The sequence below is a fragment of the Streptomyces sp. NPDC003635 genome (assembly GCF_053587635.1).
Map to the genome: position 1 here is coordinate 56409 of NZ_JBSFOK010000029.1, position 50367 is coordinate 106775.

Consider the following 50367-nt stretch of genomic DNA (forward strand, 5'->3'; position numbering starts at 1 on the left):
GCGGCACCCTCCGAGATTAGGCTACAAAACGTAACCTACAAAATGTAAGCTACGGGATGTAGCTTACGGTCTCACGACCGCACCATGCCCCGTGGCCGCGGTTCGACGAAGGGAGTTCCTCATGGATCCCAAGGCCTCCGTACTGATACTCGGCGGCTCGGGCCTGACGGGCGCGGCCACCGCCGCCCTGTTACGACGCTGGCATCCCGGACTGCCCCTGACGATCGCCGCCCGCGACCTCGACCGCGCACGACGGGTGGCCGACGACCTCGGCACGGCGACGGCCGTCACCGTCGACCTCGCGCGTACCGACCTCGGACTCCCGCCCGGTCACCGGCACGCCGCGGTGGTGGCCGCGCTGTGGGACCACGGACTCAACGCACTGGCCTACGCCCAGCGCCATCGGCTGCCCTACCTCAGCCTGTCCAGCGGCCTGGTCGACATCGCGCCGGAGGTCATCGGCACGGCACAACGAGCCACCACCGCACCAGTGTTGCTGGCCAGTCACTGGTGTGCCGGTGTCCTCGTCCACGCCGTACGGGACCAGGCGCGGGAGTTCGAACGCGTCGACACCGTCCGGATCGGGGCCGTACTGGACGAGGCGGACACCGGCGGGCCCGCGGGCGTCGCGGACCTGGAGCGGTGGGGCTCGGTCACCTCGGCCGGCCTGGTGCGCCGGGACGGCGCGTTCGCCTGGGTCGACGGCGCCGACGCGGAGGCGGCCGTGACCACGTCGGACGGCCGGGTCCTGCCCGGCCGCGCCGTAGCCGTTCTCGACGTGCCCAGCCTCGCCCTCGCCACCGGCGCCTCCGACGTCAGCTTCGCCCTCGTCATCGGCGAGTCCACCGGCCGGCTCCGTGGAGGCCGTCCCTCCCTCGAGGTCCGGATCGACCTCGAAGGGGTCGCCGAGGGCGGCGAACCGCTCAGCAGGAGCCGCTGCCTGATCCACCCGGAAGGCCAGAGTCCCCTCACCGCGCTCGGTGTCGCCCTCGGGGTCGAGCGCCTGACCGGGCTGCGCGGAGAGGCCGTGCCCCCGGGGATCCACACACCCGAGGCCCTGGTGGACAGTGGCTACGCGGCCCTACGACTGGCGGAGGTCGGCGCCACGTTCGTCGAGGCACCACCCGCTCGCACGGACACCCGCTGGGCCATCAGGTCGACGCGTTGAGCTGATCGGAGGGCCCGCTGGACCCCGAGCTCGGCGAGGAGCGCGCGAACAGCCGCGAGCCGCGTTCGGCACTACCGCGATCTCGCCAGGTGGCACTGACACCGCCTCCTCTGACGGCTACTTTGGGGACCCGGCACGGCAGTTGGGCTGTGTCACTCAGGGGGAGGCACGGGGGATGAAGCGACTGTGGGGGCTTGGCGCGGCGGTGGGGCTGGCGGCGCTGCTGCTGACGGGGTGCAGCCAACCGACGGACTACAGCGAGATCGTCACGTTCACCGATGAGCACGGCCGCGCCTGCACGGCGGCCGTCGTCGTCGATCAGGAACAGAGCGAGGGCGACGACTACGAGATCTCGAGCATCGACTGCGACTACCCGCCGGAGGGCAGCACTCCGGGGGCTTCCGGCTACTCGTCCCTGCCGGAGCGGGACGAGAAGTGATCCGGTGACCGCCGAGGCCCAACTGTCGCGGCTGTGGGACGAGTTCCGGCAGATGCCCTTTCCCCGGGCCTTCGGTGTCGCTGGGCACCGCGCTCGCCGGCTGCGTCCCCTCGGCGATGAACGGTCCGCTGGACCCGTCCCGCAGCCACGTCCTGCCCCGGCAGACCGAGAGCCTCGGCGGGGTCCAGCCGTCCATCGGCGATGACGAGTACGCGGCGCGGTACCCCTACGGGGTGTCGCCTGCGTCGTCCGCGTAACGGGCGGCCGTCGCGGCGGCGCGTTCGCGCAGGGAAGTGCGCAACGAGGCGGGGGCCAGGGCTTCCGCGTCCGTGCTGAGCTGCCACAGCGCCCACTCGGCGTGCCGCAGATCCTGGTACGTCACTTCGAGGCGCAGCCAACCGTCCGCGTCGGGTGCCTCGGCACGCACAGCCACGGCGGTGCTCAGCAGTTCCTCGCGACGCCGCGGGTTCACCCGTACCAGCACGGCCAGGTGGTCGCCGGACAGAAACCGCGCGCACCGGTCCCGCCAGGCCCGGTCCAGGTCGACCTGGTTCGGTCGCCGGGCCGGTTCCGGGAGTTCCTCGGCGGCCAGCACCCGCGACAGCCGGTAGGTGCGGTCCGCGCCGGAGCGGGTGGCCAGCAGGTAGGCCCGGTCCCGGACGGTGACCAGGCCGATCGGGTCCACTGTGCGCCACTGGGGTGTCTGGCCCGTGGCCGCGTAGTGGATGCGAAGCCGGTGGCCGGCCAGCACCGCGCGCCTGACCTCGATCATCGTGGTGCTGGGGACTTCCTCGGTGGTCTGCCGCCGCGAGAGCAGGTCCGTCTCCGGTTCGACCAGAAAGCGCTGGGCCGCGTCGTTCGCGGTGGCCCGATGGCCTTCGGGCAGCGCGTCGACCACCTTGCGCATGGCCGAGGCGAGTGCCGCACCGAGGCCGAACACCTGCTCGCCGCGCCCTGATCCGGCGGTCAGCAGAGCGAGGGCCTCGTCGTGGTTCAGCCCGGTGAGCTCGGTCCGGAAACCCGGCAGCAACGCGAACCCGCCGTGCCGGCCGCGCTCGGCGTAGACCGGCACACCGGCCGCGGACAGCGCCTCGATGTCGCGCAGGACGGTACGGGTGGACACCTCGAGCTCGCGGGCGAGCGTGTCCGCGGTCATCCGGCCCCGCTGACGCAACAGGAGCACCAGCGAGACCAGCCGATCGGCGCGCATGCGAGCAGCCTAACGAATACATGACCAAGGGTGTCATGATTTGTTGGAAGGCTCCTGACCAGCGACGTCGACGAACACGGCAACCGTGCCGAGGGATGTACGCACCCCCTGAACGAATGGAGCTGAAGTGGCGATGGAACGCACGGCGGTCAACCCGGTGACCTGGTCGGTCGAGCTCGGGTTCAACCAGGGCGAGCTCGTCACCGGGCACACCCGGACCCTCTACTGCTCCGGGCAGACCGCGATGAGCGAGGACGGCGTGCCCCGGCACGACGGCGACATGGCCGCTCAGCTGGCGCTGAGCCTCGACAACCTGGAGGCCGTACTCGGCGAGGCCGGCATGTCCCTCGCCCACCTCGTCCGGCTCAACGTCTACACCACCGACGTCGATCAACTGTTCCCGCACTACGGCGTGCTGGCTTCGCGGCTGGGCGCCGCCGGGGTGGCACCGGCCACCACGATGCTCGAGGTGGCACGGCTGGCGATCCCCGGCCAGCTGGTCGAGCTCGAAGGGACCGCCGTCGCATGACCGTGCCCAGGATCGTGACAGTCGGCGTCTACGGCTTCGACGTCGCGTCCTTCGTCCGACGGCTGCGGGACGCCGACGTGCACCTCATGCTCGACGTACGTCAGCGCCGCGGCGTCCGCGGACCCGAGTACGCCTGGGCGAACGCCCGCAGGCTCCAGACGGCCCTGGCCGAGGCGGGGATCGCCTACGAGCACCACCCCGACCTCGCGCCGACCACCGAACTGCGCCACCTCCAGTACGCCGAGGACGAGCGTCAAGGCGTCGGCAAGCGCTCACGCCGTGCACTGGCCGCCGAATACATCCGCCGCTATACGACGGAGATCCTCGACGAAGCCGACCTCACGCCGCTCGTCTCGGCGCTGCCCAGTGATGGCGGAGCGGCACTGTTCTGCGTCGAGCGGGACCCGGAGGCCTGCCACCGCTCGCTGATCGCCCAGAGACTGGCCGAGCGGTACGGCGTCGCGATCGAGCACCTGCGCCCGCCGTGAGGGAGGGGTACGCGGCGACAGGGCCAACGGTCGAGGTGCTGAAGGTATCGGCGCCGCAGTCACTTTCGGGCTGCCGGCCGCGTGCGCGGCGCGCGACGCGGAGGAGGTCGTTCTGGTCCCGCGCTGGGCTCGGGGCTGGGTGCCCGAGCTGCGGGAGCGGTATCCGCGGGTGCCGGAGCGGATAGGGCGGCGGCTGAAGTCCGTCGACGAGCGCGAGTTCACGGCCGCCGTCGCCGTGACGGGGTGCGTGGTCACCGCCGCGGCCGCGGACGGGCACCGGGCGGGCGGGCGCTCCGCCTTCTACCAGGCATCCTTGAACGCATTCGGGCGGCACGGCCTGGTCCAACTGGCACAGGCTGCCGCCCTGCGCGGGTACACCCCGGGCTCGGTCACATCCCCGCCGCTGGTCATCCCCTTCACAGCCGGAGCCGTACAGCCGGAACGTGAACTCAGCCCCGCCGGGGTCCGGCGTCACGACCGAAGCGCGCCCGCCACAGGTCGCGCAGGAGAGCGATCTCCGCCATGTGGTGGATGAACTCGAGGCAGCCTGCCGACAGGACGCTGATGAACGGTTCGTCGGGGTCGGAGCCGTAGGGGTAGCGGGAGAGGCCGACCGTGTCGAGTTGTTCCTCGGTCAGGGCGCCGACGTCGGCCCGCCAGCGGTCGATCGCGGGCCAGAAGCGGTCGAGGGCCACGGCCGCTGACGGGCTGAAGTCGACCATCTGCCTGGGGTCCCGGCGCCGTTCGCCGAAGGTCCACTCCCACTGGCCGTCGAACTGGACGTGCAGGTGGGCCAGTCGCCACGCGATCGTGGTGACCGGTGTCTCGTCGGGCTCCAACGGGCCGGTGTGGCGGAGGATCTCCTCGACCCGCTCGACGCTCACACTCCAGTCCTCGGCGATCTTGGCGACGCTCATCCCCCCGGCGGCCTGCCGGGCGACCTCGTCGTACTCGTTCGTCGGGATGTCCGCGGCCCCCAGGTCCAGGACCCAGTCCCCCGGCCCGAACGCCCGGGGAGTCAGTGCTTCGCCCCGACGCCGGATCGACCAGCACCCGGGCACGGGCTCCCACAGGTACTCCTCGTCGCCGAGCCCGGTCAGCCGTACCTGGGCCATCTCCCTGGCCCGGTCGAACTGATCGAGCAGCACACCCAGACGATCCGTCCGCACACCCGAGATCTCCACCCGGCTCCCCCTCACGGTCGCGTGTCGCAGCCCCGTCGTGCCGCCGGAGCCTAACGGCCGGGACCGCGACGAGCGAGCCGTTTTCCCGACGGCACCTCCGATGAACCCGGCTTGCCGAAACGGCAAACCTGCTCGCGACGGCGACTGCCGCCTCGCATGATCGGCACTGATACGGCACAGCAGCGAAGATCCACGGCCTGGAGGAAACGTATGCCGCACCACCCCTCGCAGCTCACCCACCGGCTGATCTCCTCCCCCGCCGGCCGGATCCACCTCGCCGAGCAGGGCGACGGGCCGCTCGTACTGCTCCTCCACGGCTTCCCGGAGTCCTGGTACTCCTGGCGCCACCAGCTGCCCGCGCTCGCGGAAGCCGGCTACCGCGCCGTCGCGATCGACGTCCGCGGCTACGGCCGCTCCTCCAAGCCGGCCGCCGTGGACGCGTACCGGATGCTCGACCTGGTCGAGGACAACGTCAGCGTGGTCCACGCCCTGGGCGAGGAGTCCGCGATCGTCGTCGGGCACGACTGGGGCGCGGCCATCGCCGCGAACTCCGCTCTGACCAGGCCCGAAGTCTTCCGCGCGGTGGGGCTGTTGAGCGTTCCCTACACCCCGCGCGGAGGCCCTCGCCCCAGCGATGTCTTCGCCGGCATGGGCGGGGAGGAGGAGTTCTACGTCTCCTACTTCCAGGAGCCGGGCCGCGCCGAGGCAGAGATCGAGCCGGATGTACGAGGCTGGCTCGCCGGCTTCTACGCGGCCCTGTCCGCCGACACCATGCCCGAACCCGGCGCCCCGGACCCGCATTTCGTCAGCAGGGGCCGGAGACTGCGTGACCGCTTCCCCCACGGCCACCTGCCCTCGTGGCTCACCGAGCCCGAACTCGACTTCTACACGGCGGAGTTCGAACGCACCGGCCTGACCGGAGCACTCAACCGCTACCGGAACATGGACCGCGACTGGGAAGACCTTGCCGCCTACGACGGTGCTCCCCTCACCCAGCCGTCCCTGTTCGTCGGCGGAACACGGGACGCCGCCACGGCCTGGCTGGCCGACGCCATCGAGGCTTACCCGGTCACTCTCCCCGGGCTCGTCTCCTCCCACCTCCTCGACGGCTGCGGCCACTGGATCCAGCAGGAACGACCCGAGGACGTCAACCGCATCCTCCTCGACTGGCTCGCCGCACTGCCCGCGCCGGGGCCGGCACGGTCTTGACCGGCGCTGGTGCACACCCGTGATGTCGCCGAGGGCCTGGGCGCGGGCCCCCGCCCGCCGAGCGGCCCTAGACCGATTCGGTGGCCGGGCGGGGGCTGCCGCGGAAGACCTGGCGGGTGTGCCAGTCGCGGTGGCCTGCCGCGACGGCGGGTGTGCCCGGTTGGGGGCCGACCAGCGGGCGACCCGCCAGGGCTATGACGTGCTCGCGGGCGGCGGCGCTGTGCCCGACGAAGGACTGGGGGACCAGGATCCGGTGGCCGTCGCCGACACCGAGGACTCCCTTGTCGAACAGCCGGTGGTGCAGCGAGCACAGACACAGCCCGTTGTCCACGTCGTCGGGGCCGCCGAACGCCCACCACCGAACGTGCGCGGACTCCAGACCGACCGGCACGGAATCGATCCTGCCGTCGTAGCCACAGAAGGCACACCGGAACTCGTAGGCGGTCAGCACCAGTTCCCGCATACGTCTGTCCCGGCGCCGGCCGACGGCCGCCAGGCGCTCCGCCTCCGCGGGCTCCAGCTCCAGACCCACGGCTTCGCACAACTCGCCGTGGAGCGACGGCGGGAAGTGCAGATCGAGCAGGACCCGGGCGATGCGGCCGAGCAGTTCGGGGTCGCGCCGCAGCGCCGACCTCAGCTCGGGTGCGAGACGCCCGACGGCGCCTGTTTCCCGGAGGTCACGCAGACCGGTGCCGGGGCTGCCGGGGCCGCGGTTCGTCCGCACCTCCCACACGCCGTCACTCACCAAGTGGTGAAAGGGGTAAGCAGGTGTCGTGCGGTTCGGCGGGCCGTACTCGTTCAGCAGCCGCTGGAGGTCCCCCTCCACGACGCTATACCGCAACTCGCCCTCCGTGTCCTCCTGGAAGCGGCCAAGGGCGTACAGGAGCAGCAGCGGCTTGTGGGGCGCGCGGGTTCCGTTCCGCGCCCACTGTCTGAGCTTCGCGGTGCGTTCGAGCCAGTCCATGGGCCGTGATCGTAATGGCGTTGCCTCGGTCTCCGACGGCGGCTAGGGTCGCTCTCGTGACTGCCGGGTCGGCCTTGGGCCATGCACGAGTTGGGGTCCCGGCCTCGGCGTGACCGCGGGGCGGGCGAGGGGCCCGCCGTCGGTTTCCTGTCTTTGCGACCGCCGCCCACACGCGGCGCCTGTTACCAGCACATCCCGAGACCGGAGACCCCTCAGTGATGTCCCACAACCACCCGCCTGTCGCCGAGTCGCCGTCGGCCGGCGTCCAGCTCAACCACACCGCCGTCTACGCGAGCGACCGGCAGCTGTCCGCCGAGTTCCTCGCCACCATCCTCGGCCTGGAGGTCGGCGCCCCGTTCGGGCCGTTCCTGCCCGTCGACCTCGGCAACGGCGTGACCCTCGACTACTACGAGATGCGGGCCGAGCCGATCCAGTCGCAGCACTACGCCTTCCTCGTACCCGACGACCGGTTCGACACCATGATCGCCCGTCTGGAGGCGGTCGGGGTCACCTACTACGCCGACCCCGGCCACACCGAGCCCGGGCGGGTCAACCATCTGTTCGGAGGTCGAGGCGCCTACTTCGACGACCCGGACGGCCACAACATGGAGATCATGACCCGGCCGTACGTCCGCCCCTGAGGCACCGGCGCTCGCCGCGCGGTCCGGGGCAAGGCTTCTTACGATCAGCACGTGGTACACACCTTCGACGAGCTGATCGAGAAGCAGCGCGCCGCGGACCAGGCGCACCGCCGGGTCGAGGCGCTGCGTGAGCAGTACGGCCCCCAGAACGGGGCCGGTGGCTGGTCGCACACCCAGACCGAGACGTACAACACCGCGTGGCGCGCCTCGCGGGACCTCGCCCGTGACGCCCACAGCGCCATCACGGAGTACGCGAGGGAGCGAGGCGCGGCGCGCGGCGCCGTCGAGGCGGAGGTGGCGGAGGCCGCCCGCAAGGGCACGTAGGGCGGCGCCGCTCGCGGTGACGGCCCCGCGCCCGCCTCAGACGGGCCGCGACCGGTCTGCGACCTGCGCTGTCCAGGTGATCCTCGGCGGTACGACCCGTGCGCACAGCGGCAGCCCGCGGGCGTCGGTCAGGCCCAGTCGCCCGACGAGCAGTCCGTCGCGGGCGGCTCGGTCGAGGACGTCCGCGGGGACGGCCTGCAGCATGAGCTTGGCGCGCCGGAACATGGTGAAGGCACCGGGCCGGTCGACCGCCCCCCAAGCCAGGTAGATGAACCGCCTGCCCGGGCGGCCCTGCACGTACGGCCCCCTGACGTCGATGCCCGTGGCCGACAGCTGTGCGGTGCAGTCCAGGGTCCAGGTCGCGGTCCGCGCGTCACCCGGTCGGGGGTCCAAGAGCTCGGCCGGGCGGTCACGGCGCTGCACGGCGACATGGACATTGCGCTGCACCGATTCCTCGCCGTCGGCGGTGGCGCAGGTGAGCCCGGCAGGTCGTGGGCGTCGATGCGGATGAGCATGGGGGCATCAGGCCCGCCGCGCGGCGGAAGGCGCCCGCCGGGCGGCCCTGCTCACGGGTACAGCCCCGCGGTCCGCCCGGTCGCCCGCGCACGATCACCTAGATGCGGTTGAGTACGCGTGCTCACGTCCGGGACTGCCCCGCGTTGCGAGTATCGGTGCAGCGGCACGGACCAGCGCGCCGGCTCCAACCCAGTTGAGACAGTTACGGAGAACCCGCCATGTCCCGTCGTATCGCTCTGTCCGTGGCAGCCGGTGTCGTCGTGCTCGGAGGCGCCGGAGCCTTCGGCCTCGCCTACGCGGGCGACCAGCCTCCGGTGCTCGCGGACAGCACGGCCCGCTACACGGCCCCGGACGGCGGCCGGGACGGCTCGCTCACCTTCACCACCGATGTCACGGCGTCCTCCGGCGTCGAAAGCGTGAAGGTACTGGCCTGGGCGGAGAACTCCTCGCTGACCAAGAAGCAGGTGACCGCCGAGGAGATGGCGAATGTGGAGTCCGCCGACTGCGAGTCCGTCGACGAGGACAGCGTGCGCTGCACCTACCGCACCCCGGTGACCAGCGCCGACGCCGCGTCGGCCCCGAAGGGCGCCTGGCACGTGGCCGTCCTCGCCACCGCGGAGGACGGCAGCACCACCCTGGACCGGAAGGCGGCGGGCTTCACCGTAGGCTGATCAAGAAGGCAACAGGCCGTCAGGCCTCTCACCTCTCAAGGAGCAGGCCCATGACCTCGGACGGCAAGCGGTCGCGCATCACGGTCGACGGCGAGGAGTTCGAGGTCGTCGAGTCCTACGACGGTCCCGGGTCCTACGACCTGACGTGGCTGTCCGGACCTGACCCGCAGTACGGATTCGGCTTCCGCACGCATCCTCCGGCGCCGGTCGGCCGGGCCGAACTCGAAGAGGCCGTAAGGGACTTCCTCTCCCAGGTCGACCCGGCCACCGGCCACATCGAATAACGGGACCTACTCCTCCCGGCCGCCGAACTCCCAGTCGTGGACCTCGATGTCGTCGTACCGGTCGTTGGTCAGTACGGCGCGGGCAGCCTCCGGGTCGGGGGCCCTGAGCAGCACCGCCGTGCCCAGCCAGGTGGCTCCGTCGTCGGAGAGCAGGGGCCCGTACGCGATCAGTTCCTCACTCGGGGCCGGCACGGTCGGGTCGGCCAGCTGCCCCTCCCCCAGGCCGAGGACGAGGTACCGGTTGCCGCCGGTGCGGCCGCCGGGGAAGTCCCACATCGTGCGCCCGAGCAGGTTGCGCCACCGGCGCAGCAGTACGTCCCGGTACGCGCCGGCCTGGTAGTTGGGCTCGTCGAAGGCGAACGCGCGGGCCGTGGCGGCATCGGGCAGATCGAGGATGTGCACGCTGCCGGTCGGTGTGTCGCCGTCCTCGCCGAAGGTCGGGCCGCGGGCGATCATCTGGGCCGCGTACCCGTCCATGTACGACCAGTGTTCCTCCAGCAGTCGCTCACGCAACGGGAGGGAGCCGGGCCGGTCGCGGTGGTAGCAGAAGTACTCCATGAGCACAGACCCTTTCCCACATCGGGCGGGGCCTCAACCGAGTTGTGGGGCGCGACCCCGCCTCTCATGGGCGGTCGCCGGAGCGCAGCTCCTCAAGGCGTGCGAGGGTGTCTCGCGCCGCCTCCCGCTCCTCGTCGGTGAGCGGGACCGCCGCGGCTTGGGTGAGGGCCGCTGCCGCCGACTCCTCCTGGGCGAGCCGTTGGGCGATGTCCGCCCGCAGCACGAGGAGTTGGAGGAGCTGCACGGGTGTCGGCTTCTCGTCCTCGAGGCCGAGCACCCGGTCGATGATCTTCGCCGCGCTCGCCGGGGCCTCCTTGGAGTCGGCGAGGAGGGAGGCGTGGTGCAGGGCGTGCGCGAAGGTCCCCTCGGGAGCGGGCCGGTAGTGGAGGTCCTCGCTCGTCTGCTGTCCGACGCGGATGCAGTTGCCGCCCGGGTCGGTCATGAGGAACTGCCGTACGCCGTACGGCATGTCCTTCAGTGGGCCGATGCGCGGGAGGCCTCGGGCCGGGATTCTGCCGTAAGTGGCCTTGAGCCCGGCGCGGAACGCGGCGTACAGCGTGTCCACGGCGTCGGTCTGGACGTAGCACGTGCTGTACGACTCGGCCGGCTCGAATCGCTTCATCGCGAAGAACTGCAACTGTATGCCGCGGCGCTCGACGACCGCGTAGGGGTTGGGACTTCGCTGCTGGTAGGTCACGTCGAAACCCAGGGCGGTGTAGAAGTCCAGCACGGGCTGCAGCGTCCGGCAGGGCAGGATCGGAATGGTCTTCTCGCTCATACCGGCATTGTAGTCAAACTTGACTAGATTTAGGGGCGGCATTCGCCAGGACCGCGGGACTACTCCTCGAACCAGACCACCAACCGGACGCTCTGTACGCCGTGGACGTCCGCGAGAGTGCGCATGACGGTCCACACGGCCTGCCAGGGGCCGTCGGGCGGGACGGCGTCGCGGCGACGGGCGCGTTCGGCGCGGAAGACGGTGTTGCCGACATCCCATTCCGTGCCCTCGGGCCACAGGTCGCCGATCCGGCCGGGATCGACGGTGCGGGTGTCGATGCCGCTGGCCCTGGCGAATCCCCGGCTCCAGTCCACGCGGTGCACCAGGTCGAGGTCGCCGTCCGGCAGCCGGCGGTAGCGGGCGATGTGGGTCGCCCGGGGGATCGCCGGCTCGTCCCAGTCGAGGGCCAGGACCTCGGTCCAGTCCAGCCAGGTGACGCCGAACGCCGTATCGCCCCATGACGCGTGCTCGGCGTGCACCCTCCGCGACACGTCGGCGGGCAGGCCCCGGTCGGCGGCGACCGGGCGCCAGTGGGCACCGGGGTCACGGACCCCGAAGAGGCAGGCGAAGGCGTCGTAGTCCCTCAGGATGCCGAGCAGGGGCAGTTCGATCGCCGGGTACCAGGCACTGTCGTCATCGGTGCCCCAGGTCCGGCACTCCACGTATCCCCGGATGTTCGTCCCCACGGGCTGATTCTGCCCTGCGCGCGACTGTCTCGCGTACTCGATCGGGCGGTGAACAACTCGCGCTTCTCGTCCGTACTTCCCACCGATGACCGGCAGTTCAGGACAGGTGGATGACGTGCCCGAGCAGCAACCCTGGGGATCCCGCGGGCGAGGGGGGCCTTTCGGGGCCGCGAGGCGTGTGGCCGTCGCCGGAAGTCTGGCGTTCCTTCCGCTCCTCGCCGGATGCGGTGACGGGGAGGAGCGGGCGAATAGCGCGGCCAAGGCGGCGAAGGTGTCCGCCGCTCCGTCCGCGGGTGTCGTCGCGCCCGCCAAGGTGGAAGTGATCGCCGGTCTGACGGGATGCACGGCCAAGATCCGGATCGATGCCGACGAACTGCGCCAAGGGGTGTGCCACACCAAGAAGGCGGACTACCTCATCACGACCTTCCCGGAGGAGAAGTACAAGCGGACCTGGCTGGACTCGGCCAGCGTGTACGGCGGCACCTATCTGGTCGGCACGCGTTGGGTGGTCAGCGCGGAGCCGGAACTGCTGGGCTCCTTCCGCGCGAAGCTCGGCGGCACGATCCAACGGCTCCAGGGGATCGGGGCCACGCCGGGGTCGTAGGCGAGGGGCGGTTCGTTCGAGGGACTGCGCAGCTTGAGCGCGGAGGCGCCCGGCCAGGTACGGCTGGCCTTCGGGTTGCTCGGCTGCACCCGGCGCTCTTCCTCGGGCTGCGGGCGGGCTACCACGATCTCTACGGCGACCTGGAACCCGCCGCCGCGCTGGACCTCCTCGACCGACTCGAACTCCCTTCGGACACCGAGCACTTCGCCGAACTGTGCCACGTGCTCGCCGCGGGGCACCGGAACCACCACCGCGCACCCCACGCGTGGGGCGATGCGGTGCGCTCTCCCTCCCGCTCCTGAGCGGAACGGTCAGACGCCCTTGGGCCGGTAGTCGGTGATGACGTAGGACGCCTCGTCGTCGATCGCGTTCTCCAGCCAGTCGATGGAGATGCGTTCCGGGTGGCCGTCGGCGGCGTGTTCGGCCTCCGCCCTATGGGCCTTCTCCTTCCGGGCCTGGTCCAGTTCGGCCAACACGTCGCCGATCGTGGGCACTTGGTCCGGGGACTGAGCGACCAGACGGCGTGCGCTGTCGTCGAGGCCTACCGCCTCGGCCACCTCGCCGCCGCGGACCGTCACCTTGAACTTGCCGATCAGAGCACGTTCCCCCTCGGTCGACTCCAGCGTGTACGTGTACGCGGCGGGCTCCTCCCACGTCACCTCTTGCCGCGCTCCGGCCGAAACGACGCCGTCCTCCTCGCTGCCGCAGGCCGCGGTCATCGACAGCAGAGCACCGCCGAGCACGGCGGCGGAGAGGGCGCGGGCGCGCCGGAGCACGGGGTTCATGGCAAGGGTCCCTTCGACACTGTTGCTCCTGTGACGCCGACCGCGGTCGAAACGTTCGGAGCGACGGTGACGACTCCGCGGATCGTCAGGCGCCCCCGGGACCGCTGGTCCCGCCCTCCCCCTCCCTGCCGACGTTGCGGACCCACACCGGAAACGGCGGAGTCTCCGGCTCGTCCCCACCGTGACCGTCCTCGAGGTCCGACCAGGGGACCAAGCCGGGCTCCGTGTCGTTGAGGAAGCCCTCGACCAGCGGGCCGAGGTCGCCGGAGGGCAGGTACGCGGCGGAGAAGGGCAACTCGTCCTCGGCCACCGACGCGGTGGAGCAGCGGAGTTGCCCGGCCTGCTTGTCGTGCCACACGTAGAAGGTCGCGGCCCCGGTGCAGCCCAGTTCGCGGATCCGACGCCGGATGACTTCGGCGGTCCGTTCGAAGGCCGCGACCACCTCGGGCACGGACAGGGTCCGCCGGTCCTCGTCCGTCGCGTCGAGCCACCAGGTGTTGGTCACCGACTCCGCCCGCCGGTCGGCCGGTTCCAGAACGAGCGGTTCGTCGGCCACCTCGGCGATCCAGGTCAGCATCACGCCGCAAGTATGGCCGCACGGCCGGCTCACGAACCGGCCTCATCGGCGGGCGGTCACACCGACGAGAGGTCGATCGCCCGGTCCACGTCCCCTGGCCGCAGGACCCGCAGGATGCCCTCCAGCAGGTAGTAGTCGGCGTACGGGAGGGAGATCTCGACGCCGTCCTCCGCGGGGCGGTTGCGGGTGCAGCGGGCCACGACCGCTTCGGCCCGCGAGGAGTTCTCGGTAAGGCAGGTCAGGGAAAGGGCGGTGAGCAGGCGCAGGGCCGCTGTGCGGTAGTCCTGTCCGCCCGTGACCGCGGCGAGGTCCAGGAGGCCGCAGGCCATGATGGCTCCGGCGGAGGCGTCCTTGATGTCGTGCGGTTGCTGCGGGGCGCGGTAGTCCCAGACGGGTACGTGGTCCGGGGTCAGCGCGCCCAGCGCGTAGTCGGCCAACTTCCGTGCGGTGGCGAGGAATTCCGGGTTCCCGGTGCGGCGGTGGATCGTGGTGAAGCCGTACAGCCCCCAGGCCTGTCCGCGCGACCAGCACGACGTGGGGCTGTAGCCCTGGACGGTGCCCGGTCCGAGCGGTGCGCCGGTCGCGGGGTCGAAGTCGTAGACGTGCGGGGTCGATCCGTCGGGACGCGGGAAGACCCGCCGGCTCGTCTTCGCGTGTTCCACGGCGATGTCGAGGTACTTGGCGTCACCGGTCTGCCCGCTCGCGAAGGCCAGCAGGTCGAGGTTCATCATCGTGTCGATGATGACCCGGCCGGCGTTGCGCGGATCGTCGAGTGCTCCCCAGGCCCGGATGAAGCGCCCGCGCGGGTTGTAGCGCTTGATGAGCGTGTCGGCCGCGGTGAGGGCGCCGGTGCGCCAGGTGTCGTCGCCGGTCAGGCGCCAGGCGGTGACCCAGGAGGGGTAGAAGAGGAAGCCGAGGTCGTGGGTGGTGGTGTCGAGTCGGCGCGGTGCCAGCTTGAGCGCCGACTCCATCGCTCGCGCCCGCAGGTCGTCGTCGCCGCTGTACAGCCAGGCCATCCACAGGCTTCCCGGCCAGAAGCCGCCCACCCAGTCGCCGTTCTGCGAGTAGACCCACTTCTCGAACCTGGTGCCGACGGGGAAGGCGGTCACGCGGGGTGCGACCTCGCGGATCTTCTCCACCGCGTAGTCGGCGGCGTCCCGCAGGGTGCGGGCGACCGCGGCCGGCACCTGCGCCGCGGCCGTCGGCTGTCCGGGCAGGGCCTGTGCGTTCGGTGCCGGGGTGACGCCGAGGGCCGCGGCACCCGCCGCGGTCGCCAACACGGTTCGCCGGGAAACAGTCACGAGTCGTGCGCCTCTCCAACTTCACCTGCATGTCCGGGAGTTGAGGAGTCTGGCACAACCGCCGCCACCTTGAACACCTATGTGTGTGATATTCAGATACATGAACCACGGGGGGAGGGTGAGGGATTGCCGGTGTGGAGCCGGCATGCTGGTCCAGGGGCCCCGGCGATCGTCGGCTGCCGCACGCCGAGCGCGCTCGCCCATGGGGCCCAGGGACCCGACTCAGCTGATCTCGCGCCCATGGGGCCCAGGGACCCGACTCAGCTGATCTCGCACCCCTGGGGGTCGGTGGCCACGCCGTCGATCCGGTTGCCCCACGACCATTCCGGGGACCGGTCACCGACCCAGATCTTGCGGTAGAAGCACGTTCCTCCCGAGTGGTCGATCGCGTAGACGATGACGTCGGCATTGGACTCGAAAGAGCGCGCCTTGTCGTGCAGGTAGTCCGGCACGTCCGCGTAGCCGGAGGGGCGGTAGCACCAGGAGGCTCCGCGGTAACCGGGCTCGGTGTAGAAGCACACTTCGCCGACGCCGGCGGCGACGGACGGGGTGGAGAGGGTCATGGGCAGGACCGTCGCGAACACGGCGACGGCGAGGGACCGCAGGATGCTCTTCATGCATCGCAAACGATCACCGTCGGCTGCGGACACGCCTCGGGGGCACCGTGCGACCGGTGCCCCCGCCGTGCCCCTCAGTCCTCCCCGGGCAGTTCACCCGAGAAGGCGGCGGCCATCCGGAGCCAGGGGGCCGCTTCCGCCTGGCGTCCCTGGCGTTCCAGGGTGCGGCCCAGCATCAGGTGGGCGTAGTGCTCGACCGGGTCACGGTCGATGACCCTCCGCAACTGCTCCTCGGCGCGGCCCAGCTGCGCGGAGTGGTAGTAGGAGCGGGCGAGCAGGAGCCGGGGTCCGGTCTGCTCCGGGACCTCCTCGACGACGTCGGCGAGGAGGCGGGCGGCGCCGATGTAGTCCTTGGCGCCGAAGAGGAGTTGGGCCCTCTCCCAGCGCTCGAGAGCGGTCTCCTCGTGCGGGGCGCCGGCGCCGTTGTCGAACAGGTGCAGGGCGCTGGCCCAGCGGTCGGGCGCGACGCCGTCGTGCGCCGGGTAGTCGTTGAAGGTCATTGCTCAGTCATTCCTTCCCGAGGGCGTAGGTGGCGAGCCCGACGCCGTTTCCTTGTACGGGACGCCCGGGGGCGTTTCCTTATGTGGCCAGCCGGAGGTCGTTTCCTTTGGCGGCGAGCAGCGACGCGTGGGTGGGTGCCTCGGGCACGTCGGCCGGACGGCCCTTCGCGAACTCCTCGCGCAGCACGGGCACGACCTGTTCGCCGAGCATGTCGATCTGCTCCAGCACCGCCTTCTGCGGGACTCCCCCGCCGTCCACCACGAACAGCTGGCGCTGGTAGTCGCCGAAGTGCTCGCGGAAGGTGAGCGTCTTCTCGATGACCTGCTCCGGGGTGCCGACCGTCAGCGGCGTCTGCTCCATGTACTCCTCCAGGGAGATCCCGCCGCCCATCACCGGGGAGTGATCGAAGTACGGACGGAACTCGCGGACCGCGTCCTGGGAGTCGGGACGCATGTAGACCTGGCCGCCGAGGCCGACGATCGCCTGCTCCGCGGTGCCGTGGCCGTAGTGCGCGTACCGCTCCCGGTACAGGTCGATCAGCTTCCTGGTGTGCTCCTTCGGCCAGAAGATGTTGTTGTGGAAGAACCCGTCGCCGTAATAGGCCGCCTGCTCGGCGATCTCCGGCGAGCGGATGGAGCCGTGCCAGACGAACGGCGGTACGCCGTCCAGCGGGCGGGGCGTGGACGTGAATCCCTGGAGCGGCGTGCGGAACTTGCCCTCCCAGTTCACGACGTCCTCGCGCCACAGACGGTGCAGCAGGGCGTAGTTCTCCACGGCCAGGCTGATGCCGTCGCGGATGTCCTTGCCGAACCACGGATAGACCGGGCCGGTGTTGCCGCGGCCCATCATCAGGTCCACCCGGCCGTCGGCCAGGTGCTGGAGCATCGCGTAGTCCTCGGCGATCTTCACCGGATCGTTGGTGGTGATCAGCGTGGTCGAGGTGGACAGGACGATGCGCTCGGTCCGTGCGGCGATCCAGGCCAGCATCGTGGTCGGGGACGACGGCACGAACGGCCGGTTGTGGTGCTCACCGGTCGCGAAGACGTCCAGGCCGACCTCTTCGGCCTTCTGCGCGATGGCGACCATCGCCTTGATCCGCTCGTGCTCCGTCGGCGCCCGGCCCGTGGTGGGGTCCGGCGTAACGTCACCGACGCTGAAGATGCCGAACTGCATCGTCATCAGCCCTTCCATGAGGTTGATACGTCAACCGTACGGCCGTAACGCGGACCTGGGCCCCGCTATTCCGGCGTCAGGGTCAGTCGTGCGGCGGGTTCCGGCGGGGCCTGATCGTGGCGTGCGGCAGGGCGGGGGCGGGGAGGCGGTCGCCGGGGTAGCCCTCGACGGCGCCGAAGCGCTCGGAGGAGGCCTCCCAGTCCTCGCGTGCCCGGGCGATGTCGTCATGGCTGCGGCCGACGAAGTTCCACCACATGACGATCTCCTCCTCGAACGGCGCGCCGCCGAGCAGGACGGTCCGCGCGGGCTCGTCGGTCTCGTTCACCAGGGTGAGGGCGTGCACGCCGGGGTGGACGTAGCCCAGCTCCGCACGGTCCAGCAGGGTGCCGGAGAAGCGGACCTCGCCGGTGTCCACGAGCAGGCCGTGCTCGAAGCCGGGGTCCACGGCGAGGACGACCTCGGCGCGCGGCGCGAGAACGATCTCGGCGCCGAGCAGCGGCGTGAAGGTCCGGACCGGGGAGGTGACCGAGGCGAGCGAGCCCAGGAAGACCCTGATCTCGGCGCCGTCGACGCGCACGGGCTCGGGGACGTGGTGCTGGAAGTCGCGGGCGGTGTTCCGGTGCTCGTCGGGCAGGGCGACCCACAGCTGCACGCCGTGCAGGACGGTCGTGGCGGGAGTGGAGACCTCCGAGTGGGCGATGCCGTGTCCGCCCGTCATGAGGTTCATCTCGCCGGGCCGGACGAAGGCGTGGGAGCCGAGGCTGTCGCGGTGCTCGATCTCCCCGCTGAACAGCCAGCTCACCGTCTGCAGTCCGGTGTGCGGGTGCGGCGGGACGCGCATGCCGTCCGTGGTGGCGACGTCGTCCGGGCCGTAGTGGTCGGCGAAGCACCAGGCGCCGATCAGGGTTCGGGCCCGCTGGGGCAGTGTGCGCCGTACGGTCATCGCGCGCGGGCCGCCCAGGGGCACTTCGCGGGCGGAGAGCACCTCGATCTTCGGCTCGGCGTCCGGACGGCTGTCGTCGATCGACGCGCCGCAGCGCACCGCCGCGGGCTCGGCTTCCACATTGCTCACCGGGACCATCTCCCTCGTGCCTGGTTGTTCATGAAGCAAGCGTACGCGCAGTTGATCAATCACCTAAGGGCGCGCCAAGCGCCCCCCGCGCAGCTCCTGAAGCCCTGCCCGCAACGCTCCCACCAGTTCGTCGGCCGTGGCCAGCTGAGCCGGTGTGAGCGAGGCGACGAACAGCTCACGCACGGCCCGCAGATGCGGCAAGGAGGCCCGACGGAACGCGTCGGCACCCTCGCCGGTCAGCACCACTTCGGCACCCCGGCTGTCCGTGGCGCACTCCTCGCGCCGGACCAGTCCGCGCCGTTCCATACGGCCGAGATGGTGCGAGAGGCGGCTGCGCTGCCAGCCGACGCGGGCGGCCAGTTCCGAGGGCCGCAGCCGACGCCCCTCCGCCTCGCGCAGTGCGAGCAGGACCGCGTAGTCGCCGGGCGAGAGGGCGGACTCGCTCTGCATGCGCGAGGTGAGCTCCGAGCGGAGCGCTTCCGTCGTCTCGATGAAGTCGCGCCAGACGCGCAGTTCCTCGGGGGTCGGCAACGCCTTGCGTCGCTCTTCCATGGGGTCACCGTCCTTTGGTTGACACATCAATTAGACCGCGCGATGATTGACGCGTCAACCACTTGTCGGCCGCCCTCGGACGCGCCCCGCATACGAAGGAACCCAGCCATGTCTGATCTCGTCTTCGGTCTGGACACGTTCGGCGACGTGCCGCAGGACGACACCGGCGCCCTCGTGTCCGACGCGCGCGCCATCCGGCAGGTCCTCGACGAGGCCCTGCTCATGGAGGACACCGGCGTCGACGTCATCGCCCTCGGCGAGCACCACCGCCCCGAGTACGCCATCTCCACCCCCGAGACGGTCCTCGCCGGCATCGCCACGCGCACCGAGCGGATCCGTCTCTCCTCCGGCGTCACCGTGCTCAGCTCCGACGACCCGGTCCGGGTCTTCCAGCGCTTCTCCACAGTGGACGCGCTCTCCGACGGCCGCGCCGAGATCATCCTCGGGCGCGGCTCCTTCACCGAGTCCTTCCCCCTCTTCGGCTACGACCTCGGCGACTACGACGTCCTGTTCGAGGAGAAGATCGAACTCTTCGCCGAGCTGCTGAAGGAGAAGCCCGTCACCTGGAGCGGCACCCAGCGGGCCCCGCTCGACGCCGCCGACGTCTTCCCCAAGACCGAGTCGGGCCGGCTCACCACCTGGGTCGGCGTGGGCGGTACACCCCAGTCCGTCATCCGCACCGCGCGCTACGGCTTCCCGCTGATGATCGCCATCATCGGCGGCACTCCGGAGCGGTTCGCGCCCTACGTCGATCTGTACCGGCGGGCCGCGGACCAGTTCGGCACCACCGCCCACCCGGTCGGGATGCACTCGCCGGGCTTCGTCGCCGACACCGACGAGGAGGCACGGGAGCTGCACTGGCCGCACTACAAGGTCATGCGGGACCGGATCGGCGCGCTGCGCGGCTGGCCGCCGGTCCGCAAGGAGGAGTACGCGGCCGAGATCGAACACGGTTCCCTGTACATCGGCTCGCCCGAGACGGTGGCCCGCAAGATGGCCCGCGCCATCAAGGCGCTCGACGTGGGCCGGTTCGACCTCATCTACACCACCGGAGCCCAGTCGATCAGCGCCCGGTTGCGGTCCGTGGAGTTGTACGGCACGAAGGTGCTGCCGATGGTCCGCGACCTGCTGGCCTGAGGCGAACGGCGGGTCTCCGCGGGCGAACAGCGGGCATGCGCGGCCTCCTGGCCTTCAGCGCCCCCTCCCTGAATCGGCCTTCACCCCTGACTCCGCCTTCACCCCTCACTCACCCCTCACCCTGACGCGACCTCTCTCCCGATCGGAGCGGACATGACGACCACCATCGGAATCCTGGGCGCCGGCAAAGTCGGTACCGTGCTCGCCCGTCTCGCCGTCGCCGCCGGGTACCGCGTGCTCATCGCCGGGTCGGGCGACCCCGCCAGGATCGCCCTCACCGTCGAAGTGCTCACTCCCGGCGCCGTCCCGGTCACCGCGGACGAGGCCGCCGCGAAGGCGGACGTCGTGGTGCTGGCCCTCCCCCTCGGCAAGCACCGGGGCGTCCCGGCCGACGCGCTGGCAGGCAAGCTCGTCGTCGACGCCATGAACTACTGGTGGGAGGTCGACGGCAGCCGCCCGGACCTGACCGATCCGCGCACCTCCTCCAGCGAGATCGTGCAGAAGTTCCTGGCCGGGGCACGGGTGGTGAAGGCCTTCAACCACATGGGCTACCACGACCTGGAGGACGGTGCCCGGCCCACCGGCACCGGCGGACGCAAGGCGATCGCGATCGCCGGTGACGACCCCGACGACCTTCGCACCGTCTCGCACCTCGTCGACGCCCTCGGCTTCGACCCCGTCGTCGCGGGCCCGCTGGCCTCGGGCGTACGGCTGGAGCCGGGCACGGAACCGTTCGGCGCCAACGTCGGCGCCGAGGAGCTGCGGGCGATGATCCGCCGCTTCCCGGAATCGGAACGGGGCCGGGCCGTCGCCGCGGCACGATCGGCGGAACCGTCGTAGGTGATGCCGGGCACTTACCCGCGGTCACCGGACGGGCAGGTGTTAGCGTCCCGGCCGTGACTCCCCCGGCCCTGGGCCCATCGGCGCCCGACCTCACCGCTCTCGACCTCTTCGGCGAGGACTTCACCCGTGATCCCCATCCGTGGCTGGAGTCGCTGCGCGCCGAGGCGCCGGTGCACTTCGATCCCGGCACCGGCCTGTGGCTGGTCAGCCGTTACCAGGACGTACGCGATGTGCTGCTGGCGCCTGGGGACTTCCTGCCGGACAACGCGCAGCACGCCGTCAGCCCGCTGCCGTTCGGCGTGCTGCGCGTGCTCGCCCGGGCGGGCTTCGGCCTCCCGCCCGCGCTGGCCAACAACGGCTCCGACAGCCACCCCGGACTGCGCCGGGTGGTGACGCGGTTCTTCAACGCCCAACGGGTCGCCGCCGCCGTACCGGTGATCGAGCGCATCGCCGACGAGTTGCTGGAGGACGTGAGGGAGCGGCTGGCCGCCCCCAGCGACCGCATCGATCTGTTCACCTCGTTCGCCCAAGTGCTGCCGTGCCGGGTCCTGATGGAGCTGCTGGGCATCGAGGGGGTACCGACGGCCACTCTGATCCGCTGGAGCGACGCCTCGCTGGAGCTGTTCTACGGCCGTCCCGCACCGGAACGTCAGCGGGAACTCGCGCTCCTGGTGGGCGAGTTCCATCAGTGGCTGGCTCAGACCGTGGCCGGCGGCACGGCCCGCCCCGACTCCTTCGTCCATGCCCTGACCGACCACCGTCTCCCCGACGGGGAGCGGCTGGACGTGCCGACCGCGGTCGCCGCGTGCTTCTTCGTCTTCATCGCCGGGCAGTCCACGACCGGCCAGCTCATCGCCACCGTCCTGCGTCACGCCCTGACCGAGCCCGGCGCGTGGGACCGCGTCGCCGCCGAGGAGGGCGCGGCGGGGGCCTGGGTCGAAGAGGTGCTCCGGCGCGAGCCCCCGGTGACGACGTGGCGCAGGCTCACCGCCCGCCCGCTGCGGCTGGGTGGCGTGGACCTGCCGGCCGGAGCGGAACTGCTGCTCATGCTGCTGGGCACCGGGTCGGACCCGGAGGTCTTCGACGCCCCGGAGCGCATGTGCCCGCACCGCCCGAACGTACGGCGGCACCTGGCCTTCGGCGTCGGCCGCCACCGCTGCCCGGGCGCCTCCCTCGCCCGTACGGAAGCGACGGTGGCCCTCACCTCGGCGGCCCGCCGCCTGCCGGACATCCGACCGCTCACCTCGGCGGACGACCCGATGCTGGGCCTGCTGTCCTTCCGCGCCCCGCTGCGGGTGCTGGTGGAGGCGTCGTAGCGCTCTACGCCACGAGCGCGTCGACGAACGCCTCCAGTACCCGGGCGACCCCGTCCTCGTCATGGGAGGAGGTGCGATACCGGGCGGCGGCCAGGACGTCCGGGTGGGCGTTGGCCATGGCGTAGGAGCGGCCGACCGCGGTGAGCATGGGCAGGTCGTTGGGCATGTCACCGAACGCGGCGATCTCGTCGGCGCCGATGCCGAGCCGGGCGCTCCAGTCCATCAGGGTGCTCGCCTTGGTGACGCCGGGCGCGCTGAACTCCACGAGCGACAGACCGGTGGAGTGGGTGGTCTCGGCGTCCCGGCCCGCGGCGCGCCGGGCCCGCTCGACGAAGTCGTCGAGCGGCAGCGTCGGATGGTGGGCGAGGATCTTCAGCAGCGGCCTGGCCGGGGCACGGGCCACCAGCGCCTCGGCCGTACCAACGATCTCGACGGCGTCGCCGCCGAACGACCAGGTCGGATAGGTGGGTTCATGGCCGAAGTCCCGGTCGTACTCGACGGAGAAGGAGACGCCGGGGACCGCGGCACGCACACGGGTCACCAGCCCGGCGGCGGCGAGGGCCCCAATCGGCGAGGCGAGGGACAGAGATCCGTCCGGGGTGTGTACGGCGGCGCCGTTGGCGGCGATGACGTGGTGCGGTCCGATGCTCTCCAGCAGCGCGGGGACGACTCGGGACGGACGCCCGGTGACCAGCACGACAGGCATGCCGGCCGCCTCGACCGCGGCCAGGGCTGCCCGGGTGCGCGGCGACGGCGTCCCGTCGCTGCGCAGCAGGGTGCCGTCGAGGTCGGTGGCGATGAGTCTGGGCGGGTCGACAGGCGGCGAAACGGCCACGGCGGGCACCTTCTCGATCGGGACGGCGGGAGCGCGCACCCCAGCCTAGTTGATGCATCACCTTCGCCGTTCTCACGACCCCTCCGTGCTCCAGCCCGTGACGGCCACGACCTCCCGGGCGATGTCCACCACGAGCCGACCGTCGGTGGCCACCCGCACGGTCTCCGCCGGTGCCCGGCTGTCCAGGAGCCGCGCCTTGCGCATACTGCCCGCGAGTTCCTGATCCAGCTCGGAGCCGAGTTCACGTCCGACCAGACGCTCGTGGGCCGTCGCGTCCGAGGCGGTCAGCAGCACGCGGACGAGACGTACGCCGGATCCCATGGCCCGCTGGAACATCCCCGTCGCCTCGGGGAGCACACTCGCGGTGTTCGTGTAGACGAGGCGCCGGCACCCGCGCGCGGCGAAGTTGGCCCATACGGCGGTCAGGTTGCTCTCGGAGATGGCGGCGCGATGCGGGTCGTCCTCGGGTGCCGGGTGGATCTGCCCCATGAAGTCGCCCTCGATGACGGCGTGGGCGATCGCCGAGGCCCGCAACTGCGCGGAGACCTCCCAGGCCACCGTCGTCTTGCCCACCCCGGCTCGGCCGCCGATCAACAGTGCTTCAGCGTACGTCATGGCTGCAGCGTGCCAGCGGGTGAGGGCCGGGCGCGATCGGGTATCAATGATCGTGCGGTCGTGGAGGAACCTTGACGTGGACGCGGCCGTTGAGCGGGTTGAGAAGAGTCAGACGAGTACCGAGGTGACGGCAATGGCAATGTTCGACCGGCTCAAGGACCAGGCGAAGAGCTTGCAGCGCCAGGTTCAGGGCGGCCAGGGGGCGGCTCATGGGCACGGCAGCAGCTCGCACGGTGTCGGTTCGCACGGCAGCGGTTCGCAGGGCGGATCTCGGGCCAAGCTCGTCGGCCTGGTGAAGTCCCAGCTCGGCTCGCTGAAGGCCGAGCTGAAGAGCGGTGCGTACCGGGACGCCAGCATGGCGATGTGCGCGCTGGTCGCGGCTGCGGACGGACACGTCGACGCGTCCGAGACCGCGCAGATGGAGTCGTTGATCCTCGGCAACGACGTCCTGCAGAACTTCCCGCCGGAGCAGCTGCGTCAGCGCTTCCACCAGCACGTCTCCGCGCTCACGCGCAACTTCCCGCAGGGCAAGGCCGAGGCGATCCAGGAGATCGCCAAGGCCGCCAAGAAGCCCACCGAGGCCCGCGCGGTGATCCAGACCGGCATGGTGATCGCGGGCGCGGACGGCCACTTCTCCCAGGCCGAGGTGGAGGTCCTCCGGGAGGCGTGCGGAGTACTGGGCCTGAACCCGGCGGAGTTCCAGCTCTGACAGCCGGGGGACGCTCCCCCGGATGAAGGGGCCCTGGCCCAGGGGGGTCGGGTCGGGGCCCGGACGTTTACCCGTCGCGGTGCGGCAGATGGAGACTCGCTGCCCCCATCGCGCGCCCCCGTCCGCCTACGGATGTCCCTGTGGGCCGATCCGCGGAACGTCAGGGCAGCATCCCTCGGACGTCGATCCACGGGAGGAGACGGTCTCTCGTCGGGCCGGGCCCGAGGTGGTTCATGAGCCGTTCGAGGTGGAGCGTCAGGTTCTTGTGGCGTCGCAGCTCCCTGATCCGATCGATGGGAAGGGCGCGCCACTCGCGGGCGAGTTCCCATGCTTCGGGCGGGGTGAGGGTGAGGGCGTCGAGGGTGTCGGAGGCGAGTGTCTCGGGGACCCACTCCGGGTGCGGGCCGAGTGTGTCGATGACCCACATCCGGAGCGTGAAGTCGTCGTGGAGGTCATGGGCACCCCAAGTGTCCTTGCCCTGGCGCCGGTTCGCGAGGAGGGACAGCGCCGCCCACTCGCGGCGGGCCTGCGGTGACTTGCCGGCGTCGTAGGCGTGGCCCTGCGCGACCACTCGCACGGCCTCCAGCCACTGCCCCTCGGCCGTCAGCGCTCGCAGTCGCTCGAGCGGCCAGGTGCCGAGGTCGTCCGTCGGTCCTTCCCGATCCGCGTCGGTGCTCACCGCTCCGGGCCCTCCTGGTCCGCAATTCGTTTCGTCTCACGTCCCGGCCGTCCTACTGTGGCGCGGTGACGACTCAGGTGATCATTGTCAACGGCGGGTCCAGCTCGGGGAAGTCAGGGCTCGTACGGTGTCTGCAGGCCGTTCTGCCGGATCCGTGGCTGGCGTTCGGGGTCGACTCGTTCGTCGACGCCCTGCCCGCGAAGATGCAGGCGTCGGACGGCGGGATCACCTTCGCCGAGGACGGCGGAGTGAGTGTCGGGTCCGACTTCATGGCGCTCCAGTCGGCCTGGACGGAAGGCATCGCGGCGATGGCCCGCGCGGGCGCCCGGGTCATCGTCGACGACGTCTTCCTCGGTGGAGGCGCGTCCCAGCAGCGGTGGCGGGAGGTGCTGGACGGAGTCGACGTGCTGTGGGTCGGCGTCCGCTGCGCGCGCGAGGTCGCCGCGGGCCGGGAGATCGCGCGCGGGGACCGGGTCCAGGGGATGGCGGCGCTCCAGGCGGACCTCGTGCACGAGGGTGTGCGGTACGACGTGGAGGTGGACACGACCCGTACCGAGTCCCTGGACTGCGCCCGCGCCGTCGCGGCGCGGCTGGTCCGATCGACCGACGACCCCTCCGCGCGGTGCTGAGCTGACCGATCAACACCCCCCTGCGGGCGGTGCCGAGCTGCTCGACGAACACCCTTTCCTCTCGCCTGAGCGGGCCGCCGAGTCCCCCGGCCCCGCGCGCCAAACCGCCTGCCCTGCAGCCGAGTTGAGCGCCGCATGCCCGGCCGCTCGGGTGAGCTGAGCCCCGACCACCTGTCGCCTCTCACCAAGAGAAGATCAACGCTTCACCATGGGCTGTCCACGCCCTGTCCACGATTGGGTTGGACGGTCAAGTGTGCGCGCTCTCAGACATACGTTCTGCCCGTGAACTCTGATTCTCTCGCGGGCGCCCGGCGCCCCGCCGAGCCCACCACCCCCCGCCGTTCCCTCCTGCGCGGTGCCCTCACCGGAGCCGCGGTCCTCGGCGCCGGACTCGCCGTCGGGGCCACCCCCGCGGCAGCCGCCTCCGCCACGCGACCGCGTCCCACGACCCCCGGCGAGGCGCTGCGCGAACTGGCCGCGGGCAACGCCCGTTGGCGCGCCTTCCGCCAGAAGCACCCGGACGAGACGCACGCCGTCCGCCAGGAACTCGTCTCCGGTCAGCATCCGTTCGCGGTCGTCCTCGGCTGCATCGACTCCCGTGTCCCCCCGGAGCTCGTGTTCGACCAGGGACTCGGGGACCTGATGACCGTACGCAGCGCCGGTGAGGTCCTGGACGAGGCCGTGCTCGGCAGTGTCGCGTACGGCGTCCTCGAACTCGGCACTCCCCTGGTGCTGGTGCTCGGGCACCAGTCGTGCGGCGCCGTGCGGGCCGCGGTCGAGGCCGAGACGAGCGGTGAGCAACTGCCCGCCCACATCCAGTACATCGCCGACGGGATCCGCCCGGCCATCGACCACTCCCAGGAGGGCGACGCCCGCATAGACGCGACGATCGACGCCAACATACGGCTGGTCCGCGACCGCCTCGCCGCGGAGCCGGACCTCGCGGCCAAGGTTTCCTCCGGCGAACTGGCCGTCGTAGGAGCCCGTTACGAGCTGACGAACCAGCTCGTCCACCACATCGCCTGACGGCGAGCGGCCCGGCGCCGACCGGCGCCTACCGGCCCTTCGCCCGCAGCTCCCGCTCGGCCACCGTCCGGAAGCCGTTCGGCGGTCGGCCGGTGAGGCGCTGGACGGTGTCGGTGGTGCGGTCCTCGGCCCCGTCGGCGATGGCGCGGTCCATCCCGGCCAGCACGGCGGCGAACTCCAGCGGCATGTGGGCGGCCAGTCGGTCCCGCATTTCCTCGTACCCCAGCCGCTGGTGGACCACCGTGCGACCGGTGAGGTCCGTGACGACCGCGGCGATGTCGTCGTAGCCGAGGGCCTCCGGTCCGGTGAGGACCAGGTCGGTGTCGGGCGAGCGGTCGCCCGTCAGGGCGCGGGCGGCCACGGCGGCGATGTCGTCGGCGTCGACGAATCCGACCCGGCCGGACCCGGTCGCGGTGCGGATGACGCCGTCCGCGCGGATGCTGTCGGCGTGCACGTGCCCGCCGGTGAAGTTCTGCATGAACCAGGAAGGGCGGAGCACCGCCCACTCCTCGAACAGGTCGGGCAGGGCCTGGTGCACCACTCCGACGCCGGGTCCTCCTTCGGGGATGGCGGAGGACGAGAGCAACACGGCGCGGCGTGCGCCCGCGGCACGGGCCCGACGCAGGAACGGCAGCATGACGACGGCCGGGTCCGGGTCGCCGATCGGTGGGACGAGGTAGAGGCGTTCGGTTCCGGCGAGGGCGTCGGCGTGGGTGGTGGGGTCGTACCAGTCGAAGCGGACCGGCCGCGTGCCGGGGAGCGGTGTGGCGCGACGGCTCGCGGCGCGGACAGGGTGTCCGGCGGCGGTCAGCGCGGCGGTGGTTCGGCTGCCGGTGGTGCCGGTGGCTCCGGTGACCAGGGTGCTCATCGGGCGGTGTCCCCCGTGAAGGCGAGGCCGGGCTGCTGGACGGCGAGGGGGTTCCAGTAGTCCCGGTAGGAGGTGAAGCGTCCGTCCTTCACGGTCACCACGGCGATGTAGGTCATGTCGAAGGGGGCTCCGGTCTCGACCAGGCGGCCCACGCCGCGCATCTCGACCACGAGGGTGTCGGGGTCGGCGGTCCGATGGATCCTCAGGTCGGGGAACTCGTGCAGGTCGATGTGGTCGGGGTAGTCCCGCATGTACGCGGCCACGGCGGCCCTGCCTTCCAGTCGCGTCGGCCAGCCCGGCGGAGCGAAGGGGAACTCCATGACGCCGTCCTCGGCCCACAGGTCGACCCACGCGGGGATGTTCTTGGCGAGGAGCAGGCGCAGGCTGTCGCGGTAAAGAGCCTCTGCTGAGGTCATGGGAGTCCTCCGGCGAGTACGATACGGACCCTCGGTCCGTTTCGCTCGACAATACGGACCGCGGGTCCGGATCGCAAGGGAACAAGGGAGACACCCATGACCGAGCGCAGACCGCGCAAGGACGCGACGCGCAACAGGGCGGCCGTGTTCGCGGCGGCCGACGCGCTCTTCGCCGGCGCCGAAAGCCCCGAGAGCATCACCATGGCCGACATCGCCGCGGCGGCCGGCGTCGGCAAGGCGACCCTCTTCCGCGCCTTCGGCGACCGCACCGGGCTGATCCAGGCGCTGTACGAGGCCAGGCTGGAACCGGTCCGGCACGCCGTCCTGGAAGGCCCGCCACCCCTGGGTCCCGGCGCCCCGCCCGAGGAGCGCGTACCGGCCCTGCTCGACGCGGTCCTCTGCCTCAAACTCGACAACCGCCACCTCGCGCTGGCGCTGGAGGAGACCGGGGCGGCCGGCCCCTACCAGGCGGAGCACTACGAGCGCTGGCACACCCTGCTGCGGGACCTGCTGCAACGGATCCCGGGCACACCCGACGCCGACTTCACCGCGCACGCGCTCCTGGCCGCCACCAGGGCCGACCTCGTCGCCCACCTGGCCACGGACAGCAGCCGCGACCAACTCCGCTCCCAACTGGCGGACTTCACCGCCGCCGTCCTCGGCACGCGCACCTGACCCGCGCCCGGGTCACCCGCCGTCCTCGGTACGCGCACCTCGTATGCCGACGGACTATTCTTCTATCCCACAGGCGAGTTGGGGGCGGGGGACGCATGAGGTTCGTCTTTGTCCACGGGACCGGGGTCCGTCGGGAGCGGTTCGACGCGCTGTTCCGGTCGGTCGCGACGGGGTTGCACACACGCTTTCCCGGGGCGGAGGTCGAACCCTGCTACTGGGGCGACGAGTTCGGGGCCGCACTCAGTGCCGGAGGGGCGTCCGTCCCGGGGATGCGGCCGGTCGTGGCCGCGGAGATCGAGGACGACCCGGGTACCGCCGAGTGGCTGTTGCTGCTGACCGATCCGTTCTGCGAACTCAGGGTGCTGGCCGAACTGGGCGGCGAGGACGACGAGGCCGGGTTCGGCCTGCCCGGGGTGCAATCGGCCGGTGAGGCGGTCGGGGACCGACTCCGTGAGCTGCCGCGCGGGCTGACCCCGGACGACCAACTCGCCCTACTCCTGGGGGAGACCGGGCTGATCGACGGCTTTCCCCACGCCCTGGACGCCGTATCGGACTCCGACGAGTTCCGCGACGCGTGCCTCGCCGCCGACGACGACGCGACCGCCGCCGAACTCGTGCTCCTCACCAGCCGAGCCGTCGTCGCCGTCATGCTCGCCGAGGCCCGGGACACCGCCCTGTGCACCGGTGACGAGCGGGACCGGATCGTGGACGAGCTGAGCGAAAGGCTGGGCGGCACCGCACGCGGCGTCCTGATGCGGACGGCCGGAGTGCTCCTCAAGCTGGGCCAGCGGCTGATGACGCAGTCCCTCATCGACCGCAAGCGGGGCGAGGTCACCTCCGACAAGGCGTCGGAGGTCGGCGACATCCTGCGCTACCAGGCGCGCGGCCGGCATCTGCGCGCCCACCTGGAGCAGGTGATCGGCAGCAGCCCGGAGCCGCCGGTCGTCATCGGCCACAGCCTCGGCGGCATCGCCCTCGTGGACACCCTCGCGCTGGCCGCCCAGCGTCAACCCGCTCTTCCGGTACGCCTGTTGGTGACCGTCGGCTCCCAGGCCCCGTTCCTGCACGAACTGGGCGCCCTGGCCGGTCTGGAACCGGGCTCCGCGCTGCCGTCCGGCTTCCCCGACTGGCTCAACATCTACGACCGCAGGGACCTGCTCTCCTACCTCGCCGAACCGGTCTTCCCGAAGGACGCCCGGGTCACCGACCACGAGGTGGTCAGCCGCCAGCCCTTCCCCCTCTCCCACAGCGCGTACTGGCGGCACGACCCGGTGTTCGACCGGATCGCGGAGGCGCTGCGGTGACGGGTGCACCCGCCGTCTCCGAGCCGTCCATCACACCGGAGCGGACCTTCGCCCTCGTCGTCGGTGTCGAGTCCTACGGCATCGGCTCCGGCGTGGACCTGTCGGGCCCGGCCCGCGACGCGGCGCGGTTCGCGGAGTGGCTCACCGGCACGGCCGGCGTCCCGAAGACCAACGTACGGCTCCTGCTGTCGCCCCTGGCACGCAACCAGGTCGGCGTGGAAGCCGATCCGGCGACCCGCGCCAATGTCGAGGACGCGCTCCTCAACAACCTCCCCCGGCACGACGGGGACCTGCTCTGGATCTACTGGGCGGGGCACGGCTACCTCGACGACCGCCAGCGACTGCTGCTTCCCTACGCCGACGCCACGGCCGCGCACACCGTCCACCTCAACCTGACCTCCGCGCTGCACTGGTGGCGGTCGAACAAGCTGAGCGGCGGGCGGTTCCGTCGGGTCATCACGATCGCCGACACCTGCCGGATCGATCGCAGGATGCACGCGGGCCTCGGTTTCCCCGACATCCAGTACGCGGCCGGCCTGCCCACTCCCGACCGCCGCCAGTTCAGGCTCTACGCGGCCCGCCCCGGCCAGACGGCGAAGAACCGGGCGGGCCGGGAGGACGGCCAGTTCACGGACACCCTCCTGCAGCACCTGGAGAGCCGGACGCACGAGCAGGCCGTACGGGACCTGGTCGAGATCGCGCACGCCGTCCAGCGGGACTTCAGGCTCATGAGGGCGAAGGGCGAGGCCTGGCAGGAACCGGTCTTCGAGATCGCCAGGGACTGGGACGACTCCGACCTCTACGGCGACCGCTGGGCGCAGGACGGTGGCATTGCCACGGGGCCGACCGGCGCGCCCGTCCTCGACCAGGTCGCCTGGACGCAACTCGGGGAACTGCTCACCGGCTGCTCCATACCGCCGTACACCTACGAGGCGTATCGATGGGCCTTCGAGGTGGCGGGGTGCGCCGCCCCCGCCGAGCACTCCCTGCCGTCATCGCACCTGACGGAGATCGTGCGCGACCTCGACAGCCGCCAGGGGACGAGCCGGGCCGTTCCGCTGGCACTGCCCTTCGTACGACACTTGGCGTCCCGCTCAGTGCGACCCGACTGGGCCGCCGCCGCGAACGAGTGGGTCGAGCGCACCCGCGAACGACTCGGTGCCGATCCCGTCCCCGCCCCGCCCCCGCGCGCCGTCGAACCTCCCGCACTGCACGTCCGGCTCACTCCGGACGGGGACGACACCTACTGGCTGCAACTGTGGTCCTATCGCGGGGACTTCGAGAACGTGGGCGACCATGAGCAGCCCATGGACCTGGCTGCCGTACGCGCGGCACTCGGCGCCCACCTCCTGGCGGGACCTGCGGGCAAGCCACAGCGCATCGAGTTCCACGTCCCGTACGAGCTGTTGGAGGAACCCTTCGAGACCTGGCCGATGCCGACGGGACGCGGCACTCGGACCACGCCGCTCGGTTGCCGGTACGAGGTCGTACTGCGCTGTCCCGAGGAGCGACAAGGGCTGGCCGAGGCGCCCTGGCACACCAAGTGGCAGTGGTACGAGACCCATGGCGGCCTGCATCCGGACGCCGTCCACCATCTGAAGGACGCGGATGTGTCGGAGGGCCTGGCGGACGAACTGCAGCTGGACGCGCCACCCGTCTGCGTGCTGGTCGAAGTGACCGAGCCGCGGGTCATGGACGCCCTGGAGGCCGTACTCGACAGCGGGACACCGATCGCGGTCTGGCGCCGCGCGTCCCCCGACACGGAGGAATCCATTCGTACGGCCTTGGCGGCACCCCCACCCGACGTGCTCGACGTGGCCGCACTGCCCGCCAAACTCAAACGGGCCCGTGTCCAGCGCCGCCCGCTGGCCCTTCTGTGGGACGACCCGGGACGGGTTCCCGGGAGACGGTCACTGTCCTCATGAATCAGTCAGCGCAGAGAGGAACCGGCATGGACGCCGCCAAGGACTGGTGGATCTACCAGGGGTCGGGTCCGGTCGAGCGGAAGCACGCTCTGCTGGACGAACACCAGCCGCCGTGGCGGGAGTTCAAGGGCGAGCCGGACCCCGAGTACATCTCGCCCACCACTGCCGGGCCCGCCTGGGAGGAGACATACCAGCGCGGGAGCGGATACGTGCCCGACCTCGCGGAGATCGACGCCGTCAACACGGCCCTCTATCTGCGCCGTCCGCTGCTCGTGACGGGCAAACCGGGGGTCGGCAAGTCGACGCTGGCCCACAGCATCGCCGCCGACCTGGAACTCGGCCCGGTGCTGCACTGGCCGGTGACGAGCCGGAGCTCCCTGCGGGACGGGCTCTACCAGTACGACGCGATCGGCCGTCTGCACGACGCGAACCTGCGGCACCTGGAAACCGGCCGCACCCCGCAGCGCCGCGCGGGGCGAGGCCCGCGCCGCTCCTCGGAGAGCGCCATCGCGCCGTATCTGCGCCTCGGCCCCCTCGGCACGGCGCTGCTGCCGCAGGAACGGCCGCGTGTGCTGCTGGTGGACGAGATCGACAAGAGCGACATCGACCTGCCCGGTGACCTGCTGACCGTGTTCGAGGAAGGCTCCTTCGAGATCCCCGAGTTGGCGCGTATCGCGGCGCGGCAGCCTCGGGTCAAGGTGGGTACCCAGGACGATCCCGAGCTGCGGGTGGGTATCGAACGCGGGCAGGTCCAGTGCCGGGCCTTCCCCATCGTCGTCCTGACCAGCAACGGCGAGCGCGACTTCCCGCCGCCCTTCCTGCGCCGCTGCATCCGTCTGCACGTGGAACCGCCGAGCGAGGAGAAGCTGACGCAGATCGTCCGCAAGCGCCTGAAGCTCGACGAGACGACCGGGGAGGACCACTACCGGGACCTGATCCGCGACTTCCTGGCCCGCCGCACGGAGGGCGACCTGGCGACCGACCAGCTCCTCAACGCCGTTCAGCTGCGGCTGAGCGGCGCGTGGTCCGGCCCGGACGAGCGCTCGACGTTCCTGGACACCGTGCTGCAACGGCTGACGGGCCCGATGGCGTGATCGAGGAACTGTTCCGCGCTCTGGAGGACTCCGGCGCGAACGCCGGGCCCGAGGAGCTCGCGGACATCCTCTGGCTGGCGGCGCGGATCGGTGCCGCGGCCGAGCGCTCTTCCGTACCCGATTCACCGGCGCCCGACGCGGAGCCGGACGAAGCACCGCTTCCGGAGCCGGCCCCGACCGGCCCGGGCAGTCCCGGCTTCGAGCGGACCGAGGAGTTCTACCACGCCGGAGACGCCACAGCAGCGCCCGGCCTCGCACGGCAGCGCGTCGACCTCGTACGGGTCCGACGCGCCGCGTCCGTCCGGGATCCGCTGGCCTTGATGCGGGCACTGCGACCGCTGGGCCGAAGCGCGGGGCGGGCGGAGGACCGCAACGGCCCCTGGCTCGAACTCGACGAGGAACTCACGGTCCACCGAACAGTCGAGCAACGCGTCCCCATGCCGGTGCTGCGCCCCCGGCGGGGCCGCTGGCTCGACCTCGCGCTCGTCGTGGACGCCCACCACTCCATGCTGCTGTGGCACGACCTGGTGGCAGAGCTGCGGCGGGTGTTCGTGCAGACGGGGATCTTCCGTGACGTACGCACGTGGTACCTGCGGGGTACGGGCGCGGAGGAACCTCTGTACGTGGCCCGCACCCCCGAGGGCGAACCGCGCAGCGTGCAGGAGGTGTCGGACCCGTCGGGCCATCGTCTGGTCCTGGTGATCACGGACACGGTGGCAGGCGGCTGGGCCGGGGCGGAGGTCGCGCACATGCTGCGGCAGTGGGCGGGCCACGGGCCGGTGGCGCTGCTCAATGTACTGCCACGCCGGTTGTGGGACCGGGGGGCGGTGCGTCCGCGCTCGGTGGCGGTCCGCTCGGTGGGGCCTGCCTCACCCAACACCGCCTGGCGACAGGGACCGGCCAGGCGGACCCGACGCCTGCGGCGCCCAGTCGCACCCGAGGGCGTCACCATTCCCGTGGTGGAGGCCACGGCCGATTCCGTGTCGGCGCTGGCGAAGTTGGTGGCGGGGAACGGACAGTGGATGCGGGTGCCGTGCCTGACAATCCCGCGTGCGCCGATGGAGGCGCAGGCAGCCCGTCCTGAAGACGTCAGCTCACTCGAAGTGGACGAGATCCTGCGGCGATTCAGGGCCGGGGCGTCGCCGCTGGCCCAACGGCTCGCCGGGTACCTGTCCGCCGTACCACTCAGCCTGCCGGTCATGAACCTGGTCCGGCAGATCATGCTGCCGGAGTCGGAGCACGGGCATGTGGCGGAGGTCGCGCTGGGAGGGCTGTTCATTCCGTGGGGACGGGAGAGCGCGGCGGACCCGGACCAGGTGCCGTTCACCTTCCGCCCCGGGGTCGGCGAGGCGCTGCTCGGGGGGCAGCGGCGGGATGCCATCACCTCGGTGCAGGAAGTCGTACGGCGGGAGATGGGCGCGAAGGTCAGTGAGTCGGGCGCCGGTACAGGCGGCGACTTCCTGGCCGCGCGGAGTGCGGCGGGTGGGGAGGGCGTTCGAGGGGTCACCGCGGAGGCCTCGCCGTTCGCGGCACGGGGCAGTACGGGGGGCGACGGCGGTTCCGGGGCGGCGGAGGTGTCGGAGCCGGGGTGGCGGCGGATCGCGGATGTCGTGGCGGAGGCCGAGCTCATTCCGTCCTACGTCGTACGCCGCGTGGATCAGCGCCTGCGCGAGGTGATCTCGCGGTCCCGGGAGGGGCACAGCTCCTTCCTTCTGGTGGCTGGGGACAGCGGTGTGGGAAAAACTTCGGCGATCATGCGTGCCGTCTCGGCACTGCCGGACGACTGGACCTGGTGGGCACCAGCCACCACGGCCGAACTGGCCGGTGGGTTGGGCTCATTGCCCCCTCGCTCGGTTGTGGTGCTGAACAGTGCCACTGCCCTCGTGATGCTCCTCTCCGCCGTCGTGGACCTGGGAGAGGGGCCAGTCATAGTCGTCTGTGAACTCAGGTCAGACGCCTTGGACTTGCTCCTGACAGATGAGTCCGAACTGGCGGATGACTTCCGTTCGGCACTCGACAGAATCGAGATCGTCCGGGTCGCCTCCTGGCGGACCGAATCCGAGGCACTGAGGCGTGTTCGGGAGGCGCCGCCGGTCGCCCGGAGCATGCTCCGGGCGGCACTGGACATCCGGCGCCTGGGCCACAAGCCCGAACTGTCGCGCGCGTTGCTGGCGGCGGCGACGGACATCTATCTCCAGGCCGACGAGCGGGAGGAGGACTCGCCCCACGAAGCGTTGTCCGCAGCCTTGGCCTACGTGTGCAAGCCCATCGCAGGTGAACCACTGATCATGATCCGGACTTCGCGGAGTCCCGAACGGTACCGGCTCGGCGACTTCATGGAGCAGGTCGACCGTCAGGAGTCACCCCGCATCGATCCTCCGGCAGGACTCTGGCCAGTCCTGGCCCACTTCGCCGACCGGGACTCGCTGCCCGCTCTGTCCCGGTCCGCTCGGCAAAGAGGACTGCACAAGGCGGCTCGGTACCTCGACAATTCCTTCGCGTTCCAGGACGACTCCTCGGAATCCGAAGCGGTCGTCCAACGGCTCCTCGAAGATGCCAGGCGACGGTTGGTGCTGGTTCGGGAGCCAGGGATCAGGCACGGGTCCGGTGTCCGGCTCTCGCCCGATGGGCTGGTGGCCATGTCGGCGGATTCGTACCTGCGCACGAGGGCAGGATCGCGCGGCGACGCGACCTTGCGAGTGCAGCCGTGGGGCGCGGACTTCGTGCTGCCGGCTCGGCCCCTGAGCCAGGGAGTACAAAAAGCTTTGCTCTATCTGAGAACCGAGCCTTCGTCATGGCATCCCGCTCCGAGCGTGACACCCCTACCGACAACCCCCTCCTCGCTGAGGGTTGGAGAGCAGGTTCTCGTCCTCGGAGTGGAGAGTCGACAGGCCGACGAGTTGACGGTGCTGCGCTGCGAGGTCACCGCCATCTTCGGCAGCGAGTACTCCCTCATTCCGCTCCGGCGCGCCCGCCGGCCCGCTCCAGGGGCAGCAGTCGTCGATCTGCACGGGGCGGTGATCGGGGTGGTGTCGTTCGCCGTCGAGGACGATTCCGAGCTCGTCGCCACGCGCATCGCCTCCCGCCCGCCGAGCATCGACCGAACGCGCGAACTCCCCTCCCACCCGGGCCTGATCGACCCCAGCCGCTCACGTGCCGTACTCCTCGGAGGCGGCCGGCAGGAGAAGGTCCCGGAGCCGTCCAGCACGGCGCTGTCGATCGCTGCGCTGGCATCCGCACTGAGTGGGCGAGCGAACGGGATCTTCGACGTCGACAACGTCTGGCTCCGCTCGGACCACCCCTTTCCCGAAAGCCTCGCCATCGAGCTCTCCAGCATGGCCCGGCAAGCCGAGCACACATTTCTCCTGTACTACTCCGGACACGTCCAGGAGACACCCGACGACGCCTTCCTCACGTTCACTCACACCCATCGCCGTCAACCCCGCGAGACCACCCTCTCCCTCAGACGCCTTCGCTCGCTCCTGGAAGAGAGCCCGGCCCTCTTCAAGGTGCTCGTCCTCGACGCCGACGTCGAGAACCCAAGGGCCCTCTGGTCCTGGTTCGCTCCCCACAGCACATCCCGTGGGCAATGGGTGCTCCTGACGACGAAACAGAATGCAGGAACACCCCCGCACACCCTGACGAACGAGCTCGTCACCGTACTGACCTCAGGCATCCCCGGAGGCCCCGAGTTCCTGAGTCTGTCCGACATCACCGATCGGATCCGCCGTCGACAACGCGCGCGGGACGTCACGATCGTCCGGCATGCCGACACGGACTCCCCCACCCTGCTCCTACGGAACCCGGCATACTCGCCGACCGCGGTCCCCCAGGGGAAGACCCACGGCACGGTCAAATGGTTCAACGCGGAGAGGGGCTACGGCTTCATCGCCCTGGACGACGGCCGCGATGTCTTCGTGCACTACTCCGCGATCGACGTGCCGGGCTTCCGGTCGCTGGAGGAGGGACAGCGGGTGCAACTCCGTGTCACGCAGGGCGAGAAAGGCCCGCAAGCGCAGGACGTCCGACCTGTCCGTTCCGAACCGTGACCTGCTCAGGCCCGATGGGTCAGGGCTCCGTCCACCACCGTCAACAGCACCGGAAGATCCGCCAGTTCAGTCGCCTCCGTGGTCAGCGGATCATCCGCGAACACGGTCAGGTCGGCGCGGTGGCCCACCCGTAGGCGGCCGGACTCGTGCTCCTCGCCCGCCGCGTAGGCCGCGTTCACCGTCATTCCCTGTAGCGCTTCCAAGGCCGTGAGCGCCTGTTCCGGGCCGTGCGGGGGGCGGGTCAGGTCTCGGGTGGGGCGGCGGTGGCGGGCGCCGGCCATCACGCCGAGCGGCGGGTAGGGGGCGATCGGCCAGTCGGAGCCGAGGACCACCACGGCGCCGGAGTCCTGCAGATCCCGGCAGCGCCAGGCGCGGGAGGCCCGCGTCTCCCCCAGGCGCCGGGACCAGTTGTCGGTGTGGTCGGCCCGGGTGAAGTCGCAGCAGTGGGTCGGCTGCATGGAGGCGACGACCCCGAGTTCGGCGAACCGGGCCAGGGTGTCGTCGGGCACCGTCTCGATGTGCTCGATCCGGTGCCGTACGGCGGACCCGCCCTCGGCCCGCGCCTTCGCCATCGCGTCCAGCGCATGCCGTACGGCCGCGTCCCCGATGGCGTGCGTCGCCACCGGTACTCCGGCACGGTGGAGTCGGCCCACGACCCGCGTGTACTCCTCGGGGTCCGGCCAGAAGGCGCCACGCGACTCGCCGTGGCAGTCCGGCTGTTCCAGCCAGGCGGTGCCGTTGTCGATCGTGCCGTCCATGAAGATCTTCACGCCGGCTGTCCGCCACAGCCGTCCGCCCTCGCCCTGTCCGGCGATGAGGGCGCGCACGCCCTCGGCGTCGGTGCCGGGCTGGCACCAGGGGGCGACGCGCAGCCGCAGCGGCAGCTGTCCGGCCGCGTCGAGCTCGCCGTAGAAGGCGAGGCTGTCGCCGTTCGCGTCCATCACGTGGCCGCCGGTCAGCCCCGCCGCGGCCATCGCCCGCAGCACGGCGGCGAGCCGGTCGCGGCGCTCCTCGCGGGTGGGCTGCGGGGCGACCCGCTCCACCAGCTCGCAGGCGGCGTCCTCCAGGAGCAGTCCGGTCGGACGGCCGTCGGCGTCGCACACGACCTCGGCGGTGGCCTGGTCGAAGGAGCGCGGTCCGTCGAGGCCCGCGAGCTCCAGCGCGCGCCGGCTGGCCAGCATGGAGTGCGCGTCGAAGAGCAGCAACAGGGCGGGGACGCCGTCGAGTACGGCGTCGAAGGGAGCGGTCTCGACCGCGCGCCCGGCGAAGACGTTGGGGTCCAGGCCCCAGGCGTGCAGCCAGGCGCCGGGGGCTAGTTCGCGCACCGCGGCGGCGAGGGCCTCGCGCACCTGTGGCACATCGGCGCAGCCGGACAGGTCCAGGCCGTGGGTGAGTTCGGCGCCGGAGACGGGGTGGAGGTGGCCGTCGACCAGGCCGGGGGTGACCACGGCGCCCTTGAGGTCGATCACCGTGGTGGCGGGGCCCGCGAGCGCGCGGATCTCCCGGTCGTCCCCGAGTGCGGCGATACGGCCGTCGGCGGCAGCGAGCGCGGTGTGCGGCAGGAGGCGGCCGGTGACCGGGTCGAGCAGCCGGGCCGACAGCAGGAGGAGGGTGGGGCGCACGCGGAACTCTCCTTGGAAGGGGGTCAGTTGGCGGTCAAGGTGCCGGGCGGCAGGCCGAGTTCGCGTTCGGCGGTGAGGGCGGGCATGAGCCGGATCTCGGGCGGGTCGTTGTCGGTGTCGGCGCTGTTGACGAGCATGCCGAGGCCGTCGAGGACGACCAGGATCCGTATGGCCGCCAGCATCGGGGCGTCGGTACGGAACTCACCTCGCTCGACGCCCTCGCGGATGACCGACTCGAGCCGGTCCCGCCAGGCGGCCTCCTGAACCGCCACCCGGTCCCGCAGGGTGGGCCGGTAGCGGCTCAGATGGCGGGCGTTGAGCCAGAGGCGGCTGATGTCGTCGTACGACGCTCCGCCGCCCGTCCGGGCGAAGAAGCGCGCCAGCAGTCCGGTGGGCGTGGTGCCGGCGCGGTCGGGCGGGAGGAGGTCGTCGAGTTCGGCGCCGGCCGCGGTGCCGTAGGCCTCGGCGACCAGGTCGTCGGCCGCCGGGAAGTAGTGGCTGATCAGTCCGGGGCGGACGTCGAGCTCCTCGGCGATCCTCCGCAGGGTGATGCACTCCAGCCCTTCGGTCAGGGCCACGGAAGCGGCGGCGGCAACGATTTCCGCACGTCTCTCCCCGGGAGATTTGCGGATTCGCTTGTTCGGAACGCTTGACGGCATGGAATCGATGCTATTGAGTGTGCGACCAATAAGCAAGCAGGTGGTCACACGTACCAGCACCGGAGGGGCCGCATGGCGTCCACGATCGACGACCCTGAGCACCGCACCGCCCTCGCATCGGACCGGGCGGAGGGAGCGGGCCGGATCGAGGCTCACGGCATCGACGTCATCCCCGACGCCGAACGCCGGGGCCGGCCGCGGCAGTTGTTCTCCGTCTGGGCCGCGGCGAACGTCAACTACCTGAGCCTCGTCATCGGCGGCGCGCTGATCCTCATGGGCCTCACGCTGTGGCAGGCGCTGGCGGTGATCGTGGTGGGCAACCTGTTCTGGCTGTTCACCGGGCTGCTGTCCCTACCCGGGCCGGCCGCGGGCGCGCCGAGCGAGGTGATCACCCGCGCGATGTTCGGTGTCCGCGGCAACCGCGTGAACAACGCGGTAGTGGGGTGGATGATCTCCGTTTGCTACTTCGCGCTGAATCTCGCCGCCGCCTCGACGGCCGCGTTCGCCCTGGTCGAGCTGGCGGGCGTCACCGCGACCACGCCCGTCCGAGTGGGCGTCGTCCTGGTGGTCGCCGCGCTCACGCTGACCATCGGTGTCTACGGCCACGCCCTGATCATGAAGCTGTACCTGCCGATCACCCTGGCGCTGACCGCGGTGTTCGCCGTAGTCGCGGTCGGCGTGTTCCGGCGCACGGACTTCTCCTACACCCCGGCCGAACCGCTCACCGGCCTCGACCTGTGGGCGGTGCTGCTCGCCGGAGTGACCCTGACCGGCTCCGGGCCGCTGTCGTACACCACCAGCGCCGACTTCTCCCGCTACCTGCCCCGGACGACCCCCGCGAAGGCGGTCATCGGCTGGACGTTCCTCGGCGGTTTCCTGCCCAGTGTCGTGGTCTGCTCCCTGGGCGCCTTCGCCGCGACCGCGGTCGACATGACGGACCCCCAGTCCGGGCTCCAGGGGATCCTGCCGGGCTGGTTCGACCCTGTCTTCCTGCTCGCCCTGGTCCTCGGCACCGTCGCCATCAACGCCCTGACCGCCTACAGCGCGGGCCTCGCCCTCCAGGCCGTCGGCATCCGCATCCGCCGCTCGCTCAGCGTCCTGGCCGACGGCACCGTCGCGGTCGCGCTCACCCTGTACGGGCTGCTCGTCTCCGACTTCCTCGACACCGTCAGCAACGTCCTCCAGCTCACCGTGGTCCTCCTCGGCCCCGCCGTCGCCCTCTACGCCACCGACATCGTCCTGCGCCGCAACCACTACGACGGCTCCGCCCTGACCGACGAGAGCCGCAACAGCCCCTTCTGGTACACGGGCGGTGTCCATTTGCCCGGCGCGGCGGCACTCGCGGCGGGCGTCACGGCGGCGGCCCTGTGCGTGAACACCGTCTACACCGGCCCGCTCGCCGAGGTCCTGGGCGGCCTGGATCTCGCGCTGCCGGTGGGCATGACGGTGTCGGCGGGCCTGTACGCGATGCTGGGGCGGGGCGCACTCCGCTGACCGGTACGTGGTGCCGGGGCGGGGCACACTCCGGCGACCGTTACGCGGTGCCGGGAACGCACGGCCCGCTGACCGGTACGCGGCGCTGAGGCGGGGCGCACTCCGTCGACCGTTACGCGGTGCCGGGAACGCACGGCCCGCTGACCGGTACGCGGCGCTCAGGCGGGGCGCACCCCGTGGCGGACGGGTACGCGGTGCCCAGGCAGGGCGCAGCCCACCGGCGCACGCGGCGGTGTTCAGGCGGCACACACCCCCACGGACCGGCCTGCGGTGCCCAGCCTGCGCACACCCCAGCGGCCCGGACGCGGTTGCCCGCGGCGCGCACCCGACTGACCGGGCATCCACGCCCGCTCCACCCACCCGCGAGCGCCCCTCGCCATCCTCATCGGCCTCAACCGCCCCCGCGCCGTGCCCCGCACTCCCGTACCCCCGCGCACGCCGCCCGGAGACGACCGTCCGATTCCGAAGGGACGCGCAGGCGTGACCGACCGGGAGAAACGCCCCGCTCCGCAGACCACCGTCCAGGACCAGGTCCGCGTACTACGGCTCGTCCAGGGCCACATGGCGGCCCAGGCGGTCGGTGTCGCCGCCCGCCTCCACATCGCCGACGCTCTGCGTGACGGCCCGCGGAGCCGCGCCGAGCTGGCCGAGGCCACCGGCACCGACCCGGACGCGCTGCGCCGTCTGCTACGGGTGCTGGAGAGCCTGGGATTCGTGGAGCGGCCCGCTTCCGCGGACCTGTTCGCGCTCACCTCCCTCGGCGAGGTGCTGCGCTCCGACGCGACTCCCCCGGCCCGCGCGCTCGCCGACCTGTTCACCTCCCCGGTGGTGTGGCGGCCGTGGGGCGAGCTGGTGCACAGCGTGCGGACGGGCGGGCCGGCGTTCGAGTCGGTCTTCGGGATGCCGGCGTTCCCCTACCTCGGCCGGCACCCCGACACGGCCGCCCTGTTCAACGCCGGGATGGCGGACGTGTCCCAGGGCGCGGCCGAGGCGGTCTCGGCGGGCTACGACTTCTCCGGCTTCCGCACCGTCGTGGACGTCGGAGGCGGCAACGGCGCCCTGCTCGGCACGCTCCTGACCACCTGCCCCGACAGCCGGGGCGTCCTCTTCGACACCCCGACCGGCGTCCGGGAAGCCGGCGAGGTACTCGACGCGGCCGGGGTCGCGGACCGCTGCACCGTCACCACCGGCGACTTCTTCACCGCCGTACCCCCCGGGGCCGACGCCTACGTCCTCAAGAGCGTGATCCACGACTGGGACGACGACCACGCCCGCACCCTGCTCACCCGCTGCCGCCAAGCCATGCCCGCCCACGCCAGGCTCCTCGTCATCGAGGCGGTGCTCCCGGACGAGGACGGCCCCCCGGCGGACGTCACCGCCGCACTGAGCGACTTGAACATGCTGGTGATGGTCGGCGGCAGGGAGCGCACCGAGAAGGAGTACGCCGCCCTGCTGACGTCGGCCGGTCTCGAACTGGTGCACGTGAGCGCGCCCCTCGCACCGACCCACTTCCAGGTGCTCGAGGCGATAGCGGTGTAGGAACGCCGGGCACGCGGGCGCTCCACGAGGGGCGCAGGGAGCGCGCCCAGCCCCATCGGACCCGCCCTCGCCGGACAACAGAGACCCGGCGGCCCAGCAGCGCGCCCCAGGTGCGCCGGGAGGCATCCGAGGCGCATTCTTGCTGTGTCGCCCCGTGCGACGGCGCACGGACGAGGTAGGGGCCGATGACAGGGAGCGCCGAGTACGCGCAGCGGACATCCGAGCGGCCGACGGCCTTGCTGATCGACGCCTCACTGGAGGCGCTCAGGGTGGCCGGCGGACTCGCGGCCGGGGTCTACCTGCGCTCGAACACGCCCAAAATCCTGCGCCTGTCGGTGCTCGTCGGGCTGCCCGGCCCCCTGTTCAAGCCATGGTGGCGGCTGCACACGGACCGCCCCTTCCCGGTCGCCGACGCCCACCGGCTGGGCGTGGAGGTGGTGCTGGCCAACGCCACCGAGACGATGCGCCGCTACCCCCAGTTCGCCGCGGGTCTGCCGTTCCAGTTCGGCTCGCTGTACGAGCCGGTCACGGCGGGGTCGACGCCGTACGGCGTACTGACCGTGCTGCGCCCGTCCGCCGCGGACGCCACCGAACTGCTGCCCGAGCGGGAGCGGCTGGCCGGTCTCGCCGATGAGCTGGCCCGGCAGCTGCGCGGCACACCGGACGACGCGCTGCGGTGGGACGGCGAGCCGCTGTGCGTGCGGCCGCCCGCCCTGCACCCGCCCGGACGGGCCGGAAGCTTCGCCTGGGATCCCGCCACCGGCGCCGTGACCGTGGACGAGCGGCTGCGCGGTGTGCTCGGGGCGTCCGCCGAGGAGCGCGTCGCGAGCGAGGCGGCCTTCGCCACCGCCGTGGCCCCCGGGGAGGCGCAACCGCTGCTGGCCGCGCTGAGGGACACGGCCGGGGGCCGTCCGCCGCCGCTGCCGCTGTACGTCCGCGGCGGCGACGGCGCGCTGCGGCTCGTCGAGCTGTGGAGGTCGTACGCCGATCCCAAGGACCCTGCCTCCGGTGTGCGGGCCGTGCACGGGGTGGTCCTGGAGCCGGGACCCGGCGCGGCGGCCGACACCGCGGCCGATCTGCTGCCCGAGGGCGTGTTCGCGCTGGATCGGCTCGGCACGGTCGTCTACGCCAACCCCCGCGCGGCCGAGCTGCTGGAGCTGCCCCGCCCTCAGTTGCTCGGCAGGACCCTGTGGGACGCCGTGCCGTGGGTGAACCAGCCCGGCTGTGAGGACCACCTGCGCGGGGCGCTGCTGTCGCCGGAACCGCTGCACTTCCACGTCGGACGCCCCAATCCGGATATCGCCGGGGAGTACGACGGTGACTGGCTGGCCCTGTCCCTGCACCCCGGCCCGGACCTGCTGACCTGTCTTGTCCGCCCGGCCCACCGGGTCGCCGAGGCGCCCGCCGGAGCACCGGCGGAGGACGTCGAAACGGCCTCGGCTCCCTCCATGGCGCCCCTGTACCGACCGATCGTCCTCGCCATCGCGCTGACCGAGGCGGTCACCGCCCGGCAGGTGTCGGCGGTGGTCATGCAGGAACTGCTGCCCGCCTTCGGCGGGCGCCGGCTGGCGATCTACCTGCTGCAGGAGCGGCATCTCTACCTGGCCTGGGAGAGCGGCTTCCCGCCGGGGTTCCTCGCCCCCTTCGAAGGTGTGGGCCTTGACGCGCGGCTGCCCGGCGTGGAGACGCTCACCAACGGGCGGCCGCTGTTCTTCGACTCGATGCAGCACCTCAAGGACGCCTACCCGGGCATCTCGCTGGACGCCACCGAGGGCGCCCGTGCCTTCCTGCCGCTGATCGCCTCCGGGCGGCCGGTCGGCTCCTGCATCCTCGGCTTCGACCGGCCCCGCAGCTTCAGCACCGAGGAGCGGGCCGCGCTCACCGCGCTGGCCGGGCTGATCGCACACGCCATGGAGAAGGCGCAGCGCTACGAGACCGAGGCGGCGCTCGCCCGAGGGCTGCAGCAGGCGCTGCTGCCCCGGCGGCTGTCGGCGCACCCCCTGCTGGAGACCGCCGGCCGCTACCTGCCCGCGACGCAGGCGATGGAAGTGGGCGGGGACTGGTACGACGTGGTCGCCGCCGGGGACGGTCTGGCCCTGGTCATCGGTGACGTCCAGGGCCACGGCGTGCAGGCGGCGGCCGCCATGGGCCAGTTGCGCACCGCCGTACGCGCCTTCGCGCTCGGGGACCGGCCGCCGGACGAGGTGATGAGCGGCACCAACAGACTGCTCATCGACATCGACTCCGGGCTGTTCGCCAGCTGCTGCTACATCCGCCTCGACCCCGTCACCGGGGTGGCCCGGGCCGCGCGGGCCGGACATCTGCCGCCGTTGCTGCGCCGCCCGGACGGCCGTACGCACCGCGTCGACCTGGCCGGCGGTGTCGTGCTCGGGGTGGACCCGCAGGAGCGCTACCCGGTGACGGAGCTGGTCATCGGACCCGGCGAGGTACTGGCCCTGTACACCGACGGCCTGGTGGAACGGCCGGGCGAGGACATCGACGACGGCATCGGCGCGCTGCGGGTGGCGCTGGCCAAGTCCGGTGCCCCGCTCGGACGGCCCGGCGGGCACAGCCTGTCCAAGGTGGCCGACTGGCTCACCACGGCCGCCCGGTACACCGTCGACCGGCCGGACGACATCGCGCTGCTGCTCGCCACCCGCCGCACCTCGCCGGAACGTGACACCTGACGGGGACGGCCGAGGGGAGAGCGCGACGGCGCGTAACGGTGTGTGACGCCTCTCGCCTCCTGCGGTCGGGCAGTGTAGACATGGCTCATGGTCCGACTCTCGGGTCGATCCGGGGCCCGGTCGCTCCGTCGCCGCAGCGGTCCGCGCCCCCACCGTGCGCCCGGCCGCGCCCGAGGAGTGCGCGCGCGCGGCGTGCCGGGCACCGGACGGCCCAGCACATCGCACCACCGGCGGACGCGTTCGCCGCTGAGCGGGCGCAGTGTGGCGGGCCAGGTGTTCCTGTTCCAGGTCGTCATCGTGCTGCTGCTGGTCGTGGCCGCGGTGGTGGCGCTGGTGCTCCAGGTACGGCACGACAGCACCCAGGAGGCCAAGAACCGCTCGGTCGCGGTCGCCCAGGCGACCGCCAACGCGGTCGGCACCCGTGAGGCGCTCGACGCCCCCGACCCCTCGGCCGTGCTCCAGCCCCGCGCCGAGGCCGCCCGCGAGACGACAAAGGTCGACTTCATCGTCGTGATGAACACCGACGGCATCCGCTACACGCACCCCAAGCCGGACCGCATCGGCAAGCAGTTCGTCGGCAACATAGAACCCGCGCTGCACGGCGAGGTCGTGACCGAGGAGATCACCGGCACGATCGGGCCGCTGGTCCAGGCCGTGGTACCGATCAAGGACGACGACGGCACGGTGGTCGGCCTGGTGTCGGCCGGCATCACCACGGCCACCGTCGGCGGCACGGCAGACGACCAGCTGCCGCTCCTGCTGAGCGCCGCGGCGGTGGCCCTGGCCCTCGCCACGGGCGGCACCGCGCTGGTCAGCAGGCGCCTGCTGCGCCAGACCCACGGTCTTGGCCCGCACGAGATGACCCGCATGTACGAGCACCACGACGCGGTGCTGCACTCCGTGCGCGAGGGCGTGATCATCGTCGGCGACGAGGGCCGACTGCTGCTCGCCAACGACGAGGCGCACCGCCTGCTCGATCTCCCGGCCGACGCCGAGGGCCGTCAGGTCGCCGACCTCGGACTCGCCCCCGACACCGCCGAGCTGCTGGACTCGGGCCGGGTCGCCACCGACGAGGTGCACCTGGTCAAGGAGCGGCTGCTGGCGGTGAACCAGCGCCCGACGAACCTGCGCGGCGGGCCGCCCGGCAGCGTGGCCACGCTCCGCGACTCCACCGAGCTGCGGGCCCTGTCGGGACGGGCCGAGACGGCACGGGAGCGCCTGAGCATGCTCTACGACGCCGGCGTGGGCATCGGCACCAGTCTGGACGTCACCCGCACCGCCGAGGAGCTGGCCGAGCTGGCCGTGCCGAGGTTCGCGGACTTCGTGACCGTGGACCTGTTCGGCGCCGTGCTCAGCGGTGGCCAGCCGGAGACGGTGACCCCGCTGCGCCGTACCGCCTCCAGCGGAATCCGCAAGGACGCGCCGTTGTACCCCGTGGGCGAGGAGATCGCGTTCGTCGAGACCTCGCCGCAGGCCCGGGCGCTGAGCGACGGGCAGGCGGTGCTGGAGCCGCTGCTCGCCGAGGCGCCGGGCTGGCAGGCGCAGGACCTGGAGCGGTCGGCGCAGGTCGTGGAGTACGGCATCCACTCGCTGATCGCGGTGCCGTTGCGCGCCGGGTCGCTGGTGCTGGGCGTGGTGAGCTTCTGGCGGTCGCGGAAGCCGGAGCCGTTCGACGCCGAGGAGCTGGAGCTGGCCGAGGAGCTGGTCGCGCGGGCCGCGGTCTCCATCGACAACGCCCGCCGCTACACCCGCGAGCACAGCATGGCGGTGACGCTCCAGCGCAGTCTGCTGCCGCGCAACCTGCCCGAGCAGAACGCCCTGGAGATCGCCTACCGGTATCTGCCGGCCCAGGCCGGGGTCGGCGGCGACTGGTTCGACGTCCTGCCGCTGTCCGGGGCGCGCGTCGCCCTCGTCGTCGGGGACGTCGTGGGGCACGGGCTGCACGCGGCGGCCACCATGGGGCGGCTGCGCACGGCGGTGCACAACTTCTCCGCGCTCGATCTGCCGCCGGAGGAACTCCTCTCCCTGCTGGACGAGTTGGTCGCCCGGATCGACCAGGACGAGGCGGCGGCCGGCAGCACGGCGCCGGTGACCGGGGCGACCTGTCTGTACGCGGTCTACGACCCGGTCACCCGGTGTTGCACGGTGGCCCGGGCCGGTCATCCGCCGCCCGCGCTCATCCACCCGGACGGCACCGTCGACTTCCCCGACGTGCCCGCGGGGCCGCCGCTCGGGCTCGGTGGACTGCCGTTCGAGACGGCCGAGCTGGACCTCGCCGAGGGCAGCCGTCTGGTGCTGTACACCGACGGTCTGGTCGAGGACCGGGTGCGGGACATCGACGAAGGGCTCGAACTGCTGCGCGCCGCCCTCGCACGGGCGGGCGCGTCACCGGAGGAGACCTGCCGCACGGTGCTGGACGCCCGGCTCCCGGACCGTCCCGGCGACGACATCGCCCTGCTCGTGGCCCGGACCCGCGCACTGCCCGCCGACCGGATCGCCGAATGGGACGTACCGTCGGATCCGGCGGCCGTGGCCAAGGTGCGCTCCTCCGTCAGCCGGCAACTCACCCAATGGGACCTGGACGACCTGGCGTTCACCACGGAGCTGATCCTCAGCGAGCTGGTCACCAACGCCATCCGGTACGGCGGCGACCCGATCCGGGTCCGGGTGCTGCGCGACCGCACGCTGATCTGCGAGGTCTACGACAGCAGCAACACCTCACCGCATCTGCGGTACGCGGCGATGACGGACGAGGGCGGGCGCGGCCTGTTCCTCGTCGCCCAGCTCTCCGAGCGCTGGGGAACCCGGTACACGCCCGAGGGCAAGGTGATCTGGGCGGAACAGCCGCTGCCATAACCCGCGAGACAGAATTCCGGCGGGCGGGGTGTACCGCGGCAGCATCTGATAGTAAACCTTCCTATCAGTGCCACGTACCTCCAGCCACCCACCCCCCACCCCTTGGAGCACCCGTGAGGCACCCCTCCCGTCGCGCCCTGCTCGCCGCGCTCGGCGTGTCGGTCATCGCGACACCTCCACTGAACGCCCCGTACGCCGGCGCCGTCCGCGCGCCCGGACTCGACGACCCGGCGAAGAAGGAGACCGCCATGAAGCTGGTGTCGAGCGCGGAGAACTCCTCGCTCGACTGGAAGGCGCAGTACGAGTACATCGAGGACATCCGCGACGGCCGCGGCTACACGGCCGGGATCATCGGCTTCTGCTCCGGCACCGGCGACATGCTCGACCTCGTGGAGCTCTACGCCGACCGCAGGCCCGGCAACGTGCTCGCCGGGTACCTGCCCGCGCTGCGCGGGGTCGACGGCACCGACTCGCACGAAGGGCTCGACCCGCACTTCCCGCGAGACTGGCGCAGGGCGGCCCGGGACCGCGCCTTCCAGCAGGCGCAGAACGACGAACGGGACCGCGTGTACTTCGACCCGGCCGTCCGTCAGGGCAAGGCGGACGGGTTGCGCGTGCTCGGGCAGTTCGCGTACTACGACGCCCGCGTGATGCACGGTGGCGGATCCGACCGGCTCGGCTTCGACAGCATCCGCAGGCGGGCGCTGCAGAGCGCCCGGCCGCCCGCGCAGGGCGGCGACGAGGTCAGGTACCTGCACGCCTTCCTCGACGCCCGGGTGTGGGCGATGAGGCAGGAGGAGGCGCACAGCGACACCAGCAGGGTCGACACCGCCCAGCGCGTCTTCCTGCGCGCGGGCAACCTCGACCTCACCACCCCGCTGGACTGGAAGGTGTACGGCGACAGCTTCCACATCGACTGAGGCGACCCGGGGAACAGCCGTACGGGGGCGCCGCGCCCTGGCCCCTCGTACGACTTTCACTTCCCATAAGCCGGCCTTATGAGCTCATAGACCGGACCCGCGTACCGACTTAGGGTTGCCTTAGCTTAGGCTTCCCGTCGAGTTGCTTGTCATCGCTCGAAGGGAACCTGATCATGCCCCGCCCCCTGCGGGTAGCCATTGTCGGAGCCGGCCCCGCCGGGATCTACGCCGCCGACGCGCTGCTCAAGTCCGATGTGGCCGCCGAGCCCGGTGTCTCCATCGACATCTTCGAGCGCATGCCGGCCCCGTTCGGTCTCATCCGTTACGGCGTCGCCCCCGACCACCCCCGCATCAAGGGCATCATCACCGCCCTCCACCAGGTGCTCGACAAGCCCCAGGTCCGTCTCTTCGGCAATGTGGACTACGGCACCGACGTGCACTTGGACGACCTGCGCGCCTTCTACGACGCCGTGGTCTTCTCCACGGGCGCCATGGCCGACCGCGAGCTGAAGATACCCGGCGTCGAGCTGGACGGCTCCTACGGCGCCGCCGACTTCGCCTCCTGGTACGACGGCCACCCGGACGTGCCGCGCACCTGGCCGCTGGAGGCCGAGAAGGTCGCCGTCCTGGGCGTGGGCAACGTGGCACTCGACATCTCCCGGATCCTCGCCAAGACCGCCGACGAACTGCTGCCCACCGAGATCCCGCCGAACGTCTACGAGGGACTCAAGGCCAACAAGGCCGTGGAGATCCACGTGTTCGGCCGACGCGGCCCCGCGCAGGCGAAGTTCAGCCCGATGGAGCTGCGCGAGCTGGACCACTCCCCCAACATCGAGGTCATCGTCAACCCCGAGGACATCGACTACGACGAGGGCTCCATCGAGCAGCGCCGCTCCAACAAGCAGGTCGACATGGTCGCCAAGACGCTGGAGAACTGGGCGATCCGCGACATCGGCGACCGCCCGCACAAGCTGTTCCTGCACTTCTTCGAGTCCCCGGCGGAGATCCTCGGCGAGGACGGCAAGGTCGTGGGCCTGCGCACCGAGCGCACCGAGCTGGACGGCACCGGCAACGTCAAGGGCACCGGCGAGTTCAAGGACTGGGACGTCACCGCGGTCTACCGCGCCGTCGGCTACCTCTCCGACAAACTGCCCAAGCTGCCCTGGGACATCGAGTCGGGCACCGTCCCGGACGAGGGCGGCCGGGTCATGCAGGAGTCCGGCGAGCACCTGCAGTCCACGTACGTCACCGGCTGGATCCGGCGCGGCCCGGTGGGCCTCATCGGCCACACCAAGGGCGACGCCAACGAGACGGTCGCCAACCTCCTGGACGACTTCGCGGGCGGGCGCCTGCAGACTCCCGCCTCCCCCGAGCCCGAGGCCGTGGAGCAGTTCCTCGGCGAGCGTGAGATCCGCTTCACCACCTGGGAGGGCTGGTACAAGCTGGACGCCGCGGAGAAGGCGCTGGGCGAGCCGCAGGGCCGCGAGCGCGTGAAGATCGTCGAGCGCGAGGACATGCTCCGCGAGAGCGGCGCCTGAGCCGAACGGGAAGGGGGCGGGCCTCGGCCTGTCCATCGTGCGGGCCATCGCGCGCGCCCACCACGGGGAGGTCGCGGCGGTGCCCCGGGAGGGCGGGGGCC

49 protein-coding genes and 1 pseudogene are annotated in these 50367 nt (G+C 71.6%); 28 read left to right on the forward strand and 22 right to left on the reverse strand.

The features are described from left to right. The first annotated feature begins 121 nt into the window (after positions 1-121). Together ACWDRW_RS25255 and ACWDRW_RS25260 are read left to right on the forward strand one after the other, a co-directional pair. Positions 122-1168 (forward strand): saccharopine dehydrogenase, encoded by a 1047-nt coding sequence (locus ACWDRW_RS25255; RefSeq protein WP_451726315.1) that lies wholly within the window; start codon positions 122-124, stop codon positions 1166-1168. 175 nt (positions 1169-1343) lie between these two features. Beyond that, a complete protein-coding gene (locus ACWDRW_RS25260; protein WP_451726316.1) occupies positions 1344-1607 on the forward strand; it encodes a hypothetical protein in 264 nt (87 codons plus the stop codon). 226 nt (positions 1608-1833) lie between these two features. Here ACWDRW_RS25260 and ACWDRW_RS25265 read toward each other — a convergent pair whose 3' ends face one another. Further along, on the reverse strand, positions 1834-2817 hold the full coding sequence (locus tag ACWDRW_RS25265; RefSeq protein WP_451726317.1) for a helix-turn-helix transcriptional regulator: 984 nt from the start codon (positions 2815-2817) through the stop codon (positions 1834-1836). 133 nt (positions 2818-2950) lie between these two features. Here ACWDRW_RS25265 and ACWDRW_RS25270 point away from each other — a divergent pair, with 133 nt between their 5' ends. From ACWDRW_RS25270 to ACWDRW_RS25280, 3 genes are all read left to right on the forward strand, one after another. Further along, on the forward strand, positions 2951-3346 hold the full coding sequence (locus ACWDRW_RS25270; protein ID WP_451726318.1) for a RidA family protein: 396 nt from the start codon (positions 2951-2953) through the stop codon (positions 3344-3346). After that, entirely contained in the window at positions 3343-3834 is a 492-nt protein-coding gene (locus tag ACWDRW_RS25275; RefSeq protein WP_451726319.1) for a DUF488 family protein, N3 subclade, read from the forward strand. Before ACWDRW_RS25270 ends, ACWDRW_RS25275 begins: the two co-directional genes overlap by 4 nt. 70 nt (positions 3835-3904) lie before the next feature. Continuing rightward, positions 3905-4369 (forward strand): HXXEE domain-containing protein, encoded by a 465-nt coding sequence (locus ACWDRW_RS25280; protein ID WP_451726363.1) that lies wholly within the window; start codon positions 3905-3907, stop codon positions 4367-4369. On the opposite strand, the gene ACWDRW_RS25285 is transcribed toward ACWDRW_RS25280, so the two are convergent. After that, positions 4284-5018, reverse strand: a complete 735-nt coding sequence (locus ACWDRW_RS25285) for a DinB family protein (protein ID WP_451726320.1) — start codon at positions 5016-5018, stop codon at positions 4284-4286. The two genes, ACWDRW_RS25280 and ACWDRW_RS25285, sit on opposite strands and share 86 nt — an antisense overlap. Before the next feature lie 210 nt (positions 5019-5228). Between ACWDRW_RS25285 and ACWDRW_RS25290 the strand changes: the two genes are divergently transcribed. Further along, the gene (locus ACWDRW_RS25290; RefSeq protein ID WP_451726321.1) at positions 5229-6227 is read left to right on the forward strand and encodes an alpha/beta fold hydrolase; all 999 of its coding nucleotides are present in this window, start codon (positions 5229-5231) and stop codon (positions 6225-6227) included. Positions 6228-6294: 67 nt separating this feature from the next. On the opposite strand, the gene ACWDRW_RS25295 is transcribed toward ACWDRW_RS25290, so the two are convergent. Further along, positions 6295-7191 (reverse strand): phosphorothioated DNA-binding restriction endonuclease, encoded by an 897-nt coding sequence (locus ACWDRW_RS25295; protein ID WP_451726322.1) that lies wholly within the window; start codon positions 7189-7191, stop codon positions 6295-6297. A gap of 218 nt (positions 7192-7409) precedes the next feature. Here ACWDRW_RS25295 and ACWDRW_RS25300 point away from each other — a divergent pair, with 218 nt between their 5' ends. Both ACWDRW_RS25300 and ACWDRW_RS25305 read left to right on the forward strand, forming a co-directional pair. After that, entirely contained in the window at positions 7410-7832 is a 423-nt protein-coding gene (locus ACWDRW_RS25300) for a VOC family protein (RefSeq protein ID WP_451726323.1), read from the forward strand. Between the two features lie 51 nt (positions 7833-7883). Next, a complete protein-coding gene (locus tag ACWDRW_RS25305; RefSeq protein WP_451726324.1) occupies positions 7884-8156 on the forward strand; it encodes a hypothetical protein in 273 nt (90 codons plus the stop codon). Between the two features lie 36 nt (positions 8157-8192). Here the strand turns inward: ACWDRW_RS25305 and ACWDRW_RS25310 are convergent. Then, positions 8193-8671: pseudogene (locus ACWDRW_RS25310) on the reverse strand (DUF5990 family protein). A gap of 219 nt (positions 8672-8890) precedes the next feature. Between ACWDRW_RS25310 and ACWDRW_RS25315 the strand changes: the two are divergent. Next, positions 8891-9343 (forward strand): DUF5707 domain-containing protein, encoded by a 453-nt coding sequence (locus tag ACWDRW_RS25315; protein WP_451726325.1) that lies wholly within the window; start codon positions 8891-8893, stop codon positions 9341-9343. Positions 9344-9393: 50 nt separating this feature from the next. Further along, positions 9394-9627, forward strand: a complete 234-nt coding sequence (locus tag ACWDRW_RS25320; protein ID WP_451726326.1) for a hypothetical protein — start codon at positions 9394-9396, stop codon at positions 9625-9627. 6 nt (positions 9628-9633) lie between these two features. Here ACWDRW_RS25320 and ACWDRW_RS25325 read toward each other — a convergent pair whose 3' ends face one another. The 3 genes from ACWDRW_RS25325 to ACWDRW_RS25335 all read right to left on the reverse strand — a co-directional run bounded on the left by ACWDRW_RS25325 (position 9634) and on the right by ACWDRW_RS25335 (position 11649). Beyond that, positions 9634-10185: a YciI family protein gene (locus ACWDRW_RS25325; RefSeq protein WP_451726327.1), complete on the reverse strand. Its 552-nt coding sequence runs from the start codon at positions 10183-10185 to the stop codon at positions 9634-9636. Between the two features lie 64 nt (positions 10186-10249). Then, positions 10250-10963, reverse strand: a complete 714-nt coding sequence (locus ACWDRW_RS25330) for a bleomycin resistance protein (RefSeq protein WP_451726328.1) — start codon at positions 10961-10963, stop codon at positions 10250-10252. Between the two features lie 59 nt (positions 10964-11022). After that, positions 11023-11649 (reverse strand): hypothetical protein, encoded by a 627-nt coding sequence (locus ACWDRW_RS25335; protein ID WP_451726329.1) that lies wholly within the window; start codon positions 11647-11649, stop codon positions 11023-11025. 178 nt (positions 11650-11827) lie between these two features. Here ACWDRW_RS25335 and ACWDRW_RS25340 point away from each other — a divergent pair, with 178 nt between their 5' ends. After that, positions 11828-12253 carry a hypothetical protein gene (locus tag ACWDRW_RS25340; RefSeq protein WP_451726330.1) on the forward strand — a complete coding sequence of 142 codons (426 nt, stop codon included), beginning with the start codon at positions 11828-11830 and terminating at the stop codon, positions 12251-12253. 311 nt (positions 12254-12564) lie between these two features. On the opposite strand, the gene ACWDRW_RS25345 is transcribed toward ACWDRW_RS25340, so the two are convergent. From ACWDRW_RS25345 to ACWDRW_RS25380, 8 genes are all read right to left on the reverse strand, one after another. Next, positions 12565-13038 carry a DUF6174 domain-containing protein gene (locus ACWDRW_RS25345; RefSeq protein ID WP_451726331.1) on the reverse strand — a complete coding sequence of 158 codons (474 nt, stop codon included), beginning with the start codon at positions 13036-13038 and terminating at the stop codon, positions 12565-12567. Positions 13039-13123: 85 nt separating this feature from the next. After that, positions 13124-13615, reverse strand: coding sequence for a hypothetical protein (locus tag ACWDRW_RS25350; RefSeq protein ID WP_451726364.1), 492 nt, complete (start codon positions 13613-13615; stop codon positions 13124-13126). A gap of 56 nt (positions 13616-13671) precedes the next feature. After that, positions 13672-14916 carry a glycoside hydrolase family 88 protein gene (locus ACWDRW_RS25355; RefSeq protein WP_451726332.1) on the reverse strand — a complete coding sequence of 415 codons (1245 nt, stop codon included), beginning with the start codon at positions 14914-14916 and terminating at the stop codon, positions 13672-13674. A gap of 260 nt (positions 14917-15176) precedes the next feature. Next, positions 15177-15533 (reverse strand): hypothetical protein, encoded by a 357-nt coding sequence (locus ACWDRW_RS25360; RefSeq protein WP_451726333.1) that lies wholly within the window; start codon positions 15531-15533, stop codon positions 15177-15179. A gap of 74 nt (positions 15534-15607) precedes the next feature. Beyond that, a complete protein-coding gene (locus ACWDRW_RS25365) occupies positions 15608-16033 on the reverse strand; it encodes a tetratricopeptide repeat protein (protein WP_451726334.1) in 426 nt (141 codons plus the stop codon). Positions 16034-16112: 79 nt separating this feature from the next. Continuing rightward, positions 16113-17207 carry an LLM class flavin-dependent oxidoreductase gene (locus ACWDRW_RS25370; protein WP_451726365.1) on the reverse strand — a complete coding sequence of 365 codons (1095 nt, stop codon included), beginning with the start codon at positions 17205-17207 and terminating at the stop codon, positions 16113-16115. 82 nt (positions 17208-17289) lie between these two features. Further along, entirely contained in the window at positions 17290-18279 is a 990-nt protein-coding gene (locus ACWDRW_RS25375; protein ID WP_451726335.1) for a pirin family protein, read from the reverse strand. 63 nt (positions 18280-18342) lie between these two features. Continuing rightward, positions 18343-18831 carry a MarR family winged helix-turn-helix transcriptional regulator gene (locus tag ACWDRW_RS25380; protein ID WP_451726336.1) on the reverse strand — a complete coding sequence of 163 codons (489 nt, stop codon included), beginning with the start codon at positions 18829-18831 and terminating at the stop codon, positions 18343-18345. A gap of 108 nt (positions 18832-18939) precedes the next feature. Between ACWDRW_RS25380 and ACWDRW_RS25385 the strand changes: the two genes are divergently transcribed. The 3 genes from ACWDRW_RS25385 to ACWDRW_RS25395 all read left to right on the forward strand — a co-directional run bounded on the left by ACWDRW_RS25385 (position 18940) and on the right by ACWDRW_RS25395 (position 22127). Beyond that, the gene (locus tag ACWDRW_RS25385; protein WP_451726337.1) at positions 18940-19968 is read left to right on the forward strand and encodes an LLM class flavin-dependent oxidoreductase; all 1029 of its coding nucleotides are present in this window, start codon (positions 18940-18942) and stop codon (positions 19966-19968) included. A 153-nt stretch (positions 19969-20121) separates the two neighbouring features. After that, entirely contained in the window at positions 20122-20808 is a 687-nt protein-coding gene (locus tag ACWDRW_RS25390; RefSeq protein WP_451726338.1) for an NADPH-dependent F420 reductase, read from the forward strand. 56 nt (positions 20809-20864) lie between these two features. Beyond that, complete coding sequence (locus tag ACWDRW_RS25395; RefSeq protein ID WP_451726339.1) at positions 20865-22127, forward strand: cytochrome P450; 1263 nt, start codon at positions 20865-20867, stop codon at positions 22125-22127. A gap of 4 nt (positions 22128-22131) precedes the next feature. Here the strand turns inward: ACWDRW_RS25395 and ACWDRW_RS25400 are convergent, their stop codons facing one another. Further along, positions 22132-22962, reverse strand: a complete 831-nt coding sequence (locus ACWDRW_RS25400) for an HAD family hydrolase (protein ID WP_451726340.1) — start codon at positions 22960-22962, stop codon at positions 22132-22134. 72 nt (positions 22963-23034) lie between these two features. Beyond that, positions 23035-23577, reverse strand: coding sequence for an AAA family ATPase (locus ACWDRW_RS25405; protein WP_451726341.1), 543 nt, complete (start codon positions 23575-23577; stop codon positions 23035-23037). 133 nt (positions 23578-23710) lie between these two features. Between ACWDRW_RS25405 and ACWDRW_RS25410 the strand changes: the two genes are divergently transcribed. After that, positions 23711-24286, forward strand: a complete 576-nt coding sequence (locus ACWDRW_RS25410) for a tellurite resistance TerB family protein (RefSeq protein ID WP_451726342.1) — start codon at positions 23711-23713, stop codon at positions 24284-24286. A 160-nt stretch (positions 24287-24446) separates the two neighbouring features. Here ACWDRW_RS25410 and ACWDRW_RS25415 read toward each other — a convergent pair whose 3' ends face one another. Then, positions 24447-24965, reverse strand: coding sequence for a hypothetical protein (locus tag ACWDRW_RS25415; protein ID WP_451726343.1), 519 nt, complete (start codon positions 24963-24965; stop codon positions 24447-24449). A gap of 65 nt (positions 24966-25030) precedes the next feature. Between ACWDRW_RS25415 and cpt the strand changes: the two genes are divergently transcribed. Beyond that, on the forward strand, positions 25031-25594 hold the full coding sequence (gene cpt / locus ACWDRW_RS25420; RefSeq protein ID WP_451726344.1) for a chloramphenicol phosphotransferase CPT: 564 nt from the start codon (positions 25031-25033) through the stop codon (positions 25592-25594). A 282-nt stretch (positions 25595-25876) separates the two neighbouring features. Then, the gene (locus tag ACWDRW_RS25425) at positions 25877-26620 is read left to right on the forward strand and encodes a carbonic anhydrase (protein WP_451726345.1); all 744 of its coding nucleotides are present in this window, start codon (positions 25877-25879) and stop codon (positions 26618-26620) included. Positions 26621-26648: 28 nt separating this feature from the next. Here ACWDRW_RS25425 and ACWDRW_RS25430 read toward each other — a convergent pair whose 3' ends face one another. Together ACWDRW_RS25430 and ACWDRW_RS25435 are read right to left on the reverse strand one after the other, a co-directional pair. Next, positions 26649-27488: an NAD(P)H-binding protein gene (locus ACWDRW_RS25430; RefSeq protein WP_451726346.1), complete on the reverse strand. Its 840-nt coding sequence runs from the start codon at positions 27486-27488 to the stop codon at positions 26649-26651. Further along, positions 27485-27904 carry a nuclear transport factor 2 family protein gene (locus ACWDRW_RS25435; protein ID WP_451726347.1) on the reverse strand — a complete coding sequence of 140 codons (420 nt, stop codon included), beginning with the start codon at positions 27902-27904 and terminating at the stop codon, positions 27485-27487. Before ACWDRW_RS25435 ends, ACWDRW_RS25430 begins: the two co-directional genes overlap by 4 nt. Before the next feature lie 96 nt (positions 27905-28000). On the opposite strand from ACWDRW_RS25435, the gene ACWDRW_RS25440 reads away from it, so the two are divergent. From ACWDRW_RS25440 to ACWDRW_RS25460, 5 genes are all read left to right on the forward strand, one after another. Next, the gene (locus ACWDRW_RS25440; protein ID WP_451726348.1) at positions 28001-28579 is read left to right on the forward strand and encodes a TetR/AcrR family transcriptional regulator; all 579 of its coding nucleotides are present in this window, start codon (positions 28001-28003) and stop codon (positions 28577-28579) included. Between the two features lie 95 nt (positions 28580-28674). After that, on the forward strand, positions 28675-29883 hold the full coding sequence (locus ACWDRW_RS25445; protein WP_451726349.1) for an alpha/beta fold hydrolase: 1209 nt from the start codon (positions 28675-28677) through the stop codon (positions 29881-29883). Continuing rightward, complete coding sequence (locus ACWDRW_RS25450) at positions 29880-31808, forward strand: VMAP-C domain-containing protein (protein WP_451726350.1); 1929 nt, start codon at positions 29880-29882, stop codon at positions 31806-31808. The genes ACWDRW_RS25445 and ACWDRW_RS25450 overlap by 4 nt, the downstream gene beginning before the upstream one ends. A 26-nt stretch (positions 31809-31834) precedes the next feature. Then, complete coding sequence (locus tag ACWDRW_RS25455; protein ID WP_451726351.1) at positions 31835-32902, forward strand: AAA family ATPase; 1068 nt, start codon at positions 31835-31837, stop codon at positions 32900-32902. Continuing rightward, the gene (locus ACWDRW_RS25460) at positions 32899-36951 is read left to right on the forward strand and encodes an SAV_2336 N-terminal domain-related protein (protein ID WP_451726352.1); all 4053 of its coding nucleotides are present in this window, start codon (positions 32899-32901) and stop codon (positions 36949-36951) included. The genes ACWDRW_RS25455 and ACWDRW_RS25460 overlap by 4 nt, the downstream gene beginning before the upstream one ends. Before the next feature lie 5 nt (positions 36952-36956). On the opposite strand, the gene ACWDRW_RS25465 is transcribed toward ACWDRW_RS25460, so the two are convergent. Beyond that, positions 36957-38573 carry an amidohydrolase gene (locus ACWDRW_RS25465; RefSeq protein WP_451726353.1) on the reverse strand — a complete coding sequence of 539 codons (1617 nt, stop codon included), beginning with the start codon at positions 38571-38573 and terminating at the stop codon, positions 36957-36959. 23 nt (positions 38574-38596) lie between these two features. Then, on the reverse strand, positions 38597-39232 hold the full coding sequence (locus ACWDRW_RS25470) for a TetR/AcrR family transcriptional regulator (protein WP_451726354.1): 636 nt from the start codon (positions 39230-39232) through the stop codon (positions 38597-38599). Positions 39233-39304: 72 nt separating this feature from the next. On the opposite strand from ACWDRW_RS25470, the gene ACWDRW_RS25475 reads away from it, so the two are divergent. The 6 genes from ACWDRW_RS25475 (at position 39305) to ACWDRW_RS25500 (ending at position 50266) form a co-directional block, all read left to right on the forward strand. Further along, positions 39305-40726 (forward strand): purine-cytosine permease family protein, encoded by a 1422-nt coding sequence (locus ACWDRW_RS25475; protein WP_451726355.1) that lies wholly within the window; start codon positions 39305-39307, stop codon positions 40724-40726. 480 nt (positions 40727-41206) lie between these two features. Then, on the forward strand, positions 41207-42265 hold the full coding sequence (locus tag ACWDRW_RS25480; protein WP_451726356.1) for a methyltransferase: 1059 nt from the start codon (positions 41207-41209) through the stop codon (positions 42263-42265). A gap of 185 nt (positions 42266-42450) precedes the next feature. Continuing rightward, on the forward strand, positions 42451-44952 hold the full coding sequence (locus tag ACWDRW_RS25485; RefSeq protein ID WP_451726357.1) for a SpoIIE family protein phosphatase: 2502 nt from the start codon (positions 42451-42453) through the stop codon (positions 44950-44952). A gap of 87 nt (positions 44953-45039) precedes the next feature. Continuing rightward, positions 45040-47808 carry a SpoIIE family protein phosphatase gene (locus ACWDRW_RS25490; protein ID WP_451726358.1) on the forward strand — a complete coding sequence of 923 codons (2769 nt, stop codon included), beginning with the start codon at positions 45040-45042 and terminating at the stop codon, positions 47806-47808. Positions 47809-47921: 113 nt separating this feature from the next. Continuing rightward, complete coding sequence (locus tag ACWDRW_RS25495) at positions 47922-48728, forward strand: chitosanase (protein WP_451726359.1); 807 nt, start codon at positions 47922-47924, stop codon at positions 48726-48728. 173 nt (positions 48729-48901) lie between these two features. Continuing rightward, positions 48902-50266 carry an FAD-dependent oxidoreductase gene (locus ACWDRW_RS25500; protein ID WP_451726360.1) on the forward strand — a complete coding sequence of 455 codons (1365 nt, stop codon included), beginning with the start codon at positions 48902-48904 and terminating at the stop codon, positions 50264-50266. Positions 50267-50367 lie beyond the last annotated feature (101 nt).

Bases quoted from the DNA above. Each gene is read 5' to 3' on its own strand.
- ACWDRW_RS25255 (WP_451726315.1), top strand. From the start codon at position 122: ATGGATCCCAAGGCCTCCGTACTGATACTCGGCGGCTCGGGCCTGACG.
- ACWDRW_RS25260 (WP_451726316.1), top strand. From the start codon at position 1,344: ATGAAGCGACTGTGGGGGCTTGGCGCGGCGGTGGGGCTGGCGGCGCTG.
- ACWDRW_RS25265 (WP_451726317.1), bottom strand. From the start codon at position 2,817: ATGCGCGCCGATCGGCTGGTCTCGCTGGTGCTCCTGTTGCGTCAGCGG.
- ACWDRW_RS25270 (WP_451726318.1), top strand. From the start codon at position 2,951: ATGGAACGCACGGCGGTCAACCCGGTGACCTGGTCGGTCGAGCTCGGG.
- ACWDRW_RS25275 (WP_451726319.1), top strand. From the start codon at position 3,343: ATGACCGTGCCCAGGATCGTGACAGTCGGCGTCTACGGCTTCGACGTC.
- ACWDRW_RS25290 (WP_451726321.1), top strand. From the start codon at position 5,229: ATGCCGCACCACCCCTCGCAGCTCACCCACCGGCTGATCTCCTCCCCC.
- ACWDRW_RS25295 (WP_451726322.1), bottom strand. From the start codon at position 7,191: ATGGACTGGCTCGAACGCACCGCGAAGCTCAGACAGTGGGCGCGGAAC.
- ACWDRW_RS25300 (WP_451726323.1), top strand. From the start codon at position 7,410: ATGTCCCACAACCACCCGCCTGTCGCCGAGTCGCCGTCGGCCGGCGTC.
- ACWDRW_RS25315 (WP_451726325.1), top strand. From the start codon at position 8,891: ATGTCCCGTCGTATCGCTCTGTCCGTGGCAGCCGGTGTCGTCGTGCTC.
- ACWDRW_RS25320 (WP_451726326.1), top strand. From the start codon at position 9,394: ATGACCTCGGACGGCAAGCGGTCGCGCATCACGGTCGACGGCGAGGAG.
- ACWDRW_RS25325 (WP_451726327.1), bottom strand. From the start codon at position 10,185: ATGGAGTACTTCTGCTACCACCGCGACCGGCCCGGCTCCCTCCCGTTG.
- ACWDRW_RS25330 (WP_451726328.1), bottom strand. From the start codon at position 10,963: ATGAGCGAGAAGACCATTCCGATCCTGCCCTGCCGGACGCTGCAGCCC.
- ACWDRW_RS25345 (WP_451726331.1), bottom strand. From the start codon at position 13,038: ATGAACCCCGTGCTCCGGCGCGCCCGCGCCCTCTCCGCCGCCGTGCTC.
- ACWDRW_RS25350 (WP_451726364.1), bottom strand. From the start codon at position 13,615: ATGCTGACCTGGATCGCCGAGGTGGCCGACGAACCGCTCGTTCTGGAA.
- ACWDRW_RS25360 (WP_451726333.1), bottom strand. From the start codon at position 15,533: ATGAAGAGCATCCTGCGGTCCCTCGCCGTCGCCGTGTTCGCGACGGTC.
- ACWDRW_RS25365 (WP_451726334.1), bottom strand. From the start codon at position 16,033: ATGACCTTCAACGACTACCCGGCGCACGACGGCGTCGCGCCCGACCGC.
- ACWDRW_RS25370 (WP_451726365.1), bottom strand. From the start codon at position 17,207: ATGCAGTTCGGCATCTTCAGCGTCGGTGACGTTACGCCGGACCCCACC.
- ACWDRW_RS25380 (WP_451726336.1), bottom strand. From the start codon at position 18,831: ATGGAAGAGCGACGCAAGGCGTTGCCGACCCCCGAGGAACTGCGCGTC.
- ACWDRW_RS25385 (WP_451726337.1), top strand. From the start codon at position 18,940: ATGTCTGATCTCGTCTTCGGTCTGGACACGTTCGGCGACGTGCCGCAG.
- ACWDRW_RS25390 (WP_451726338.1), top strand. From the start codon at position 20,122: ATGACGACCACCATCGGAATCCTGGGCGCCGGCAAAGTCGGTACCGTG.
- ACWDRW_RS25405 (WP_451726341.1), bottom strand. From the start codon at position 23,577: ATGACGTACGCTGAAGCACTGTTGATCGGCGGCCGAGCCGGGGTGGGC.
- ACWDRW_RS25410 (WP_451726342.1), top strand. From the start codon at position 23,711: ATGGCAATGTTCGACCGGCTCAAGGACCAGGCGAAGAGCTTGCAGCGC.
- ACWDRW_RS25430 (WP_451726346.1), bottom strand. From the start codon at position 27,488: ATGAGCACCCTGGTCACCGGAGCCACCGGCACCACCGGCAGCCGAACC.
- ACWDRW_RS25435 (WP_451726347.1), bottom strand. From the start codon at position 27,904: ATGACCTCAGCAGAGGCTCTTTACCGCGACAGCCTGCGCCTGCTCCTC.
- ACWDRW_RS25440 (WP_451726348.1), top strand. From the start codon at position 28,001: ATGACCGAGCGCAGACCGCGCAAGGACGCGACGCGCAACAGGGCGGCC.
- ACWDRW_RS25445 (WP_451726349.1), top strand. From the start codon at position 28,675: ATGAGGTTCGTCTTTGTCCACGGGACCGGGGTCCGTCGGGAGCGGTTC.
- ACWDRW_RS25455 (WP_451726351.1), top strand. From the start codon at position 31,835: ATGGACGCCGCCAAGGACTGGTGGATCTACCAGGGGTCGGGTCCGGTC.
- ACWDRW_RS25470 (WP_451726354.1), bottom strand. From the start codon at position 39,232: ATGCCGTCAAGCGTTCCGAACAAGCGAATCCGCAAATCTCCCGGGGAG.
- ACWDRW_RS25475 (WP_451726355.1), top strand. From the start codon at position 39,305: ATGGCGTCCACGATCGACGACCCTGAGCACCGCACCGCCCTCGCATCG.
- ACWDRW_RS25485 (WP_451726357.1), top strand. From the start codon at position 42,451: ATGACAGGGAGCGCCGAGTACGCGCAGCGGACATCCGAGCGGCCGACG.
- ACWDRW_RS25490 (WP_451726358.1), top strand. From the start codon at position 45,040: ATGGTCCGACTCTCGGGTCGATCCGGGGCCCGGTCGCTCCGTCGCCGC.
- ACWDRW_RS25500 (WP_451726360.1), top strand. From the start codon at position 48,902: ATGCCCCGCCCCCTGCGGGTAGCCATTGTCGGAGCCGGCCCCGCCGGG.